Origin of the sequence: Pseudomonas sp. Irchel s3f7, assembly GCF_900187615.1 — a bacterium.
In the GTDB taxonomy this organism is placed as follows: Bacteria; Pseudomonadota; Gammaproteobacteria; order Pseudomonadales; family Pseudomonadaceae; genus Aquipseudomonas.
Map to the genome: position 1 here is coordinate 1 of NZ_FYDO01000033.1, position 57,671 is coordinate 57,671.

The 57,671-nt window shown below is 56.2% G+C and carries 50 protein-coding genes and 2 pseudogenes (1 of these 52 running past the window's edge); 26 read left to right on the forward strand and 26 right to left on the reverse strand.

The genetic code is table 11. The features are described 5' to 3' along the window. Positions 1 to 435 precede the first annotated feature (435 nt). The 8 genes and pseudogenes from CKW19_RS24005 to CKW19_RS24040 all read left to right on the forward strand — a co-directional run. Entirely contained in the window at positions 436 to 1,227 is a 792-nt protein-coding gene (locus tag CKW19_RS24005) for an enoyl-CoA hydratase/isomerase family protein (RefSeq protein ID WP_095060406.1), read from the forward strand. 81 nt (positions 1,228 to 1,308) lie between these two features. After that, positions 1,309 to 2,469, forward strand: coding sequence for an acyl-CoA dehydrogenase family protein (locus CKW19_RS24010; RefSeq protein WP_095060408.1), 1,161 nt, complete (start codon positions 1,309 to 1,311; stop codon positions 2,467 to 2,469). An 18-nt stretch (positions 2,470 to 2,487) separates the two neighbouring features. After that, positions 2,488 to 4,587, forward strand: a complete 2,100-nt coding sequence (locus CKW19_RS24015) for an acetate--CoA ligase family protein (RefSeq protein WP_095060410.1) — start codon at positions 2,488 to 2,490, stop codon at positions 4,585 to 4,587. 10 nt (positions 4,588 to 4,597) lie between these two features. After that, the gene (locus CKW19_RS24020; RefSeq protein WP_095060412.1) at positions 4,598 to 6,205 is read left to right on the forward strand and encodes a 5-guanidino-2-oxopentanoate decarboxylase; all 1,608 of its coding nucleotides are present in this window, start codon (positions 4,598 to 4,600) and stop codon (positions 6,203 to 6,205) included. A gap of 24 nt (positions 6,206 to 6,229) precedes the next feature. After that, positions 6,230 to 7,420, forward strand: coding sequence for a pyridoxal phosphate-dependent aminotransferase (locus tag CKW19_RS24025; protein ID WP_095060414.1), 1,191 nt, complete (start codon positions 6,230 to 6,232; stop codon positions 7,418 to 7,420). Next, the gene (locus tag CKW19_RS24030; RefSeq protein WP_095060416.1) at positions 7,413 to 8,828 is read left to right on the forward strand and encodes an aldehyde dehydrogenase family protein; all 1,416 of its coding nucleotides are present in this window, start codon (positions 7,413 to 7,415) and stop codon (positions 8,826 to 8,828) included. Before CKW19_RS24025 ends, CKW19_RS24030 begins: the two co-directional genes overlap by 8 nt. Before the next feature lie 87 nt (positions 8,829 to 8,915). Further along, positions 8,916 to 9,614, forward strand: coding sequence for an NAD(P)H-dependent oxidoreductase (locus tag CKW19_RS24035; RefSeq protein WP_095060418.1), 699 nt, complete (start codon positions 8,916 to 8,918; stop codon positions 9,612 to 9,614). Positions 9,615 to 9,678: 64 nt separating this feature from the next. Next, positions 9,679 to 9,849 (forward strand): annotated as a pseudogene (locus tag CKW19_RS24040) (transposase domain-containing protein); the annotation flags it as partial. Here the strand turns inward: CKW19_RS24040 and CKW19_RS24045 are convergent. Further along, on the reverse strand, positions 9,850 to 10,938 hold the full coding sequence (locus CKW19_RS24045; protein WP_095060420.1) for an RHS repeat-associated core domain-containing protein: 1,089 nt from the start codon (positions 10,936 to 10,938) through the stop codon (positions 9,850 to 9,852). A 288-nt stretch (positions 10,939 to 11,226) separates the two neighbouring features. Between CKW19_RS24045 and CKW19_RS24050 the strand changes: the two genes are divergently transcribed. From CKW19_RS24050 to CKW19_RS24070, 6 genes are all read left to right on the forward strand, one after another. Next, entirely contained in the window at positions 11,227 to 11,682 is a 456-nt protein-coding gene (locus CKW19_RS24050; protein ID WP_095060422.1) for a YMGG-like glycine zipper-containing protein, read from the forward strand. A gap of 1,160 nt (positions 11,683 to 12,842) precedes the next feature. Then, complete coding sequence (locus CKW19_RS24055) at positions 12,843 to 13,172, forward strand: DUF6124 family protein (RefSeq protein WP_095060423.1); 330 nt, start codon at positions 12,843 to 12,845, stop codon at positions 13,170 to 13,172. A 43-nt stretch (positions 13,173 to 13,215) separates the two neighbouring features. Next, complete coding sequence (locus CKW19_RS28775) at positions 13,216 to 13,386, forward strand: hypothetical protein (protein ID WP_159953411.1); 171 nt, start codon at positions 13,216 to 13,218, stop codon at positions 13,384 to 13,386. A gap of 94 nt (positions 13,387 to 13,480) precedes the next feature. Next, entirely contained in the window at positions 13,481 to 13,981 is a 501-nt protein-coding gene (locus CKW19_RS24060) for a GNAT family N-acetyltransferase (RefSeq protein WP_095060425.1), read from the forward strand. 118 nt (positions 13,982 to 14,099) lie between these two features. Further along, positions 14,100 to 14,969 carry a transcriptional regulator gene (locus CKW19_RS24065; protein WP_095060428.1) on the forward strand — a complete coding sequence of 290 codons (870 nt, stop codon included), beginning with the start codon at positions 14,100 to 14,102 and terminating at the stop codon, positions 14,967 to 14,969. Further along, positions 14,962 to 15,462 carry a hypothetical protein gene (locus CKW19_RS24070; protein WP_095060430.1) on the forward strand — a complete coding sequence of 167 codons (501 nt, stop codon included), beginning with the start codon at positions 14,962 to 14,964 and terminating at the stop codon, positions 15,460 to 15,462. The genes CKW19_RS24065 and CKW19_RS24070 overlap by 8 nt, the downstream gene beginning before the upstream one ends. A 23-nt stretch (positions 15,463 to 15,485) precedes the next feature. On the opposite strand, the gene CKW19_RS24075 is transcribed toward CKW19_RS24070, so the two are convergent. From CKW19_RS24075 to CKW19_RS24085, 4 genes and pseudogenes are all read right to left on the reverse strand, one after another. Next, on the reverse strand, positions 15,486 to 16,808 hold the full coding sequence (locus tag CKW19_RS24075) for a DUF1329 domain-containing protein (protein WP_095060432.1): 1,323 nt from the start codon (positions 16,806 to 16,808) through the stop codon (positions 15,486 to 15,488). A 203-nt stretch (positions 16,809 to 17,011) separates the two neighbouring features. Next, positions 17,012 to 18,046: a methyl-accepting chemotaxis protein gene (locus CKW19_RS24080; RefSeq protein WP_371856313.1), complete on the reverse strand. Its 1,035-nt coding sequence runs from the start codon at positions 18,044 to 18,046 to the stop codon at positions 17,012 to 17,014. A gap of 240 nt (positions 18,047 to 18,286) precedes the next feature. After that, positions 18,287 to 18,577 (reverse strand): annotated as a pseudogene (locus CKW19_RS29625) (PAS domain-containing protein); the annotation flags it as partial. Between the two features lie 316 nt (positions 18,578 to 18,893). After that, on the reverse strand, positions 18,894 to 20,237 hold the full coding sequence (locus CKW19_RS24085) for an MFS transporter (RefSeq protein ID WP_095060436.1): 1,344 nt from the start codon (positions 20,235 to 20,237) through the stop codon (positions 18,894 to 18,896). Positions 20,238 to 20,553: 316 nt separating this feature from the next. Between CKW19_RS24085 and CKW19_RS24090 the strand changes: the two genes are divergently transcribed. Further along, positions 20,554 to 23,403, forward strand: coding sequence for an EAL domain-containing protein (locus tag CKW19_RS24090; protein ID WP_095060438.1), 2,850 nt, complete (start codon positions 20,554 to 20,556; stop codon positions 23,401 to 23,403). Positions 23,404 to 23,587: 184 nt separating this feature from the next. Continuing rightward, positions 23,588 to 23,851, forward strand: a complete 264-nt coding sequence (locus CKW19_RS24095) for a hypothetical protein (protein WP_095060440.1) — start codon at positions 23,588 to 23,590, stop codon at positions 23,849 to 23,851. A gap of 106 nt (positions 23,852 to 23,957) precedes the next feature. Here the strand turns inward: CKW19_RS24095 and CKW19_RS24100 are convergent, their stop codons facing one another. From CKW19_RS24100 to CKW19_RS24110, 3 genes are all read right to left on the reverse strand, one after another. After that, on the reverse strand, positions 23,958 to 24,227 hold the full coding sequence (locus tag CKW19_RS24100) for a hypothetical protein (protein ID WP_095060442.1): 270 nt from the start codon (positions 24,225 to 24,227) through the stop codon (positions 23,958 to 23,960). Positions 24,228 to 24,385: 158 nt separating this feature from the next. Continuing rightward, positions 24,386 to 25,858, reverse strand: a complete 1,473-nt coding sequence (locus CKW19_RS24105) for a DUF1254 domain-containing protein (protein WP_095060444.1) — start codon at positions 25,856 to 25,858, stop codon at positions 24,386 to 24,388. 180 nt (positions 25,859 to 26,038) lie between these two features. Next, a complete protein-coding gene (locus CKW19_RS24110; protein ID WP_095060446.1) occupies positions 26,039 to 26,260 on the reverse strand; it encodes a TetR family transcriptional regulator in 222 nt (73 codons plus the stop codon). A gap of 990 nt (positions 26,261 to 27,250) precedes the next feature. Here CKW19_RS24110 and CKW19_RS29355 point away from each other — a divergent pair. Beyond that, positions 27,251 to 27,493, forward strand: a complete 243-nt coding sequence (locus CKW19_RS29355) for a BPSL0761 family protein (protein ID WP_305883159.1) — start codon at positions 27,251 to 27,253, stop codon at positions 27,491 to 27,493. A gap of 317 nt (positions 27,494 to 27,810) precedes the next feature. Here CKW19_RS29355 and CKW19_RS24125 read toward each other — a convergent pair whose 3' ends face one another. From CKW19_RS24125 to CKW19_RS24155, 7 genes are all read right to left on the reverse strand, one after another. Further along, positions 27,811 to 28,368 (reverse strand): cytochrome b, encoded by a 558-nt coding sequence (locus CKW19_RS24125; RefSeq protein ID WP_256580374.1) that lies wholly within the window; start codon positions 28,366 to 28,368, stop codon positions 27,811 to 27,813. Positions 28,369 to 28,659: 291 nt separating this feature from the next. Further along, complete coding sequence (locus CKW19_RS24130) at positions 28,660 to 29,838, reverse strand: MFS transporter (RefSeq protein WP_095060504.1); 1,179 nt, start codon at positions 29,836 to 29,838, stop codon at positions 28,660 to 28,662. Between the two features lie 285 nt (positions 29,839 to 30,123). Further along, positions 30,124 to 31,116 (reverse strand): LLM class flavin-dependent oxidoreductase, encoded by a 993-nt coding sequence (locus tag CKW19_RS24135; protein ID WP_095060450.1) that lies wholly within the window; start codon positions 31,114 to 31,116, stop codon positions 30,124 to 30,126. Positions 31,117 to 31,284: 168 nt separating this feature from the next. Next, complete coding sequence (locus CKW19_RS24140; protein ID WP_095060452.1) at positions 31,285 to 33,690, reverse strand: membrane-bound PQQ-dependent dehydrogenase, glucose/quinate/shikimate family; 2,406 nt, start codon at positions 33,688 to 33,690, stop codon at positions 31,285 to 31,287. Positions 33,691 to 33,914: 224 nt separating this feature from the next. Beyond that, positions 33,915 to 34,475: an NADPH-dependent FMN reductase gene (locus CKW19_RS24145; protein WP_095060454.1), complete on the reverse strand. Its 561-nt coding sequence runs from the start codon at positions 34,473 to 34,475 to the stop codon at positions 33,915 to 33,917. Positions 34,476 to 34,631: 156 nt separating this feature from the next. Next, positions 34,632 to 35,036, reverse strand: a complete 405-nt coding sequence (locus CKW19_RS24150) for a nuclear transport factor 2 family protein (protein WP_159439188.1) — start codon at positions 35,034 to 35,036, stop codon at positions 34,632 to 34,634. A 76-nt stretch (positions 35,037 to 35,112) separates the two neighbouring features. Beyond that, positions 35,113 to 35,970, reverse strand: a complete 858-nt coding sequence (locus tag CKW19_RS24155) for a sugar phosphate isomerase/epimerase (RefSeq protein ID WP_095060458.1) — start codon at positions 35,968 to 35,970, stop codon at positions 35,113 to 35,115. A gap of 106 nt (positions 35,971 to 36,076) precedes the next feature. Between CKW19_RS24155 and CKW19_RS24160 the strand changes: the two genes are divergently transcribed. Beyond that, entirely contained in the window at positions 36,077 to 36,991 is a 915-nt protein-coding gene (locus CKW19_RS24160) for a LysR family transcriptional regulator (protein ID WP_095060460.1), read from the forward strand. Between the two features lie 79 nt (positions 36,992 to 37,070). On the opposite strand, the gene CKW19_RS24165 is transcribed toward CKW19_RS24160, so the two are convergent. From CKW19_RS24165 to CKW19_RS24205, 9 genes are all read right to left on the reverse strand, one after another. Further along, a complete protein-coding gene (locus CKW19_RS24165; RefSeq protein WP_095060462.1) occupies positions 37,071 to 37,865 on the reverse strand; it encodes an SDR family NAD(P)-dependent oxidoreductase in 795 nt (264 codons plus the stop codon). Positions 37,866 to 37,894: 29 nt separating this feature from the next. After that, entirely contained in the window at positions 37,895 to 38,914 is a 1,020-nt protein-coding gene (locus tag CKW19_RS24170; RefSeq protein ID WP_218232134.1) for a sugar ABC transporter substrate-binding protein, read from the reverse strand. Positions 38,915 to 38,960: 46 nt separating this feature from the next. After that, complete coding sequence (locus CKW19_RS24175) at positions 38,961 to 39,929, reverse strand: ABC transporter permease (RefSeq protein ID WP_095060464.1); 969 nt, start codon at positions 39,927 to 39,929, stop codon at positions 38,961 to 38,963. Beyond that, positions 39,929 to 40,897 (reverse strand): ABC transporter permease, encoded by a 969-nt coding sequence (locus CKW19_RS24180; protein WP_160012842.1) that lies wholly within the window; start codon positions 40,895 to 40,897, stop codon positions 39,929 to 39,931. Before CKW19_RS24180 ends, CKW19_RS24175 begins: the two co-directional genes overlap by 1 nt. A gap of 56 nt (positions 40,898 to 40,953) precedes the next feature. Next, positions 40,954 to 42,459 carry a sugar ABC transporter ATP-binding protein gene (locus CKW19_RS24185; RefSeq protein WP_095060468.1) on the reverse strand — a complete coding sequence of 502 codons (1,506 nt, stop codon included), beginning with the start codon at positions 42,457 to 42,459 and terminating at the stop codon, positions 40,954 to 40,956. Positions 42,460 to 42,781: 322 nt separating this feature from the next. Beyond that, the gene (locus CKW19_RS24190) at positions 42,782 to 43,870 is read right to left on the reverse strand and encodes a Gfo/Idh/MocA family protein (RefSeq protein WP_095060470.1); all 1,089 of its coding nucleotides are present in this window, start codon (positions 43,868 to 43,870) and stop codon (positions 42,782 to 42,784) included. An 86-nt stretch (positions 43,871 to 43,956) separates the two neighbouring features. After that, positions 43,957 to 44,760, reverse strand: a complete 804-nt coding sequence (locus CKW19_RS24195; RefSeq protein WP_090455859.1) for an SDR family NAD(P)-dependent oxidoreductase — start codon at positions 44,758 to 44,760, stop codon at positions 43,957 to 43,959. Between the two features lie 306 nt (positions 44,761 to 45,066). Beyond that, a complete protein-coding gene (locus CKW19_RS24200; RefSeq protein ID WP_095060472.1) occupies positions 45,067 to 45,372 on the reverse strand; it encodes a Dabb family protein in 306 nt (101 codons plus the stop codon). An 83-nt stretch (positions 45,373 to 45,455) separates the two neighbouring features. After that, the gene (locus CKW19_RS24205; protein ID WP_095060474.1) at positions 45,456 to 46,316 is read right to left on the reverse strand and encodes an intradiol ring-cleavage dioxygenase; all 861 of its coding nucleotides are present in this window, start codon (positions 46,314 to 46,316) and stop codon (positions 45,456 to 45,458) included. Positions 46,317 to 46,525: 209 nt separating this feature from the next. On the opposite strand from CKW19_RS24205, the gene CKW19_RS24210 reads away from it, so the two are divergent. Further along, the gene (locus CKW19_RS24210; RefSeq protein ID WP_095060475.1) at positions 46,526 to 47,440 is read left to right on the forward strand and encodes a LysR family transcriptional regulator; all 915 of its coding nucleotides are present in this window, start codon (positions 46,526 to 46,528) and stop codon (positions 47,438 to 47,440) included. Positions 47,441 to 47,507: 67 nt separating this feature from the next. Here CKW19_RS24210 and CKW19_RS24215 read toward each other — a convergent pair whose 3' ends face one another. Both CKW19_RS24215 and CKW19_RS24220 read right to left on the reverse strand, forming a co-directional pair. Next, a complete protein-coding gene (locus CKW19_RS24215; RefSeq protein WP_095060476.1) occupies positions 47,508 to 48,572 on the reverse strand; it encodes a maleylacetate reductase in 1,065 nt (354 codons plus the stop codon). A gap of 93 nt (positions 48,573 to 48,665) precedes the next feature. Beyond that, a complete protein-coding gene (locus CKW19_RS24220) occupies positions 48,666 to 49,049 on the reverse strand; it encodes a nuclear transport factor 2 family protein (RefSeq protein WP_095060478.1) in 384 nt (127 codons plus the stop codon). An 824-nt stretch (positions 49,050 to 49,873) separates the two neighbouring features. On the opposite strand from CKW19_RS24220, the gene CKW19_RS24230 reads away from it, so the two are divergent. From CKW19_RS24230 to CKW19_RS24260, 7 genes are all read left to right on the forward strand, one after another. Continuing rightward, a complete protein-coding gene (locus CKW19_RS24230) occupies positions 49,874 to 50,728 on the forward strand; it encodes a sugar phosphate isomerase/epimerase (RefSeq protein ID WP_095060482.1) in 855 nt (284 codons plus the stop codon). Between the two features lie 84 nt (positions 50,729 to 50,812). Beyond that, positions 50,813 to 51,814 (forward strand): inositol 2-dehydrogenase, encoded by a 1,002-nt coding sequence (iolG, locus tag CKW19_RS24235; protein WP_095060508.1) that lies wholly within the window; start codon positions 50,813 to 50,815, stop codon positions 51,812 to 51,814. A gap of 192 nt (positions 51,815 to 52,006) precedes the next feature. Further along, on the forward strand, positions 52,007 to 53,269 hold the full coding sequence (gene fucP, locus CKW19_RS24240; protein WP_095060484.1) for an L-fucose:H+ symporter permease: 1,263 nt from the start codon (positions 52,007 to 52,009) through the stop codon (positions 53,267 to 53,269). 121 nt (positions 53,270 to 53,390) lie between these two features. After that, positions 53,391 to 54,116 carry an SDR family NAD(P)-dependent oxidoreductase gene (locus CKW19_RS24245; protein ID WP_095060486.1) on the forward strand — a complete coding sequence of 242 codons (726 nt, stop codon included), beginning with the start codon at positions 53,391 to 53,393 and terminating at the stop codon, positions 54,114 to 54,116. 81 nt (positions 54,117 to 54,197) lie between these two features. Beyond that, complete coding sequence (locus tag CKW19_RS24250; protein ID WP_095060487.1) at positions 54,198 to 55,151, forward strand: sugar ABC transporter substrate-binding protein; 954 nt, start codon at positions 54,198 to 54,200, stop codon at positions 55,149 to 55,151. A 64-nt stretch (positions 55,152 to 55,215) separates the two neighbouring features. Beyond that, positions 55,216 to 56,169 (forward strand): substrate-binding domain-containing protein, encoded by a 954-nt coding sequence (locus tag CKW19_RS24255; RefSeq protein ID WP_159439186.1) that lies wholly within the window; start codon positions 55,216 to 55,218, stop codon positions 56,167 to 56,169. A gap of 83 nt (positions 56,170 to 56,252) precedes the next feature. After that, on the forward strand, positions 56,253 to 57,671 hold the 5' portion of the coding sequence (locus CKW19_RS24260; protein ID WP_095060489.1) for a sugar ABC transporter ATP-binding protein. Its footprint extends 144 nt past the window's final position; the window shows 1,419 of its 1,563 coding nt (coding positions 1-1,419); the start codon lies at positions 56,253 to 56,255; its stop codon lies beyond the right edge, outside the window.

Genomic DNA, 57,671 nt, shown 5'->3' on the forward strand with positions numbered 1-57,671 from the left:
CAATGTTGGCCAGAAGCCAAAGATGGCTTCCTCGAATAGGCCTTATACATAGATGCAACCGGGTAGCAGTGTTTAAAAAGCAGGTAGACAGTGGGGGCGAGTCCATACATAGGAGCGAGCCTGCTCGTGATGGTCGTCAACGATAACGCGGGCTGTCTGGTTTCCCACGGTGGTCTTACGTCCCTCGCGAGCATGCTCGCTCCTATAGGGGGTTGTGGGAGGGAAGGACCGCGTGTCACCAGTTGTTCGAAGTTGTAACGGCGCCTGCGCTCCATGCGCGCCATTTTTAAAATAATTCAATAAAACCAATGTGTTATAGATTTTTTGAGCCTGTTACAGCTCATCTCTTCACCGATTGCCGCCTTACTGAACACTCGTTTAGTATGGCCTCAAGTCGCATCACCTCAGACCAATCAAAATAATTCGAGGATCCCCATGACTACTCAATCGTCGCTGCTCAGCCAGGTCGAAGCAGGCGTTGCCTGGATCACCCTTAATCGAACTGCCCAGCGCAACGCGCTCGATATTCCGACCCTGAAAAACCTTCACGCGCTGCTCGATGGTTTCAACGCCGACCCGGCCGTTCGCGTAGTCGTGTTGACCGGCAGCGGCCGCAGCTTCTGCGCCGGCGCCGACCTTGATGAATGGGCCGACGCCGAAGCCCGTGGCGCGCTGGAAACCTACGGCTGGACCGAAACCGCCCACGCTCTGATGACCCGCCTGCACAGCCTGGAAAAACCGACCATCGCCGCCATCAACGGCACCGCCGTCGGCGCCGGGATGGACCTGACCCTGTGCTGCGACCTGCGCATCGCCGGGCAATCGGCACGCTTCAAGGCCGGCTACACCAGCATGGCCTACTCGCCAGACGCCGGTGCCAGTTGGCACCTGCCGCGTTTGATCGGCAGCGAACAGGCCAAGCGCCTGCTGTTCCTCGATGAATTGTGGGGCGCCGACCGTGCCTTGAATGCCGGACTGGTGAGCGAGGTCTGTGCCGACGATCAACTGCTGACGGTCACCAGCGAACTCGCCGCACGCCTGGCCAGCGGCCCGACCTTCGCCTTCGCCCAGACCAAAAAGCTCATGCGTGAAGGCGCCGAACGCAGCCTGCCGGAACAACTGCAAGCCGAGCTCGCCGCCGGCCTGCTCTGCGGTCGCAGCGAAGACGGCACCGAAGCCCTGCGCGCCGCCATGGAAAAACGCCCGGCACGCTTCATCGGCCGCTGACACGACCTGTAGGAGCTGGCTTGCCAGCGATCGCCTTCAGCCTCGCACACCATTCTTTGTGAACGAACAACAGGTAGCAGCATGAATTTCCAACTGACCCAAGAACAAGAAATGTTGGTGGACTCGGTACGCAGCTTCGTCGAGAAGGAACTGCTGCCTTACGAAGAAGAAGTCGACCGTGCCGACGAGGTTTCCCCGGAACTGGCTGCACAGATTCGCGGCAAGGCCATCGCCGCCGGTTTCTATGCCTTCAACATGCCCGAAGAAGTGGGCGGTGGCGGTCTGGACTACCTGTCCCAGGCGCTGATCGAACGTGAGCTGTCCAAAGTTTCCTGGGCGCTGCACGTGTTCGTTGCGCGGCCATCGAAGATCCTCATGGCCTGCACCGGCGACCAGATCAACGACTACCTGTTGCCGTGCATCCAGGGTGAAAAAATCGACTGTTTCGCGCTGACCGAACCGGGTGCCGGCTCCGACGCCAACGCGATCAAAACCCGCGCCGTGCGTGAGGGCGACGACTTCATCCTCAACGGCAGCAAGCACTTCATCAGCCATGCCGGTCACGCTGACTTCGCCATTGTCTTTGCGGTGACTGACACCTACGAACACAACGGCAAAAAGCGCAATGCCGTGACCTCGTTCCTGGTCGACCGCAACACCCCAGGCATGACCATTCGCCGTGGACCGAAGTGCGTGAGCAACCGTGGCTATCACACCTTCGAAATGTTCTTCGACGACTGCCGCGTGCCGGCCAGCAAAGTGCTGGGCGAAGTCGGCAAAGGTTGGGACGTGGCCAACGCTTGGTTGACCGCTGGACGGGTGATGGTCGCCGCCAACTGCGTCGGTCAGGCGCAACGTGCGTTGGACGTGTCGCTGCAATGGGCGGCGGATCGCAAGCAATTCGGCCAGCCGATTGGCACCTACCAAGGGGTGTCGTTCAAATTGGCCGACATGGCCACGCAAATCCGTGCCGCCGAACTGCTGACCCTGCACACCGCGTGGAAAATGGACCAAGGCACCATGACCGATGGCGAGGCCGGTATGGCCAAGCTGTTTGCCAGTGAAGTGCTGGGACGCGCCGCCGATGAAGCGGTGCAGATTTTTGGCGGCATGGGCCTGATGGATGAAGGTCCGGTGGAGCGCATCTGGCGCAACGCACGGATCGAACGGATCTGGGAAGGTACCTCGGAAATCCAGCGCCACATCATTTCCCGTGAATTGCTGCGTCCGCTGCTGCGCTGATTGGCCCGGAGAACTCCCATGTCGCAAACCATACGTGACAACCTCAAACGCATGCTCGCGCCGCAACACGTGGCGTTTGTCGGCGGCCGCAGCATGGCGCGCGCACTCAAGCGCTGTGCCGAGGGCGGCTACCAAGGGCAAATGTGGCTGGTCAATCCGCAGCACGACAACCTCGAAGGCGTGCCGTGCGTGCGCAGCATCGCGCAACTGCCGTGCGGGCCGGATGCGGTATTTATCGCCACCAACCGCGAACTGACGCTCACCTGCGTCGCCGAACTGGCCGCCATTGGTGCAGGCGGTGCGATCTGCTACGCCTCGGGTTTCGCCGAAACCGGCGCCGAGGGGCAGGCACTGCAACAAAAGCTGCTGGAAGCCGCCGGCGACATGGCCTTGCTCGGCCCCAACTGCTACGGCCTGCTCGACTACCTGCACAGTTCCGCGCTGTGGCCGGTGGCCCATGGCGGCAAAGCGGTGGAGAAGGGCGTCGCGGTGCTGACCCAGAGCGGCAATTTCGCCTACAACCTGTCCATGAGCGACCGCTCGCTGCCGGTGGCCTACATGGCGTCGGTTGGCAATCAGGCGCAACTGGGCGTGGCCGAATTGATGGACGTGTTGCTCGACGAACCGCGCGTCACCGCCATCGGCCTGCATCTGGAAGGTCTGAAGAACGTGCCGGGTTTTGCCCGCGCCGCGCACAAGGCCCTGGAGAAGGGCATCCCGATCATCGCGCTGAAAACCGGCGTGTCGCAGATCGGTGCCGAACTGGCCCTGAGTCACACCAGCTCCTTGTCCGGCTCCGATGCGCTGTACGACGCACTGTTCGACCGTCTCGGCGTGATCCGTGTCAGCGGCCCGGTGAGTTTTGTCGAAACCCTGAAAGCGGCGGCGTGCGGCAACTTGCCGGCGGGCAATCGCCTGATCGCGCTGGCCTGTTCCGGTGGCGATGCGGGACTGATCGCAGATTACGCCGAACGCAATGAGCTGGACCTGCCGAAACTCGACAACGGCCAGGTCGGCGAACTCGCACAAGTGCTGCCGACCTACGCCAACCTGGTCAACCCGCTGGATTTCACCACGGCGATCTGGGGCGATGGCGAAGCCTTGAACCGCATGCTCGACAGCGCCCTGCGTACCGAAGCGGACGCCGCAATGCTGGTGCTCGACTACCCGTCCGAGTTCACCGGCGAGCGCAAGGAATGCGACCTGCTGCTGGAGCTTTACTGCGCGGCACTGCAACGCCACGGCAAGACCGGTTTTGTCACCTCGGCCTTCCCTGAATTGCTGCCGGTCCATGCCCGTGAGCGCCTGCATGCGCAAGGTGTGGCGGCGTTGCAAGGTGTTGAAGACGGCTTGGCAGCATGGGGTCGCATCGCGGGCTATCAGCGTAATCGTCAGGCGTTACTGGCCTTGGGCGAATCGACGTTGGTGCCGCTGTGCCCGCAAGCGCTGCACGGCGAAGGGCAATTGCTCAATGAATGGGATTCCAAACAGGCGTTAAAAGCCTTTGGCCTGCCAACGCCCAACGGCGTTCTGAGCTCGGTACTTAACGCGCCCAAAGACGCCGAATCGCTGGGCTATCCGCTGGTGTTGAAAGCGGTCAGCGCCCAATTGCCACACAAGACCGAGGCCGGTGCCGTGGCGCTGAACCTCAAGGACGGCGCCGCAATAAGCGCTGCGCTTGAAAAAATGACGGCCAGCATTGCCGCATACGCGCCGGGCATGCCGTTCGATCAAGTGTTGCTGGAACCGATGGCCAAGCCGCCACTGGCTGAACTGATCGTCGGCATCAAACGCGAAGACGATTTTGGCCTGGCGTTGGTGATTGGCGCAGGCGGCATTCTGGTGGAACTGCTCAAGGACAGTCGCAGCCTGTTGCTGCCGACCACCGACGGCGCGATCCGCAATGCCGTGCTCAGCCTGCGCAGTGCGCCGTTGCTGCAAGGTTTCCGGGGTCGCGAATCTGCTGACCTGGACGCCTTGGTGATCGCCATCCGCGCAGTCGCCGACTACGCCTGCGAAAACGCCGCGCACCTGCTGGAACTCGATGTGAACCCATTGTTGGTCGGTGCCCAGGGCACGACTGCGGTCGACGCGTTGATTCGCCTCGGCCATGCGTGAGGACATGAATATGCAAAGCAAAACCTTGACCGGTGGCCAGGCGTTGGTGCGTCTGCTGGCCAATTACGGCGTCGATACCGTGTTCGGTATTCCCGGCGTGCACACCCTGGAGCTGTACCGCGGCTTACCCGGCAGCGGCATTCGCCACGTGCTGACCCGCCATGAACAGGGCGCCAGCTTCATGGCCGACGGCTATGCGCGGGTCAGCGGCAAGCCCGGCGTGTGCTTCATCATCACCGGCCCCGGCGTGACCAACGCCGCCACCGGCATTGGCCAGGCCTATGCCGATTCGATTCCGATGCTGGTGATTTCCAGCGTCAACCACAGCGCCAGCCTGGGCAAGGGCTGGGGCAGCCTGCACGAGTGTCAGGACCAGCGTGCGATGACCGCGCCGATCACCGCGTTCTCTGCCGTGGCGTTGACCGCTGAAGACCTGCCGGAACTGATCGCCCGTGCTTACGCGGTGTTCGACAGCGAGCGTCCGCGCCCGGTGCACATCTCGGTGCCGCTGGACGTATTGTCGGCGCCGATTGCCCGTGACTGGAGCCATGAAGTGGTGCGTCGTCCGGGTCGCGGCCCGGCTTCTTCCACGGCACTGGATCAAGCCGTGGCCAAACTCAACGCTGCCAAACGCCCGATGATCATCGCCGGTGGTGGTGCGCTGAATGCGACTTCTGAACTGCAAGAAATCAGCACCCGTCTCGCCGCGCCACTGTTCACCAGTGTCGCCGGCAAAGGCCTGATGTCACCGGATGCGCCGTTGAGCGCCGGTTCATCACTGTGCGTAGAACCCGGCTGGAACCTGATCGCCGAGGCCGATGTGGTGCTGGCGGTCGGCACCGAAATGGCCGACACCGATTACTGGCGCGAACGCCTGCCACTGAACGCCGAACTGCTGCGCGTCGACATCGACCCGCGCAAGTTCAATGACTTCTACCCGTGTGCGGTTGCCTTGCACGGCGACGCACAACAAACCCTCAGTGGTCTGCTTGAGCGTCTGCCGTCCGAGGTACGCGATGCCAGCGCTGCGATAGCCTCGGTCGCCGCTCTGCGTGAAGCGGTCAAGGCCAGCCATGGCCCGTTGCAGTCGATCCATCAATCGATTCTCGACCGTATCGCTGCCGAGCTGCCGGATAACGCGTTCATCAGCACCGACATGACCCAACTGGCCTACACCGGCAACTACGCCTTCGACAGCCTGGCCATCCGCAGCTGGTTGCACCCGACCGGCTACGGCACGTTGGGTTACGGCCTGCCGGCAGGCATCGGCGCCAAGTTTGGCGCACCGCAACGGCCGGGTCTGGTGCTGGTGGGCGACGGTGGTTTCCTCTACACCGCCCAGGAACTGGCCACGGCTGTCGAGGAGCTGGACAGCCCGCTGGTGGTGCTGCTGTGGAACAACGACGCGCTGGGGCAAATCCGCGACGACATGATCGGCCTGGATATCGAGCCCATTGGCGTACTGCCGCGCAACCCGGACTTTGCTGCCCTCGGCCGCGCTTTCGGTTGCACCGTGACCCAGCCACAAAGCCTCGCCGAGTTGCAAACCGACTTGCGCCACGGCTTCAAACGCAACGGCGTGACGCTGATTGAACTCAAGCATGCCTGTGCGCATTGATCTGCATTTCAAGGGGATGAAGCCATGCGCTTTTCCGATCTGACTCAACGAATCGCCGGTGACGGCGCCGCCGCGTGGGAGATTCACTACCGCGCCCTGGCGCTGCGTGAGCAAGGCGAAGACATTCTGCTGTTGTCCGTGGGCGATCCGGATTTCGACACGCCGCAGCCGATCGTGCAGGGCGCTATCGACAGCCTGCTGAATGGCAACACCCATTACGCCGAGGTGCGCGGCAAGCGCGCCCTGCGTGAAGCCATCGCCAAACGTCACCAGCAACGCAGCGGCCAAACCGTCTCGGCCGATCAGGTCACCGTGCTGGCCGGGGCGCAGTGCGCGCTGTTCAGCGTGGCCCAATGCGTGCTGAACCCGGGCGACGAAGTGATCGTCGCCGAGCCGATGTACGTCACCTACGAAGCGGTGTTCGGTGCTTGCGGCGCGGTGGTGGTGCCGGTGCCGGTGCGTTCGGAAAACGGTTTTCGCGTGCTGCCCGAGGACGTCGCGGCGCGCATCACGCCACGGACCCGGGCGCTGGCCTTGAACAGCCCGCACAACCCGTCCGGCGCGAGCCTGCCGCGCAGCACGTGGCAATCCTTGGCCGAGCTGTGCATCGCCCACGACCTGTGGCTGATTTCCGATGAGGTCTACAGCGAACTGCTGTTTGAAGGCGAGCACATCAGCCCGGCGAGCCTGCCGGGTATGGCCGAGCGCACAGCGACCCTCAACAGCCTGTCGAAATCCCACGCCATGACCGGCTGGCGCGTCGGTTGGGTGGTGGCGCCGCCATCCCTGGCCGCGCATCTGGAAAACCTCGCGCTGTGCATGCTGTACGGCTCGCCGGATTTCATTCAGGACGCCGCCGTCATTGCGCTGGAAAACGACCTGCCGGAACTGAACACCATGCGCGAAGCCTATCGCCAGCGCCGCGATCTGGTGTGCGACAGCCTGGCCGATTGCCCAGGCTTACGCGCCCTGAAACCCGATGGCGGAATGTTCGTGATGGTCGATATCCGCGAAACCGGGCTCAGTGCCCAAGCGTTTGCCGACCGCTTGCTGGATCGTCACGGCGTGTCGGTCCTGGCGGGCGAAGCCTTCGGGCCGAGCGCGGCGGGGCATATACGCCTTGGCCTGGTGGTCGGCGCCGAACCGCTGCGCGATGCCTGCCAGCGTATTGCCCGTTGTGCTGAAGAACTGATGGAGGCGTTGGTCGATGCTTGATCACAAGGCACTGTTTATTAATGGCCGCTGGCAAAAACCGTCGGGGCAGGGTGTCGCCGAGGTGATCAACCCGGCCACCGAAGAAGTCTGCGGCAGTGTTCCGCTGGGGGACGAACTCGACGTCGAAAACGCCGTGGCGGCTGCACGTCGGGCGTTCGATTCATGGTCACGCACGCCGTCCAGCGAGCGGGCCGGCTACATCCGCGCTCTGGCCGATCAACTGCGCAAGCGCGCCGATGAGATGGCCGCAGTCATCACCACGGAACTGGGCATGCCGGTGCAATGGTGCCGCTCGGTGCAGGTCGACGGACCGATCGCTGGCCTTGAGCAATACGTCGAACTCGCCGGGTTGATGGACGAAGTGCGCGAAGTCGGTAACTCGCTGGTGATCCGCGAAGCGGTCGGTGTCTGCGCATTCATCAATCCGTGGAATTACCCGCTGCATCAGTTGATCGGCAAACTCGCGCCAGCACTCGCCGCCGGTTGCACGGTGGTGGTCAAGCCGAGCCAGGAAACGCCCCTGCACGCGTTCCTGCTGGCACAGATGATCGAAGACATCGGCCTGCCGGCCGGGGTTTTCAACCTGGTGAGCGGGCCGGGTTCGAAAGTCGGTGAAGCCTTGGCCAAACACCCGGACGTGGACATGGTGTCGTTTACCGGTTCGACCGGCGCAGGCGTGCGGGTTGCGCAAGCGGCGGCGCCTTCGGTCAAGCGTGTGTGCCTGGAACTGGGTGGCAAGTCGGCGCTGCTGATTGCCGAGGATGCGGACCTGGCTGCCGCTGTGCGCTACGGCGTGCAGGACGTGATGATCAACTCCGGCCAGACCTGCACGGCGTTGACCCGCATGCTGTTGCCGGCCAGTCGTTATGCCGAAGCCGTGGAACTGGCACTCGAAGAAACCCTCCGCTTGCGCATGGGCGATCCCCTCGACCCACACAGCTTTCTCGGGCCGATGTGCTCGGCCGGGCAAAAACGCACGGTGCTTGACTACATCAAGGTCGGCCAGGAGGAAGGTGCGCGGCTGCTGTGTGGCGGTGATGCCGCGCCTGCATTCGAGCGCGGCTTCTATGTCAGCCCGACGCTGTTCGCCGACGTCGACAACCGCATGCGCATCGCCCAGGAAGAAATCTTCGGCCCGGTGCTGTGCCTGATTCCCTACAACGATGAGGCGCAAGCGGTCCAGATCGCCAACGACTCACCGTTCGGCTTGTCCAGCGGTGTCTGGGCCGGCAGCCCTGAGCGCGCCTTGCAACTGGGGCGTCAGCTGCGCGCCGGTCAGTGTTTCCTCAATGGTGCGGCGTTCAATTATCACGCGCCGTTCGGTGGCTACAAACAGTCGGGTAACGGGCGAGAATGGGGCGAGGAGGGGCTGAACGAGTTCGTCGAAGTGAAGGCGATTCAGGTGTGACGGTTGTCGATTCAAACCGTTCATTACCCACGATATCGCTACTCCACACCTTCAACCGATACGCTGGAACAATGCTAAGGAACCCCCATGAAAGTACTGATCGTCCACGCCCATCCGGAGCCGCAATCTTTCACCGCAGCCTTGCGTGACCAGGCCGTCGCCACCCTCGAAGCCCAGGGCCACGAAGTGCAGGTCAGCGACCTGTACAAAATGAACTGGAACCCGGTGGCCAGCGACGCCGACTTCTCCAACCGGGAAAATCCGGAATACCTGGTCTATGCCCTGGAACAACGCCTGGGCGTGAAAAGCCAGTCGCTCGCGGCAGACATCCAGGCCGAACTCGACAAACTGCTGTGGGCCGACCTGCTGATCCTCAACTTCCCGATCTTCTGGTTCTCCGCCCCGGCCATGCTCAAGGGCTGGATCGATCGGGTGCTGGTGTCGGGCATTTGCTACGGCGGCAAGCGCTTTTACGATCAGGGCGGGTTGGCGGGGAAGAAGGCGCTGGTGACCGTCACGTTGGGCGGGCGTGAGCATATGTTCGGCGAAGGCGCGATTCATGGGCCGCTGGAGGATATGTTGCGGCCGATTTTGCGTGGGACGCTGGCTTATGTGGGGTTTGAGGTGCTGCAACCGTTTGTGGCTTGGCATGTGCCGTATATCAGTGAAGACGCGCGGCAGCAGTTTTTGGTTGAGTATGGGCAACGGTTGCAGCATTTGAGTGATGAGCAGGTGTTGGTGTTTCCGAAGTTGGCGGAGTTTGATGAACAGTTGTATCCCCTGTGAAGGTTTGATTTTTATTGACCTGGTCTTGCAAAGCTAAAGGGCGAGCTTGCTCGCTCGACTCACCGGCTCGCTACGCAGCGGAAAACGGGCTGCGGCGATCATGAGCTTGATTCAGTCTGCGCGGCTGAATGGTCATGACCCGTATGCTTATCTAAAGGATGTTCTCACGCGCTTGCCGACACAGCGGGCGAGTGAAATAGAGCAGTTGCTTCCGCATAAGTGGCAGCCGGGTTAATTACGCAAAGCGTGATGCCCGGACGCATACGTTGAAGTGCTCGTCTCTAATTCGAACCATCGCTTCGTAGTAACCAGCACGATCAGTGTCAATGAATGTAAGAAGTTCCTTTTTATATACTTTGGCCGTGTTTTGGGATGGACGGTCAATTAACGGCAACCTTGGGTCGAATATCCCATCGACCATGTCTTCTAGTTTTTCGATAGAGAACTCCAGTCCGGAGCTATCAAACTCACTCTGGTTTGCCTTTATGCTATTTAGTAATTTTAGTCGATCATTTTGTTCTGGTCTGATTCCCAATAATTTATAATCCATATCAGCTTTCGTTTGTGCAATTTTAATTTCGCTAAGATATCTGGAGTTTTTTGAGAAGATATTGTCCATTACGCGCGACAGAGTTGCTATTTGTGTTCGGGCGCTTACAGCTTGTTTTCCTGTTATATTTGAATTTAAAGTCATCTTTTCCCAGCCTATGAAGATCGTTCTCGTGCGCTGTACTGCCCTTGCTCCTGCTCTATATTTCCAGAATATAAATTTTGCCACTGAGGATATGCGAAGATGCCCATTGGGATCAAAGAAGTTGACGGGGTCACCTAAGCAGTAAGCATACGAATTAAATCCTCCCTTCCCAAACGGGCTCCAACTATCCGGGCTATTAAACCGCATCAAAACCGGATTAAACGCCCGATACCCATTCCCCAACAAATAACACCCCGTCACCGGATCCCATCGTTCACCGTTGAAGCCCAGCAAACTGGTCAAACCGCTTTCAGCAGGATGATGTCCGTAGGGGGAATAGGCGATGGGTTGGCGTGGAGGGTTGGGTTTGATTGTTTGCAAGACCGAGCGTTGCATGTCTGTAGCTAGTAGCGTGGTGTCGAGCGCATCGCCTTGACGCTGTTGTTGCGCCAGCAACTGGTCGCCGGCCTGGACGATGGAGCGGCCAGTTGCCCCTTGTATTTCCGTCGCCAGGCGGCTTTTGCAGTAGAAGCGTTGGTGGACAGGCGTCCCTGACTGCATCTGTCCGATGAGGCGGTCTAATGGGTCATATCGATACTGGCAGAGCAAGGTGTTCGGTGAGGTAGGCATCGGTTGTGTTCCTGTCTTCCAATGTCTGGCGGTGCTTCAGTATCGGCCCGATTGTTAGGGGTGGGTACTAGCAGAACTGGTAGGTGGATCGTTTTAAGTTTTCGCGTATTGAGGCGCTGTAAACCCGTATTTCTGTATAGACGCCTGATCGACGGAGCGGAAGGTGAGCGGCAGTGAACTACACTTAATGGTTGTTTCACTTGATCGGCATGGCGACGCGTGTGGTCGCTTGCCGTTTGCCATTGAACCCAAGGCTTGCCCTGTGCGGCAGCCCTGTCGGAGCTCATCATGAAAAGGTTTTCACCGGTTAGCCTGTGCGTCGTATTGTCGATTTTGAGTGCCCCGGTATGGGCCCAGACGGTTGTGCCGTTGAAGGGGCAGAGTTCGCAGCAAACACAGACGGACATGACCGAATGCCAGAACATCGCCAACAGTCAGAGCGCCTCGACGACTTCTTCGTCGTCCGGTGGGCGGGCCAAGGGCGCGGCGGCGGGGGCGGCGGCAGGTGCCGTGGCATCGGGCGTGCGCAGCAATCAGCACGAGGAGTTTGATGATCGTGTGGACAGTGATGTGAAACAGGAAGTGCGCCAGGACCGGGCCAAGGAGACTGCGGCGGCCGGCATGGTTGTCGGTGGTTCGCGTCAACGTCAGGATCGCCGCGAAGAGGAGAAAACCTCGGCGGCCAATACCACGACGGCCTACAACAGTTGTCTGCAGGGCAAGGGGTATCAGATCAATCCTTGAGCTGACATTCACCCAACCCTCCTGTAGGAGCGAGCCTGCTCGCGATGGCGGTGGCACATGCAGTATTTATGTGTCTGACAGACCGCTATCGCGAGCAAGCTTGCTCCTACAGGTTTTTGTGTTTGCAGCTTTATATCGAGGACGGTCACCAACATCCCCTGTAGGAGCGAGCCTGCTCGCGATGGCGGCGGCACATTCAGTATTTATGTGTCTGATAGATCGCTATCGCGAGCAAGCTTGCTCCTACAGGTTTTTGTGTTTGCAGCTTTATATCGAGGACGGTCACCAACATCCCCTGTAGGAGCGAGCCTGCTCGCGATGGCGGCGGCACATTCAGTATTTATGTGTCTGATAGACCGCTATCGCGAGCAAGCTTGCTCCTACAGGTTTTTGTGTTTGCAGCTTTACATCGAGGAAGGTCACCAACATCCCCTGTAGGAGCGAGCCTGCTCGCGATGGCGGTGGCACATTCAGTATTTATGTGTCTGATAGATCGCTATCGCGAGCAAGCTTGCTCCTACAGGTTTTTGTGTTTGCAGCTTTTTATCGAGGACGGTCACCAACATCCCCTGTAGGAGCGAGCCTGCTCGCGATGGCGGTGGCACATTCAGTATTTATGTGTCTGACAGACCGCTATCGCGAGCAAGCTTGCTCCTACAGGTTTTTGTGTTTGCAGCTTTATATCGAGGACGGTCACCAACATCCCCTGTAGGAGCGAGCCTGCTCGCGATGGCGGTGGCACATGCAGTATTTATGTGTCTGATAGACCGCTATCGCGAGCAAGCTTGCTCCTACAGGTATATGTGATTGCAGGTTTGTTTAAGGGGGGTAGGGCGTTACTTCTCGCAAGCTACAGCAGCTTGCGTAGTTGCCTACAGCTACGCCAGAATCCGCCGGCTTGTGCGCCTTGGCGCCGGGTTTTATCGTTTGCCGGTCGCTGAAAAAACAGCAGCGATCGGGTTTGGTAGCCCGTCCCATATGGCGTATAGCGTCACCTAATGCAGCCGCTTTTCGGGGCTCTGTTTTATGGTGGCCATGCGCAGGGCGCCCTCGGGTGCGCCGGTTTTCCATGTGGCCGGTCTACCAACCTTCGTATGGCCACCACCTTACGTTTGGTAGCGAGGGTGAGGGCTCCGATAATCACATATGGAATTCCAACTATGTTCAAAGTCACCCCCAACCCCCCAGACACCGACCCCGCATCCCCCAACGAAACCACCAACAACACACTCGACTTGGGCGCCAGCATCATGGCCATCCCGCGTACGCTCAACTCCATGTTCATCGTCGACCCAACGCTTGATATCGAAACCCTGCTGGCCCATGCCTGCGAGTCGCTGGCGTCGGCCAATGTCATGACCATGGATCTGGCGGACCAGATCGACGGGCCCAGGCGCAACGCGCTGCTGGGCATCGCACAAGTGATCATGCTGGGAGAGTTGGCGGTGAACCGGGCGCTGGATCAGCTCGAACCGCCGGAGCGGCCCTGACAGCATTCGGCCGGGTTTGCGCCCGGCTGCGACGCTTTTGGTGATGACCTTATCGTTCATCGCATACGCGACGGGGCCGGGTTTGCTGGGGCAAGAGGGTTCCGGTGGGTACGCCGGTGATGTAAAAGTCAACGTTGGTTTGATCGACCACGACGGTCACGGTGCCGGTGAGGCTCGTCGCGATCAACAGTGCCGCATTGCCAACCTCCAGTAGAGGATCAATTGCGTGATGGCGTTATTGGGTATAGCGCATTAATGCAGCCCGGCGAGCCGATTAAATGCAGCCGCAAAAAATGGAGATGTGTTGAATGAAGTCATTTCGCGTTCGCGAGCTCAAACGTACCGATGTTGAGGCGCTGCTGGCGTTCGAAACGCATAACCGCGCATGGTTCGAATCGCATATCGATGCGCGCGACCTCGATTTTTACTCCGAGCAGGGTGTCGCCGAGCATATCGAAGGCTATTTGTCCGGGTTTGCAGTGGGCGCCTGGCACCCATTCGTTATCGAAGACGCCAACGAGCGGATAGTGGGCCGCGCCAATCTGAAGTGCATAAACGCACTGACGGGCCGCGCGGAAGTCGGTTATCGGATCGATCAGGGCGCATGCGGGCAGGGGCTTGCCACCCTGGCGCTTCGATATTTGATCCAGGAGGCCAAGGTACGCTGGCAACTAACGCAGCTGGTGGCTTACGTGTTTGAGGAAAATGTCGGCTCCAGAAAAGTGCTTGATCGATGCGGCTTCCTGCTTGAGCAACCTGCTTGTACCGACAAAACAGCGGGCGAGTGTCGATTCGTTCTGTCGATCTAAACGAAAGTGCTTCACCAAAGCTCAATCGATTGCCGTCAAATCCGGGACAACATTGCTAAAGACCGCAAAGCAGACTTGAATTACCAGACTGTTGAATTGCCAAGTATGGAAAGGCGCTATGGGCCTCGTGCTAATTGATAAACAACTGGTATTCGACGAAGACAATTTCCTCTTGTTTCGGCTTGATACCGCTGGTGAAGAGCCCTTGCGGGTAGGTGCAATCGCTAGCCGTTGCCTGGCGATGCTGCTCAGGTCCGGTGGTTCCGTGGTGCGCAAACGCGATCTGATGTCCGGGGCATGGGGCCAATACGGTTTGGAAGTGACCGACAACAGCCTGGCCCAGGTGGTCCGCCAGTTGCGGTTGGCGTTGGAGAAACTGCAACCTGATCGGGACTTCATCCAGACGCTGCCCCGCATCGGTTACAAGCTCTCGGATGGTGTGCGCGTCGAGGAGTGGCCGGGCCTGCCAATCGATAACGCGCATGCCGTTGAAAGCGCGATCCCCATTGATGCACCGCCGCTGGCAAGCCCGGTCGATCAGGCAGAAGAGGTGATTGCGTGCCCGTCGATGCCGCCGACACACGCCGCGGCCGACACCGATCCTGCGCCATCGCCCGTAAGTCCTGTGACACCGCAACGGCGTTGGGGCCTATGGCTCGCGTTGCCCGTGTGGGGCGCGTTGGCATTCCTGCTGGGCAACCTGGGATGGGGACTGTCCGTTGATGCGCCAGCGCCCGAATTCACTGCGCCCGTGACCATGGGGGACGTGCACGTGCATCGTTCGGCTCAAGACGTGCAAATTCTGGCAGCGCCCCATCTGCAACGGATGGTCGAGCACAGTCGAAAACTGGCGGAGTTGCTGGATCTCTCGGCGCAAAACATCCACCTGTACCTGTTACCGTCGCGTCGTGGGGCGGATCAGATCCTGTGCGATGGCGAACTGGAGAACGCCGACAGCCGCTGCATAGGCGTAAAACAAAATGACTAGACGCGCGGAAAATGCAGCGTGGTGCCTGGCCTTCGTGGTTCTGGGGCTGTTGGGTGTGGCGCTGGGCCGGTGGACAGCAGAGCGTGATGCGCGGCTGGACCTTTGGTGCACGGGGGAGAGCGCGCATGAAGCGTCTTCCGGCGTGCGTCCGGCCTGGTTGACGACGCGTTTCAGGCTGGATTTGAGCCCCGACGGGATCAGCCATATGCGCATGATCGCCCAATTGGTCGATGCCGAAACCGGGGCTGAAATCGGCACGATCCACCGCAACAGTGCCTTTGAAGTGGCTCAACAGAAGCAGCGCTTGCAGCTCAATGTGATGCGCGGTGCCAAGGGCGAAGCCGACAGCCCGATTGCTGATTTGTCAGGCAGGTTGAGCATGTTTATTTTTCGCCCCGACAGCAGCCTGAGCTACTGGGTGCGGTCGTTGTCGCAGACGCGTTACCTGTTCGATGATGGCAATGACATGTTCATCTTATGCTCGAAAAGGTAACGCATCGGCGGGGCCGATCCGCGTCAGCGAACGCCGGCGCCCGCCATGGATTCCGGTACCCACTGCGCCGTCGATAACGGCTGGATGTAGTGGATTCCGCCATGGGGACCGACCACGCCGTTGATGTTGTAGGTGCCCAGGGACAGGTCGTACGTCATGAACGGCGTGGCATCCGGGACCTGCTCGTCATAGCTCTGGCTGAGGAATGCGAAGGAACCACGGTAAAGCTGACCACGGGTGTCGAACTGATCGGAGGCGACGGCGGCCCAAGTGTCTTCATCCAGGTAGAAGCGGCGTTTCTGGTAGATGTGCTTTGCGCCCGGCTTGAGGTTGCCTTCCACGACATAGACCCGGTGTTTTTCCCAGCGTACGAAGTCCGGGGAAATGAAGTTGGGGGTGGTCAGCGACTTGGCATCCCGGGCATAGGTCAGTTTGTACGTGTTGTAGGGCACGATCATTTCTTTCTTGCCCACCAGCGTCCAGTCATACAGTTCCAGGGCACGGGCGGTGCCGGGGTTCGGGGTGTCGTAGGCCAGGATCGAAATCTGTTTGACCCGGCGCTGGGCCGGCATGTACTGCCAGGCGCGACCGGGACGCTGCAGTGGGTTGGTGGCGTTCTTGAGCATGATCGACTCGCCGGCACGCCGCGCAGGCCCGGTGTAGGACAGTTTCAACTGGTAGTAGATGTCGGAGTTGTTGATCGGTTTCGACATGTTCTCGTAAATCGGAAACGAGACAAATGCCTCGCCGGTGACAGCCAGGCTCGGCACGCCCGCCGAGTCGACACTCCAGGAATCGTACTTGGAACGGGTGTTGACGCCCTGGTAGCGCAGCAGGAAATTCCACATCGCCTCGGCACCCGATTGCGGAATCGGGAACGGCACACCGGGCAATACATTATCGAACGCTAGCCCGCCGTTGAGTGACCTGGCGTCGGTGGCGTTCTTGCGGCTATTGTCCAGCACCGCCTGCGGCAGCGATGCCGTGCGGTGGGTCGGGTAAACATCGATGCGGTAGTCGGGGAAACGCTTGGCCAATGTGACGGTGGTTTCCGTCAACATGCTCTTGTACTGATCAACGTTCTTGCCGTTGATGACCAGTAGCGGTTTCTCGCCTGCATAGGGGTCCGGGCGCATGCTGTCACCGGTCTTGAAACCGGTCGGCGCAGTGGTCAGGCCTCCGCTGTATGCCGGGATGGAACCATCGGAATTCCCGGCTTTTTCAGCCCCCACCATAGTGAGGCGGGCGCCCAGTTCAGACGCTTCCTGACTCGTTACCAAGGCCTGTGCATCAAAGGCCAGTGTCGTCAGGAATGAAGCAGTCACAAGACTTTTCACGAATTTCATATTGTTATTCTCCTGCTCGGCGTACCAAACATCGCGTGACTCAGGCGGAGCTTTTTAGTGCGGACATTAAAACGCCCCCGAATAGGGGGCGCTTTTCATTTGACGACAGTCGCTTGGCTATCAATGACAGCCGCCAACTCATGCGCGGGCATGTCAGCTGCGGTTTAGACAGCTGGATGCGGGGAGGGAGGTGCCTGCGATGGCTATCGGTTGAAGCGCTCGGCCAGGCCGTGCAGATAATCGGCCATTGCCTCAAGGTCCTGGCTGATTGCTGCGCCTTGCTCGGCTTGTCCGGCACTGTGATCACAGAGTTGAGCGATTCGGGTGATCTGTTGATTGATGTCTTCCGTCACGTGGCTCTGTTCTTCGGATGCCGACGCCATCTGTTGGCTCATCTCGGTGATGCGACTCACGGCTTGGCTGATACCGACCAGGGCCGCCTGCACCGCTTCGACACGCTGCATGCTCTCGCGGGAAATCTGCTCACCTTTGCTGGCCGATGAAACGGCGCGATCAACGCCGACATGCAGTGAGGTGATGATGCCGTGGATCTGCTCGGTAGAGGTGCGAGTGCGCTGAGCCAAGGAACGCACCTCGTCGGCGACCACCGCGAAACCTCGTCCTTGCTCGCCTGCCCGGGCGGCCTCGATTGCCGCATTGAGCGCCAACAGATTGGTCTGTTCGGCAATGGACGTGATGACATCCACGACCGTGCCGATCGATTGCGTCTCGCTCGCCAACGTGTTGACTGCCTGGCCGATGTCGTTGACGGCCTCATTCATGGCTTCCATGGCGCTCAGGCTTTGCTGGGCCAGTTGACGGCCGTCTTTGGTCAACTGATCGGCTTCGGATGCGGCATGCGCCGTACTGATGACGTTTTCCGTCACTTGTTGATTGGTGGCCGCCATCTGCGAAATGGCAGCGGCAGACTGATCCGTTTCATTGCGCTGACGATCCAGCGACTGCGCTTGCGAACCGGAAAGTTCGGATGACTGGGACGCCTTGGCCTTCACGTTGACCACCGCATCGACCAGCCTGGTCAGGGCTGTCTGCAATCGCGCTTCCTCACTGAGCATGGCCATGTCCAGTCGACCCTGGGGACCATGGTTGTCGCTGTAGGTGAGCGCAACCAGCGGATCGGAAAATGCTTTCGGGTGCTCGGCCAAGGTGCGCTCAATGGCGCTGCGCTGCCGGGACTCGATCAAGTACCAGGCAATACACAGACTCGCTACCAGCACGCCCTGAGCCGCAGCGTCGGGTAACAAGTGTTGAGCCAGCAGTGAAGCACCGCCAGCTACCACCAATGGCCAACCGTTTTTCAGGGGGCGCAGAATCCGCGCGCTCCGGGCAACGATCGGCTTGCCGGCCCGCATCCTGGCATAGAGGGCGGCTGCCCGACGGACCTGGTCGCGGGTGGGCACCGAGCGCACGGACTCGTAACCACTCAAGCGTCCGTTTTCATAGATGGCCGTGACGTAGGCACTGACCCAATAGAAATCACCATTTTTCGAGCGGTTTTTCACAATGCCCATCCAGGGCTTGCCTTGCTTGATGGTGTGCCACATATGAACAAACACCCCGGGTGGCATGTCGGGGTGTCGAACCAGGTTATGCGTCTGACCGACCAATTCGTCGTAAGTGAAACCGCTGATGTCGGCGAAGGCGTCGTTGCAGTAGGTGATGCGGCTGTCCAGGTCGGTCGTGGAGATCAATCGCTGGTCGGCGGGGAAGGTTCTTTCATGCTCGGTAACGGGCAGATTCACTCGCATAGAGTGCAATTCCTTTTCGGATTATTAGTATGAGTCAGAGCATGTAAATCAGAACTGGCAGAGCGGCGGTACCGGACAAGTACCCGTGCCTCAGGCTTCGTTCTACGCGGTTTTCCTTGCGGTAGACCACGCATTCGACGACATCCACTTTTCATTTGATGACACATTTCGGCGCCGTTATTGCGCCAAATCAGTTGAAGTGGCCTTTGAGGCCTGGCGTCAGCAGCACCAGCGCCATACCGGTCACCCGTTGGCTCAAACCTCGATCGGCCCAGCGTCCGGCTCGCCTGGCCGCAAGGGCACCGTCTTCGCTCTTTTACGTTTCAACCGTAGCGTTCACACCCACGCCTTTTTCTGGCGACGCAATGTCATGCAGGGAGATCCGTGACGTCTCTGGCAGTGCCAGTCCGCCGGCCAGCGCGAGCAACGCAATCGCGATCAGATAGAACGCTGGCGACAGGTTGCTGCCGGTGGTGGTGATCAGCCACGTGGCCACCAGCGGTGCGGTGCCGCCAAAAAGGGTGTACGCCATGTTGTAGGTGATCGCCGAGGCGGTGTATCGCGTGCGGGTCGGGAAGGTTTCTGACAGCAGGGCCGCTGTGACCACGCCGCACAACACCGCTCCGACCGCCAGGAGCATCACGCCGACGACGGACGCTGCGAACGAACCGGAACTGGCCATCAGGAACGAGGGGTACACGACCACCATCAACAGCACGCAAGCCGTCACCACCGTCATTCGACGTCCGAACCGGTCTGAATACAGCCCGGCCAGCGGGCAGATCGCCGCAGCGAACAGCAACGCAATCAGTGACACCAGCAACGCAGTGGCACGACTCAGGCCACCCGCAACTTGCAGGTAGGTCGCGAAGTAGGTGGTGAACATATAAAACGAAAGTGCGGTGAGTGACACAAAGGCGCCCAGGCAGCAGATCGCCGCACCATGATTGCGCAATGTTTCCTTGAGGGGAGAGTGGGCGACGGCATGCTCCTCAGTCACCGCCTGGAATGCCGGTGTCTCATCCAGTTTCCAGCGTAAGTAAAGGCCCACCAGGCCCAGCGGCGCCGCAATCAGGAATGGCAGACGCCAGCCCCAGCTGCCCATCGCTTCGGCGGAGAGTGACGCCTCGAGTGCGTAGGCCACCACCGCTGCCGATGCGAAGGCGGAAAATGTCGACACCGGAATGAAGCTGCCGTACCAGGCGCGTTTATCGCTCGGTGCATGCTCCATCAGGTACGCACAGGCCCCTGCGTATTCGCCCCCGGCGGAGAAGCCCTGGGCGCAACGGATCAACGACAGAAGAATCGGCGCCATCACCCCGATTGCGGCATAGCTGGGCAATAGACCGATCAAGGTCGTCGCAGCGGCCATCAGGAGGATCGTCATCGCCAGGGTTCGCTTGCGGCCGATCCGGTCGCCCAGCATGCCGAAGAAAATCCCGCCAAGGGGCCGAAACGCAAACGCCACGGCGAATACCGCAAAGGTCTTCAGCAGCGCGGCACTGGCGTCGCCACTGGGGAAAAATTGCTGGGCGATGGTGGTGGCCAAAAAACCATAGACCGCGAAGTCGAACCACTCGACGAAATTGCCGATGCCGGCGGCCACAATCACTTTTCTCAGCGTACGTGGGCTGACTTGTTCGGTAGTTGCGCTCGTCATACCTGACCTCGACGGTTCATCAATTAGCATTCGATTATCGAGGCAGGCATTGAGGAGGCTCACTCCAAAAGTGTCGTCCACATAGTCAGCACCGACTTCACCCTGTTCAAACAGGCATGATTCGCGCCAGTTGGATTGATTACTGATGTCAGAGCCGGGGGCGTTATGTCGGTCCCAAAATTGCTACTAAAGTGAACAAAGTCATTGATAAAAAACTTTATTAGCTTTAAACGGGAAGCTCGATGGCGCACGGCTAGTATTGAGTCAGCGCGCATCGCCGGTTTTTGGCTCAGGGAGTGCAGATGAGTTTTCGTACATGACCCAATTCCCGTGGCAATCCACAGACTGCGAGGGTGTCGGCACGGTCTGCGCTGGCAATGAGAACACGATCGAACAATTACTCGACTCAGCGCGCAGCTGGGACCTTACCCGCGCGTGGGTGGTTTACCGCGCCGGTGAGCAAATGCATCTGCTCGGGCAGGGCGACCCGCAGGCGCAGTGGCCATCAAACGTCGCCAATGAAGCATTCGATGCTTTCTGCGCGACCCGGCGCTTGCAGCGCTGGCCGACCGGTAAAGGTGAAAGTGTTCTGGGCTGGTTATTGGCGCCAGTCAATGATGCCGAGGAACCGGCGCTCGCCGAGTTTGCCCGGCGCCTGGGGATGGAGGTTCAGACCAATTCCCTTGCCCGTGCGCAGATTACTCAGCGTGTGCTGTATGAAATTACCTACCTGGCCAGTTCGACCCGCGACCGGTCTGTGTTCCTGGTCGGTGTTCACCAACTGCTGGCCAGCCTGATCGACGCCGAGAACTTCTATCTCGCCCTGTATGACCCGCACACCGGCAAGATTGACTACCCGTATTACGTCGACATCATCGACGTTGATGCCGTGGAAGCCGAGCATTACGAATATCTCGACATGACGCACTTGTCGTTGACCGGCCAGGTGTTGACCTCCGGCCAGCCGTTGCTGATCGACTCCGCCGGTATTCTTGCGGCTCAGGTCGAGGACCGTTTCCATTGTGTGGGTGATCGTCCGGAGTTCTGGATGGGCGCTCCGCTGAAAAACGCTTCGGATGACGTGTTCGGCATGCTGGCGATGCAGGTGTACGACGTTTCTCGTACCTACAGCGCTGAAGACCGCGCGCTGTTTCTGGTGGTGGCCCGCCACGTGGCCATGGCGCTGGACCGCATTCTGCACCGCGAGGATCTGGAGCAGACGGTGATGCGTCGCACCCTGGAGCTGTCGGCGCTCAACGACGCATTGCGTCAGGAAGTGGCGGAACGGGAGCGTGCCGAACATCTACAGAGCGCGTTGTTCCAGATTGCCGAGCTGTCGAGCCGGCCGGGCGATATGGCTGAGCTGTTTCAAACACTGCATGGCATCGTCGGCGAACTGCTGTTCGCGCAGAACTTTTACATTGCACTGTTCGAGGACGCGACCGGTGAAGTGACCTTTCCCTATTACGTCGATGAGCGGCAGACGACCCGTCCGATGGCTCGGCGTGGGCGACGGGGTTTGACGGAGTACGTTATCCGCCAGCGTCGTCCGTGCCTGATTGACGCAGACGAGGCTGAGCGCTTGGCTGCGCAGGGTGAAATTGAACGGGCCCATGAGTCTGTCCGCTCCTTCTCCTGGCTGGGCATTCCATTGTTCGATGGCGATGTGGTGCGGGGCATGCTGGCGGTGCAAAGCTATACCTCACCGGTGCGCTATACCCTGCGTGACCAGGAACTGCTGACGTTTGTGTCGCGCCACATTGATACCGCGTTGTCGCGGCGTACGGCCGCCGAAGCGATTCATGCCGCCAATCTCAGGCTGGAGGCCCGGGTGCAGAACCGCACCCGCGAACTCGATCACGCCAATGCCAAGCTGCAACACGAAAACTCTCACGATGCGCTGACCGGGCTACCGAATCGCACCTACCTGCAACAGCGCCTCAATCTGGCCTGGTCGCAGTTCCTCAGCGAAGGTGGGCACCTGGCGGTCATGTTCATCGACCTCGACCGTTTCAAAATGGTCAACGACAGCCTCGGCCACCATTTTGGCGACCTGCTGTTGATGCAGGCTGCCCACCGGTTACGCGGGTGCCTGCGCGAAGCCGACATGTTGGCTCGTTTGGGGGGCGATGAGTTTTCGGTGCTCGCGCCCGAGGCGCCGCTGGATGTGATGATCGAAATCGCCGAACGGATCCTGGTGGCGTTTGACCTGCCGTTTTTCATCAATGGCTATGAAGTCTTTTCGTCCTGCAGCATCGGTATTGTCAGCGCCGACACGCAGTTCCATGACGAGCCCGCCGACCTGCTGCGCGATGCCGATGCGGCAATGTATCGGGTCAAGAGCGCCGGACGCGACAGTTACGCCGTGTTCAACCAGGAAGTGCGCCGTGAAGTCTCTGACCAGGTCGAGCGTGAAGGCGCCTTGCGCAACGCGCTTAAACGGACCGACGAACTGCTGCCGTATTTCCAGCCGATTGTCAGCGTCGAAACCGGCGAGCTGTTGGCCCTTGAGGCGTTGATCCGCTGGCATCAACCGGGCGGCCGGGTGATCGCGCCGGGCGAGTTCTTGCCCGATGTCGAAGGTTTGCGCCTGATCGGTCGCCTGGACCTGTACATGCTCACCAGCATCGCCGTGATCCTTGCACAGCCCGAGCACGCCAATTGGCCTGCGGTGCACGTCAATTGCTCCAGCTACAGCATGACGCGCCCCGAGTTCGCCGCAGAGGTGCTTGCCTTGTTGGAGCGGCATCGGGTCGCGCCGTCACGGATCTGCCTGGAACTGACGGAAGGGGCGCTGGTGGCCGAGCCGGCCATTGCCCGGCTGACCATGCAGCAACTGGCCGACAACGGTATGTCGGTGGTGCTCGATGACTTCGGTGCCGGGTTTTCATCCCTGAGCTATGTGCATCAATACCGGTTCAGCGGTTTGAAGATCGACAAGTCGTTCATCCTCGAATTGACCACCAGTGCTCGCAGCCGCGCCATTGTCCGGGCGATTGTGCGGATGGCTGAGTCCCTGGACCTGAGTGTGGTGGCCGAAGGTGTCGAGGATAAAGCGACATTGGAGCTGCTGCGTGAAATAGGCGCCGGGCAGGCCCAGGGTTACTACTTTTCCAAGCCGATGGGGCTGGAGGCATTGTTGGCCAGTGCACTGGTGAGTGCCTAGGGTTTGTGGAGGTTTCGCGACCGGCGGGAAGCGACTTCCTTGTGGGACGGCCTATGTCGACCTATCGTTAAATCCCCTGAGGTCATGCTGCTGTTGTAGGAGCGAGCCTGCTCGCTCCTACAGAGAAGAATCGGCATTGCCGACCAGGCAAGAACTGATTGATGACTCTGGAAGGAGGTAAATCATGATTCGCACGTTTTATCTGACAGCCTTGGCCACTTTGGCCATTGCCGCGGGCGGTACCTGGTTGCCGACGCAGGCCTACGCGACCGATCAGGCAGACCAGCGACAGGAATCGCGAGATACCAAGCAGGAAGGGCGCGACGCATCCCGAGAGGTCAAGGAAGAATGCAAGGAAGGCGATGAAAAGAGCCGCAACGACTGTCGCCAGGACAAGCGCAGCACCAAGCAGGACAACCGTGACACCGCGCGAGACATCAAATACTAATCACCTGCCTCCAGCCCCCCGCATCACGCGAGGGGGCTGAAAAGGGGCGACTCTTTCCTGCTCGATCTATTCTCCGAATTCGCCTCGGGCAGCCGAACATACGGTCTCAGTTCTGGACTTCGTCCATCGAACGGCTCGACGACGCCGCGTCTTTTTCCGTTTCATGTGTTTGCGCCCCCGAATTTGAACCTGCCGCCTCTTCGCCTTTTTTGTCGGACTTCTCCTCATTCGATTCAGGCCCTTGAGGCGTGTTGACGCCCGGAACAGCATCCGGGGGGAGGGTGTGCTCATGAACATTCTTCTCGGCTGCCAGCGCTGAAAATGAGCCCATCGACAACAAGCTTGCCAGCGTAAGTACGGCTATTTTTCTGTTCATGACGGGGCGCCATCCATTCGAGGGGTATAGAGCGTTGGAAGCGCAGGCACGGCGAAAGGTGCTGACTCGCTGACGAGCGGCAGCAAGTTGCCGCCCGGAAGGACACTCGGTGAGCCGTCGTGGCTCACGAGCTTGAATAATTTGACCTCCAGCCTCGGTCAGTTGGCCTTCACCACCGGCGGCGGGGTCCAGTCACCGTCGAGGGCGTCGGCTTGCGGCCAGTAGGCGCGGATGTACAACGAGAAGTCGGCGTCTTTTGGCGCAGGCAACCAGTTGCTTTCCTTGTCTTTGCCCGGCGACTCGCTCTGCACATACAGCGTCAGCGACCCGTCAGGGTTGGTTTGCAGGGATTTGTTCTTGGTGCCGATGGAGTACCGCTTCAGCTCATTGGGTGAGAAGAAGTGCTGTTCGTTGTACAGCGTCAGTGACCAGAAACCCTTGACCGGCGGCAGCTTGCCCTTGGCGAACGTCACGCTGTAGCCGTACCGGCCATTGAGGCGCAAACCGTTCTGGTCGAGGTCCTGGTAGAAGTATTTGGTTTCTTTCTGCGGGTTCACGAAAATATTCGAACGCGCCACCGCCGTACGGGTGAAGTAGTCCGTGCCAAAGGCTGCACCATTGTTCACGGTGCTCCAGTGATCCGGTAATTGCAGGCCATAGTTGCGGAACTGCAACAACGGGTCGATCACTTCGCTGTCGGCTTTTCTCGCTTCGTCGATCATCGCGGCCCGAAGTTTCGGATCGGCCTTGGCGATGGCCGCCAGGGCAGACATTTGCGCGTAACGAGCCTCTTCGCCCGGTAAAGGCTTGGCGTCCTTGAGCAGGGCCGGCAGCTCGTCGAAGAACGTCTCCGGTGTCACCCACTTGGTTTCGGCGTTGCCTTCGGCGCCCTGAGCGGGGAATTTCGGCTGTTGCCTCCAGTCGCGTCGTTTGGCCTTGCCGTCGTACTTGGACAGCGGGTACATGTCGATCCCGGCCAGTGCCGGTTGTACAGCCAAGCGGTCTTCGGCGGTGTCGTCCTGGAATACCCGTGGAATCACGAAGCCGGTGTTGGTGCGTGCGCGGTAAACCCGGGTAATGCCCGGCGGTACCTTACCGTTCCAGTCCGGGCCCACCAGCAGGTAAAACCCCGGCTGAGTGTTATACATCTTGCCCAGTTCGGCGAAGCTGTCGGAGCGCAGGTCCACCACTTGGTAGACCCAGAAGCGTTTACCGAAGTCCGGCACTTGCAACACCACCGGCTCGATATCCAGCGCAATGCTGCCGGCGCCGTACACCACGTCCTGGTTCGGGTAGGCCACCAGCCGTTCGGCCGGGTCGATGTAATCGCTGAGCATCGACAGCTGATTGATCGGCGCCACAGGCACAATCCCGCCCATCAAGCCTGGCTGGGGCAGGTCCTTGAACGTCTGGCGGCGGTTGAAGATGTTGGCCATCGGCCAACCCCAGAAATAGGCCTCGCGCGCCATCATGCGCACATAGGGCTCGGTCACTTTTGTGCCCGCGACGGGGCCGGCGACGGCGGTGGCGGCCGGGGCAGCAGGGCTCTGGGCGGCCAGCACGGAGGTTGTGCCGAAGGTACTGACGAAGGTCAGGGCGAATAGGGCTTGGCGCCGGGACAATCGGTTCATAAAGCGTCCTTACTTGATGGCAATGACCTGATACAGGTGATCTGGCTGAAAGATAGCTCATCTTGGTTGCAGTGATGAAAAAACGGGCCGATTAACACCGTAAAGCGACGCTGCTCGGGTGATCCTACGGACAGTTAGCGAGCACCCCGGGACACATCACGCAGTGAGTTTCAAATTGCTTCATTCTCCAGTCATTTTTATTGTCCAGGTTGAACACTCTCGCGTGCCCGAAAGCCTGGTTTTGCGGGGGGAGGGAAGGGGGATGGCAGGGGGCAGCCGACCATCCTCTTTGCCTTTGTAGTAAAGGTAAAGGGCAGACGAATTGACCCCTGCTTCCTTGGCGAACTGGCGCAGCGTCATCGATTTGACAATGCCGAAATCTTGTTCGATGGCAATCGGCATGGAGTCATGGAGCGATTGGGGCTAGGTCCGGATGTTTGCCTTGCAGAGATCGATCAACTACGTGAGGCGGGTGCGATAATCTTGGAAGCGCTGCCAACGCGGCCGAGGAGTTGACTGGAAAGCAATATCGATACTTAGCTCTACTAAATAGCCGTTTAGTCGTTTTAAGTCGCTATCGTCTTCAATTATGGCGCTAAATGACGTGAAAAAACACAAACATCAGATTACGCTTGCTCGAAATCACCCTCGAATGCAGTGGCTGTTTCCAGGGTGAATTCCAGTAAATCAGGCAAGGGATGAACGAATCGATCCTGCCAACGCCATTCAACGACATCCAATTTCACGTTCTTTCAGCATTCATCTGTGGCCGTTCATTATTAGCGTTTAAAAAACACCGTTCATTCCTGCCGAGCTTTACAGAGCAGCACGCAATCTTGATATGAAGAAAGCAGGAATCTTTTGGTTGACGCCAGGCATCGAAGGTTTCGTTTGATTAGCAAAAAAAGACTCAACCAGGGTGTGGCTCGAATATGGCACTGAGTGAATGTCGAGCCTCGAACAGTTCCCGAAGACGGAGTGATACAGGAAAAGAGCAGATAGCTGAGTTGAGTGCTTCAAAAGCAGTGTGTAACGAGGCTGATCTTGAAATACGTTGTTACGTGTAATATCGATGACGTTATGGTAGCTTTGCCGTCGTGATCGACGAATTTAGCGCCGGGATAATAGCGAAGCCCCGGCGCTGAATTTATCCATAACGTCCATTATGCGAGGCTCATCAATTCAAAAAATTAAGCTTGCCGTAAGGAAAAGAAATCTTTCCTTTAAGGGCTAAAAACGGCCTTAAGGGAAAGAAATGTTCTCCTTACGGGTGCGAGATGCGCTTGATAAAGTTCCACCGTGGAACTTTGATCCAGACCTGCGAAATTTGGCGACGGATTCTGGTCGCCTTGAATTTAACTGACGATCTCAATCATGGTGGATTACATGACGATGCCATTTGAACGGACCCGGTCCGTCGTACAAGCTCACGCTTTCCTGACGGAGCTTGCTTGCGACACAGAAGTGCCTGAACGAGTTAGAAAAAACGCTCACTTCCTTTTACGCCACTTTCCTACTAAACAGGATGTTCTACAGGCCGGCCGAATTGAAGAACAAGCGAAGAAATTAGGGATAGGTACATTTGGCCCCGTTTTTAGCTCTTCAACGGAACACCATATCGACAGGCAGCTCTGACAAAGCGGTCTGCCGCCACTGCTGAGATGTGCCGTTTGCTTACTCGTGCTGAACAGTTCCACCGTGGAACTTCTGCTAGCTACTGTTGCCGCTGACCGAAAACTGACCCAGTAAAGGCGGGTCAGTTTTCAATCAGCGCCAACACTTCAGGAGAACCGAAGCGTTTCGCAGGAATTTCAAGGCGGCATTCTTCGAGAAATGCTTCACTGATTTGAGTAGATTCTTGGCCAGCAGCGACCAGCGTAGCGCGTAGCCTGCCAAGGCAGGAGGGCCCATACAGCGCGTTGCAAAGGCAAATCCCGAAGTATTAGCGGATGTCAGTACTTCGACTTGAAGCGGGGAGCCATGCTCAGTAAGACATTGTCTTTGTCTACCAGATGATGTTTTAGAGCCATGGCAATGTGCCCTAATACGAGCGCTACGGAAGTCCAGGCGCAAGCCACATGTACCCACTTGGCCAAGTCATACGCATCTGGATTGGCAGCCAGCAACGGCGGCAGTTGAACCATGCCGAGTACCATGATGGGTTTATCTGCGACCGAGCTCCAGATCCAGCCTGAAATTGGCAATGCTGCAAGCGCCAGGGCATATAAGACCAGATGTCCAAGGTGAGCTGCTTGTTTCATCCTACTCGTCATTTGCGGTGGCATTGCCGGCGGAGTGTGAGTAGCTCTCCAGGCCACTCTGATTACCAATAGAATCAACAAGGCGCTAGCGAACGCCTTGTGCCAGTAAGTCAATCCATGCGTTGGATTGAGAGTGTCGCGAAAGTACACTGCAAGAGCCCCTACGATCCAAACAGCAATCCAGATACTCGCCATGAGCCAATGCAGTAGCTTCGCAGTGCTTGTATATGAAGAAGTTTTTGAGCTCACGTGAAACTCCCATGCAGACTGAGCTGGTCAGAGTGGCATACCGTCTGGCTAGGATAAATGCTGTCCGAGTTGACTGTCTGTAGACCTGAGCTCTACGATCTTCATCAAGATAAGTGCGCTCAATGAGAGTCTACTGGACAACCGACATATATCGATGCGCCTAACTTTATCTAGTCGGCATCAAAGATAAAAACGACTCAAGAGGCCTCAGAGTTGAGCACAGTTCTATAGCTGGCTTCGGAAACAAGCTCGCCCAATTTTGACGGTGGGGCGAGCTCTTCGCATTGAGGTTTACGCAGTTTGGAGCACAGAGGACGCACCGTCACGACGATCCATCGCACCAGAGGCCAGAGCCAGAAGCAGAGCTATAACGGATAGCAGCGCGCCCGCCCAATTTGGCGCTGCATAACCAAGGCCTGCGGAAATAACAAAGCCACCTACCCACGCACCGATGGCGTTGCCAAGATTAAATAGCCCGATGTTCACCGCCGAAGCGAGGGTAGGTGCGCCTGCCGCTCGTGCTTTGTCCATCACCAGCTTTTGAATCGGCGATACGGTGGCAAAGCCAAATCCCGCCATGAGCAGGATGCAGGCCACCGACATAATCTGGCTGTGAGCGGTCTGACTGAAAATCAGCAAAACGATCGCCTGAGCCCCCAGCGTCAGGTACAGCAGCGGCATGAGAGCCTTATCAGCGTAGCGGCCACCCAGGATGTTGCCTAGGAACAGGCCGAGACCGAAAACGACCATCAGCCACGTCACGCTGGCAGGATCGAACTTGGCGATCTCCACCATCATCGGAGCGATATAAGTGATCGAGGTGAAGAAGGCTGCCGGGCCAAAAACGGTGATACCCATCGCCAGTAATACGCGTACATTCGCAAATGCTGCGAATTCTTTCTTGATCTGAGGGCGTTCGTGGTTTGCGATCTTGGGTACCAGCATCATGACACCAATGAACCCCATCACACCCACAGCAGTGATAGCGTAGAAGGTGTCACGCCAGCTCATGACTTGGCTCAGCCACGTGCCGACTGGAACGCCAACCAAGTTGGCGACGGTCAGTCCTGAGAACATGAAAGAGATAGCCTGAACACGCTTGTTTGGCGCAACAAGGTCTGCGGCGAGGATTGCACCAATGCCGAAGAATGCGCCGTGAGTCAAAGATGTCACCAAGCGACCCAGCAGCGCGATGTTGAAATCGCTTGCGGTTGCCGTAACAAAGTTGCCGATGACAAACAGGCTCATAAGGAGCATCAGCATGCCTTTACGAGGGATGCGGGTGCCCAAAATGATCAAGAGCGGCGCGCCTACGAACACGCCTAAGGCGTAGACAGTTGCCAGGTTGCCGGCTTGGGGAATAGAAATGTTGAAGTCTGCGGCCACTTGGGGCAGAAGCCCCGCGATGACAAACTCTGTTGTGCCGATCCCGAATGCACTGAGGGCCAGCGCCCATAAAGCTGAAGGCATGGTCTTCATCCTCTGTATTTTAGTAGACGTAGGCACGCCTCAAGGCGTGCCGAATAGGAGGAGGGCGATGGGATGCTCGCCACTTCTTATTGCGGCGATGACTCGCCGAAGACGGGTAATTCAGGATGTAACTTTGTCAGTATCTCTGAAGTCGATAAAGTAGCAATTAGTAACAACAGAGTTGAGTTATTCTCTACCTACTGCGATCAGTCGACTGTATTAGCAAAGTGCTTTGGGCGCAGGCAGAGTTAGAAAGTGAGCGGCGTCGATCCGCTCAAAGAAGATTCAATTCAACAGATCAGCAAGAGATTGCGCGGCAATTTGATAGGACTTCCGTCGTGCAGCAGGGTCGTAAATTCTCGCGTCGATCATGAGTTCGTCAGCACCGGTGAAATCGATGAACTGCTGCAGCGTTAAGCGCACATCCTCCTGTGTACCGATTGCCATGAAGGCTAGTTCGCGCTCAAGACTTTCTCGAAGGCTCGGTGGGATACTCTGCATATAACCCTCGACTGGCTCCGGTAAGAGCGTGATCTTTCCGGTGTGAACACCGGCGACCCACTTACGATGAGAACTCGCGATGAATTCTGCTTCAGCGCGGGTATCTGCAGCGAAGACGTTGATCCCAGCCATCACGTAGGGCTTGTCCAGGTAGTGGGATGGCTGGAATTGAGAGCGATACACCTGCAGGGCTTCCTTGATCAACCTGGGAGCAAAGTGGGAGGCGAAGGCATAGGGCAACCCCAGGTGTGCGGCTAGGCTTGCCCCATAGGTACTCGAACCAAGAATCCAGACAGGAATATTTTGCCCGGCACCAGGGACAGCGCGTACAGGCTGGCGTCCGTTGTCTTCGAAGTAGTCAAGAATCTCGACCACGTCAAGTGGGAATTGGTCGGCGCTGGTTTCAGTGGAACGCCGCAAGGCTCGCATGGTCACGCCATCTGCGCCTGGCGCCCTACCGAGCCCGAGGTCGATGCGACCAGGATAAAGTGTTTCCAAGGTACCGAACTGTTCAGCCACTGTGAGCGGCGAATGGTTCGGCAGCATGATTCCCCCAGAACCGATGCGGATCGAGGTAGTGTTTGCGGCGAGATGGCTTATTAGCAGTGTGGTTGCCGAGGAACCGATGCCTGGCATGTTGTGGTGTTCGGCGAGCCAGTACCGCCGGTATCCGCATGCTTCGGCATGCTGAGCGAGCTTTACTGAGTTCTCATAGGTCTGAGCTAGAGTGCTGCCGACGTTAATGGGTATGAGGTCGAGGATAGACAGTGCAGTCATGAGTTCACGCTCTTAAGAAACACGGTACCCAGTGTTGCAGTTGAAAGAGTGTTTATAAACGCTGTACACCTCGTTTCAGAGTTGAGTAAAGCGCTACATTACTTTTCGGGATCATTAGTAAACCCCGGCCACCTTACCTGATGGCAAGGTGACTAGGGTTGAGGGCATTTAGTGGGTCTTTTCTAACGGCAACGCATAGGCAATGACGTAGTCGCCACGGTCAGGCGAGTTTCGTGCTCCGCCTGCAGTGAGCAGCACGTATTGGCGATGCGTCTTTGGTGAGATATAGGTCATCGGAGTCGCTTGGCCGCCAACGGGTAGACGGCCTTTCCAGATCTCCTTACCCGTGTCTGCATCAATCGCTCGCAAGTAGTAATCAGAAGTGCCCGCATAGAAGATCAGACCGGATTGGGTCGTCACCGAGCCGCTGAGGGTAGGCGTTCCGATAGGCATTGGCAGGCGAGTAGAAATGCCCAATGGCCCGGTATCCTCTACAGTACCCAGAGGTCGTTGCCACGCGATTTGCTTGGTCTTCAAATCGATGGCCGTCATGGTGCCGAATGGCGGATTCTGGCAAGGCACGCCCAGCGGAGACATGAAGTTCACTAGCATTACGCCAAAGGGAGTTCCCGCTTGGGCGTTGATGCCATCGTGGCCAGCACCGCCACTGAGTCCTCGGCTCTCTTCGATGATCCGATCGGTTTCTTCACGCGTTTTCAATTGGGTCATATGCCCAAGGCGGATGTCGTTCACGATCAAATAATGATTGGAAGCGTTGACGGACGCACTCCCCCAATTCATGCCACCGTAAAAGCCTGGCCACTGCAATGAGGGAGTAGTTGTCGGAGGAGTGAAATCGCCGTTGTAATGAAGCTTCTTGAACTGAACGCGGCAGACGAGCTGATCAAAGATACTTAGGCCCCACATCCTCTTTTCGGTCAGTGGCTCGGCACCGATTACGGGCATCTCCACCGAATAAGGTTGGGTAGGGGACAGGCGTTCACCTGGTTGGCCATTCTGGGGAACAGGCAACTCCTTCACGGCAGTGAGCGGCTTTCCATCTCTCCGATCAAGCACGAAGATTTGACCACGCTTCGTTACTTGAATCAGCGCAGGAACGGTTTCGCCTTTGCCGTTGGGGATGTCATACAGCGTTGGTTGAGCGGGTACGTCGTAATCCCACAAGTCATGGTGAGTGGTCTGGAATGTCCAGCGCTCTTTGCCCGTCCGTACATCCAGGGCTACGACAGAGGAGGAGTACTTGTCTTCTGCCTCGGTTCGCTCAGCGCCCCAGAAGTCAGGCGTGGTATTGCCTGTGGGGAGGTAAACCAGGCCGAGCTTCTCGTCGTAGGTCGGAGTGACCCATACATTTGGAGTGCCACGGGTATAAGTTTGCCCTTCAGGAGGAAGGCGGTCTATGAGCGGGTTACCCAAATCCCAAGCCCAGACCAGCTCACCTGTTACCGCGCTGAAGGCACGGATCACACCGGACGGTTCGCCCACTGCAACGTTGTCATAGACACGACCGCCAACGATGATGAGATCACCCGCTACCAGCGGCGCAGAGGTCTGAGAGTAGATACCAGGGCTGTACGGCCCCATCCCTTCGCTTAGGTGGATGCTGCCGTGCTGGCCGAAACTTTCACAGAGTTCACCTGTGTGAGCATCAACTGTATGCACGCGGGCGTCATTGGAGGCGACTATGATCCGTTGTCGACATGCAGTGGCAGGGAGGTTCGAGGCAACTGATGTAGCAACGGCGTGATACTTCTTGCCAACCGCTTCGTCAAAATAGCCTACGCCACGGCAACGCTGCCAGACACCGGTATCCGACTTCGGATTGAATCTCCAGCGTTCAGCCCCAGTGTCGGCGTCGACTGCGATCACTTGGCTTTTCGGGGTGCAGACATAGACCGTATCGCCAATCTGCAGTGGCGTGTTCTGGTCTTCCAATCCTGTTGTCGCGACCTCGCCAGTGTGGAACGTCCAGGCTATCTGGAGCTTCTCGACGTTCTCCTTCGTGATCTGGCCGTAGGGCGCGTATCGCGTGCCTGCTGCGCTTTTCCCGTAGTGAGTCCAGTTTCCTTCAGTCTCAGCGGGCGAGTTTGCTTTGGTGTCGGTAGATGGCTGGCCTTCGATCATGCCGTTTGGCGCGAACGCCAACGCGAAGCCACCCACGAAAACCAAACCGAGAGCACCTGCGATGGTGAAGGGGACGCGACTTTGAGCTCGATCGACGAGTGTTGGAGCGATCAGGGCATTCAGGATTGCCAACGCCAAAAACACTCCCAGGCGTGGCACCCATTGCCAGTAGTCGAGGCCGGCCTCATACGCTGACCACGCTATGGTACCGAGGAACAGGATCGAAAAAATGCCGATGCCGGCAAAGCGACGCTTGAAGAGGAAAAATGCCGAGAGCAGTAGGGCCAGGCCAGCGATCAGGTAGTACCAGGATCCGCCGAACCGGACGAGTTCGAACCCACCGATCAGAAGTGAAATGCCTACTAACGCGTGCATGCACGCAAGGACGACGGGCAGCCAGAGGCCCGCTTCCTTTGGTTTGGAGTTGTACATCAGGGATGTCTCTTGATAGTGAACGAGCGCTTGCACAGGCTGCGTGTTATCCGCAGCGCTGTTCCCGAAATGTGATCAGGTGCAGCGGGCTGCACTATCAGGGAGCCATCAAAGGAGATAAAGGCCTGAACGGGATACTGAGAGTTGAGCTCAGCTCAACAATTGAGTTGGGCATGGGCCCAAGCAAGGATGTGGCGAGTGGATCGCCATATCCTCACCGTCTGTTAGGCCTTTCGCTGCGAAACCATTTTGCTCAGTGCTACAAGCTGAGTGGCGATGAAGTCTCGGGTCGCGGGATCGGTGATCTGGTCATTTGCCTGATCAACCTTGCTGGGAAGTTGACCGACCATGACTTCTGGTTTGTTGAGAACCAGGGCATCGAAAAACACCAGGATCTGACGTAGGTGGTACTGCGCCCTTGCCCCGCCAATCAATCCAGGCGAACCCGTCTGGAGAGCGACAGGCTTACCAGCAAATGGTGTATCGGGAAGTCGCGAAATCCAATCCAAGGCGTTCTTCAGCACGCCGGGCACTGAGTAGTTGTACTCAGGCGTCACAATGATGACGGCATCCGCTTGTTTGATGACCTTGCCCATCTTCACTACTGGGTCGGGAAAACCATTAGCCTGAATGTCTGCATCGTAGTGTGGAATGTCACCAACAGATTCGAGTATTTCGATCGAAACGCCATCAGGTGACAGGGACTGAAGTGAGCGTGCCAGTGTGGCGTGAAACGAGGCTTTCCTCAGACTACCGAGGAGTACAACAAATCGCAGTGGTTGCATATTGAAGTCCTAATAGGTGGGTTACAGAAGGAGTCAGCTGGTTTGTTGGCCTGCTGAGCATTACTGAGCGGTTGTCGATCACGAAAGTGTGGGCCAGACGCCGTTAGTAAAAGGCACGCTCGACTCCAGTATGGTGACTCAGATCGACGCCAAAACTCATTGGGCGGCCACCGCAACTCCGTAGGTGTCTTCGAAGAAGCGGTAGCGTGTGATCAGCTCGTTGATGACTTCAAATTCGATCGCGAACTCGCTGATGATGGTTTTGCCAGTACGAATGACTTGGCACTGCAGTGATCCCAGCGCGACACCGCGTTCGTAATCGGCCATCAGCGACTTGATGTTAAATTCTTGGGGCTGCAGATAGGTTCCAAAGTCGCGATAAAACGCAGCCACCGCAGCACGGCCTCTGCGCTGGCCAACCCAAGGGGCGATGTCAGAAGCACCTGGAATGCTCCAGTCCACATCGTGGCTAAAGCACTCCGCAATGGCCTCCGGGCTTTGTCCGGACGAGATCTTTGCGAAAAGGGTGCGGATCACTTCGAGGGTTTTTTCAGTGCTCACGGTTTCGCGGCTCCGATTGAGAAAAAAGGGCGCTTTCAGCTCCGCGTGGGAGCTGAAAGCAGGTGCGACGACTGAGTTACTTGCCGAATTGGCTGATGGTCGTTTCGTAGGCGCGATTTGCCATCAGTTCCAGAGGGAGTTTGCGGTGGGTGTCGGACAACACTTCTAGACCCCACGGGCCTTCGTAGCCAGCAGCGTGAACAGCCTTGATGAATGCCGGGATGTCGAAGGTGCCGTCGCCTGGCAGGACGCGTTTGTGAATGGTGTCCATCCACAGTGGTTCGATGGCGTATTTGTGAGCGTCGTTGAGCTCGATCGACTTGATGAAGCGAGCCGGGATCTTGGTGATATCGTTAAAGTCGATGCCACCGCGCTGGAGGTGCCAAATATCGAGCAATAGACCGCCGTTTGGCTGGTTGGCGCCTTCCACGATGGCCAAAGCGGTTTCGATGGTTCGCACGTTGCTGAAAGGCATAATTTCCAGAACGACGTTGGCACCGACCTCTGCAGCCTGTTGGCTCAGCAGGGTGAACTCCTTGACCATCAAGTCGATGTCCGCAGTGTCCTCACCGATGCCAGGGCCGATCTTGATGGAGCGAGCGCCCAAAGCTTTGGCTGCTTCGAGTAGCTCCTGGCGAACCTTATCCGACTGACGACGACGTTCGCCGGTGTGATACCAGTCAACCAGGAATTCCAACTCGACATGCTTGATACCGTTCTTTTCGAGAATGGCTTTCATGGCGGGATATCCAATCTTGTCGACGGTATCCATCATGCCGTTGTGAACCAAGCCGATGCCTTTGAAGCCCGCGTTGCCCGCAGCTTTCATCCGATCTTCGAACGAGTACGGGCTGACTTCGGTGGGGCCCATCGGATAGATGTCACCTGCAATAGTCCAATACGCAGCAAGCAGTTCAATATTTTGAGTCTTCATTTCTCTGTCCTCATTAGGATTGGAATCAACGTGAGAACAGACTAAGGTAGAGCTTTGTTGCGATAAACCTCATTATGCTCCTTTCATAGTGGAGCAAAGGTAGACAATGGCACAGGTTGAACAGGCCTTAAGTGGCGTGCTGATCTTCGTTACTGCGGCGCGGGCTGGAAGCTTTACCGTCGCTGCCGACCGGCTTGGCATCACCAAGTCAGCGGTGGGGAAAAGCATCGCGAAGCTCGAAGAACGGCTCGGATGCAAACTTTTTCATCGAACGACACGAAGCTCGGGCCTGACCGTAGATGGCGAGGCCTACTTCGCAAGCTGCTCGGCTGCAGTTGATGACATCCTCGCTGCAGAGGCATCATTGACCAGCCACCAACAAACGCCCAGTGGACGCCTGAGAGTTGACCTACCTGCCGCGTACGGCAGAAGCGTTGTGCTGCCGGTGCTACTGGAAATCCTGGATGCGAATCCCGACCTCAAGTTGACGGTTACATTCACCGATGCCGTCATTGACCTGATTGAAGAGGGGATTGATCTTAGTATCCGCTTCGGGACATTGAAGGATTCCAGCGGCCTTGTAGCTCGTCGACTTACCGTGCAGAAGCAGATCATATGTGCCGCACCCAAATATCTCGCGAAGCACGGCTGCCCTGAATCTCTAGAGGAGCTGCAGAACCACAGTTGCATCGTGAACTACCGACGTGGGCAGCGGATGAGTTGGAGCGTCCTGGATGTGGACGGTGAACTCACACGCATCACTCCACCCGGTACTCATGAGGTTGGAGATGGCGATGCCATCGTTTCCATGACGGTGGCCGGCCAGGGCATTTGCCAGATGCCGAGCTCTTTAGTTCGAGATCATCTTGAGGCAGGGCGGCTCGTTCAGGTTCTTGAAAAATACAATCCAGGTGACGTGGAGATCCATGCGGTATGGCCACAGACTCGCCATTTGTTACCGAAGGTTCGACGTGTCGTGGACGAGCTGGTAGTAAGGGCTGAGCGCGGGGCGTTGGATTGAGGGAGATCTGACAAGTATGGTAACTGACTCAAACTGACGAGCACGCCAGCAGGTGAACCCCGCTGGCGTTTTCCGATTATTAGATCGAGGCGCCTTCTTCGCCAGTGCGGAAATCAAAGCTGGTGGTCAGCCCGCCATCGGCAATGATGTCCGATCCAATAAGAGCACCAGCACCATTCGACAGCAGGAACAGCCCAGCCCTTGCTACATCACGGGCAGAGGTGATGCGACCCACAGGCTGACGCTTCGCACGGGTTTTGTGGAACAGGTCAGGATCCGCTGCCGACTCTAGGTGACGTTGGAACAATCCGGCCATCATGGCACCAGGGCTCAGTACGTTCACACGGATGCCTTGTCTTGCGTGATCCAAAGCAGCAGTCCGAGCGAGTTGGCGCACTGCTGCTTTAGAAGCGTTATAGAGCGCCAGTTGTTGTTCGGCGAAACTCGCGTTTACGCTAGCAACAGCGACGATGGAGCCACCCCCAGTTTCTACCATCAATGGGATCAGCGCCTTCATTGCCAAGGCAGTACCCACCACGTTGACGTCGAAGGTGCGTAGGATCTGCGCTTTGGTATTTTCTGTCACCAACCCAACGTCCAGAATTGCCGCTGAGGTGACCAGTCCGTAGGAGTGATAACCGCTGTCTTTAAGGCGATCGACCACGGCTTGCCAAGTTGTTTCTTCCGTGACATCCCCAGACACGTGATGATAGCCGTGAGCCTCCTTTAGCTGAGCTGCGGCATCTGTAAGATCGACGCCCACGGTATATACACCGTTGTCTACGAGCAGTTGGCAGATTTCCAGACCCAGACCTGAAGCTGCACCCGAAACGGCGACAGCGTGCGGCAACTCGAACGAAATTTGTGCAGGCATTTTTTAACTCCTTTTAGACTTTATTGAGTTCAGCGGCCAACTGCGGCGTTGCACTCACTAACATTGGCTTTGGTGATAATTTGCTGGGGCAGGTAACGTACGTTCTCGGGTTTCTTGCCATTCAGCAGATCGACAACCGCCTGAGCCGCGTACGCGCCGTCCTGGACGGGTGACTGTAGAACCGTGGCGTATTGGGTGCCGGACTCGATAGCTGTCACGCCTTCAATGCTGCAGTTGCTGCCCACGAGTACGAGTTTTGAAGGATCGATGCCGGCACGTTGAGCGGCGACTATTACCCCCGCCATCATGTTGTCTGCCTGTGCATAGACGCCTTTTACCTTTGTGCCAAACTGAGTGAAAAGGGCGGACGCTGCTTCGGATGCTTTGGTCTGATCCCAATTCCCTGGTTGCGCTCCTTTGATCTGGATACCAGGTGCGTCGGCGGCAAGACCCTGCTTAAAGCCTTCCTCCCGGCCAATTTGTGGAGGCGTACCAGGTACTCCGACAACAAGGAAAACATCACCTGCCTCACCGTAGCCCTTTTCCTTGAACCCTTGCTCCATGGCTTTGGCAGCAGAGCCTCCTGAAGCTTTGTCATTCGGGCCCGTGTAGACATCCCAGAACTTGGAGTACTTCATATCCGGTAGCGAATTGGTCACCACCAGAGGGATGCCAGCCGATTTGATCTTGCGCAGAGAAGGGACAATTGCACTGGCATCCGCAGGCCAAAGTACGATGGCATCGGGACGTTCAGCGATGGCTTGATCAACCTGGCTGGCCTGTTCAGCTGGATCGAAGTTGGTAATTTTTACCTTTAGGGATATTCCCTCTTCCTGAGCCTTTTGGCGGAAGGACTGCAGGTGTCGCGAGCAGTACTCGCACTCTTCGCTAACTGTCAGCAAGATAACTTTAGCGTCCTTGGCTGCCGCGTTTGCGGGATAGCTTGTTGCCACACTAATCGTCGCTGTGGCCATCATCCATGCAGAAAAGATGGCGACCTTGTTCAAGCCTGTCAGGTGATTTTGAGCGAATGGAGTCTCAGGTTTCATATTAAAGCCTCTCTGATTTTGGTTTTTGTATGGGCTAGGGAACGGGTCACGTCTGTCGAGTTAGGCCTTTCGAACGAACGATCTGAAGCAGTGCACCTGACTTGCCGTCGATGACAACAACGACCAGTAGTAACAAGCCATTGGTCAGTAAGATCGCTGCTGAGCTTGCACCGAGCAGGCTAAGGCCATTGTTGAGAATGGTGAGGATCAGGACACCGAAGAACACGCCGCTAGGTTTGCCAATGCCACCTGCGAGCGCGACACCACCGATAATGGCTGCTGATACAGCTTGGAGAAGAAGATTGCTGCCCATGGTGGCGGATGCTGTCGCCAAACTGATCGACAGCAGAACCCCTGCGAGACCTGCACATAGCGACGACAACACGAAGGCAAACAGGTGGACTTTTCCAATGGATACTCCACATGCCCGCGCGGCTGGTGTGCTGCTGCCGGTGGCCACCATGTCCCGACCAAGCCGGGTGAATTTGAGAATTCCAGCCATGACTATGAATGCAAGGATGGTTAACAGGCTTCGTGCAGAGAAAATACCGAGGATCGAATCGTCCCAGAACGCCCCTGCATCGAAGTTGTCCGTGCTGATAATTTTTCCACCAGCCAGCCAGTAGGCGAAGCCGCTTAGTGCGATCATCGTTCCCACCGTGACTACGAGTGATGACAGTCGTAACCATACAAATACGAGCGCGTTTAGTGTGCCGACCACGAAGGCAAAAGCCATCGCAACGAACGCACCTGTCACTAAGTCATCACCGCCTACTTTCAGCGTGATCAACCCTGCAACGGCGACCATCGATCCCACACTCAAGTCGAACTCTCCAACGAGCATGGTCATCGACAAGCCAAGGGTAATGAGACCTAGAAGGGCGAAGGACTGGAGAATGGCATACGTGTTCTGAGGGCTCGCGAAGTTGTCGAGTCCTACAGCGAAAACAGCGAACAGCGCGACCGCCAGAACAAGTGGCAGATTTGCTGCCATAGAAGTGATTTGGGTTTTCATCAGCGCACCTTCCCTCGGGCAATCAAGGCAGCCACGATGACGGCCAGAACAACGACGGCACCCTTGACCATGAGTTGGATTTCAAAGGACAAACCGTGGACGAGCAGTAGATTTCCAATCAGGGCGAGAAAGATCGCACCGTAAACCGCATCGATGATTTTTCCCTGTCCGCCTCGGATCGAGATGCCGGCTACGAGCACCGCCGCGATTGCGTCGAAATCTAAGCCCGCCGCCATCTTCAGATTTCCTTGGCTGGCTTGAGAGGCAAAGAGCCCTCCGGCTAATGCTGCTGAGAAGCCAGCGACCACAAACGCAATCACTAATGTCCGAGGGACACTAATTCCGGAGTAGGCAGCAGTTATGGGGTTTAAACCAATGAGTCGCAACTCACGACCGAAGCGCGTTCTTTCGACCCAGTAGTTTGCAGCTATCGCAAAAGCCAGGAAGATGACCAGCTGGTTGGGCACGAGCGAGGCGAACTTCCCGATACCAAGCCAAGAAGCATCGCCCTTGCCAATAACCGTCATGCCACCCGAGACATATGAACCAATGCCCATCACGATAGAGGCCACTGCAATCGTCGCAATGATCGGGTTTACACGTGCGGCACCGACTACCAGCCCCTGGATGGAGCCGATTACAATACCGAGCACGCTGACGGACAGAAGGGCTACCGGAAGGCCGAAGTGAAGAGTGCTCGCGAACACGATCGTCGAGAGCGCAGCTGTCGCCGCCATCGAAAGCATGAACAGGTTGCCGCTCAAGGTGATGAACGCCATGCCAACAGCAGCAATACCTATCGCAGAGACCGAATACATAATGGCGCTAAGGTTGGCAGGGGTAAGGAAATTATCGACCGAAAAATAGCCCCATATGATCAGAAGCAACGACACCGCCTTGATGCCATTAACCTGAATTCTGTCTCCTTGAACAGACTGCTTTATTAGATCCCCGATGACTGAGGTCATTTTTTGCGTCCTCGATGGCGTGGTCGACGCAAGATGTGAGGCGTCACGTGCTTGTCTCATGCGATTTTCTCCTCGCCATGCCCGTGAAGGATGTCCATCAGGATTGTGGTCATTGAGCAATGCTCGATCATCCGGTCATTAACCATTTCCCCTCTGAAGACGGTTATGACCCGGTCTGCCAGTTCCAGGACTTCTTCGAAGTCGGTAGAGAAGAAAACTACTGTGAGTCCGGTAGCTGCCATCGAGCGAAGTTGGGCGTAGATTTCGGCTCTTGCACCGATGTCCACGCCACGAGTTGGCTCATTCAAAATGAGGATTTTTGGTGAGATTGCGGCGGCTTTGGCCATGGCAACCTTTTGTTGGTTGCCTCCGCTCAAGCTCGATACCTTGCTGTTTATGCGTTTAGTGTCGATCGTGAAGCGCTTCATCAGCTCATGGGCCGCATTGCGTTCAAGTGCATTTTCAAGCCGACCAAAGCGCGTCAATTGATTGAGGATCGAAGCAGTCGAGTTTTGTCCGATACTGGCCTCAAGAAAGACACCTTTGCCGGCGCGGTCTTCCGGTACATAAGCGATGCCCTGGGAGATAGCCTTTCGAGGGGACTGTATGTCGACCTGCTGACTATCGATCGACAGTTTGCCAGTGTGCGATCGGACTCCGGCAATCGCCTCTACCAAACGATCAGCACCCGATCCCAGTTGACCTACTACGCCGAGAATCTCGCCAGCTGGAACTGTCAGGTTAAGTGGCTGGCAGGCGTTTGGTACGCCGAAGCCGTCGAGATTGAGTCTCGCGACGTGCGCGTGCGGATTGATCGCTCCAAGCGTCGTGCGGCGCTCGACCTCATGCCCTACCATCGCAAACACCAGCGAGTCTGTAGTCATCTCAGAAGTGGGAGCAGTGAGGATCCGCTCACCGCTACGGAAGACTGTAATTCGATCAGTCAGATCGAAGACTTCATTCAGACGATGGCTGATGAATACCACCGTAGTCCCCTGATCACGAAGCCAGCGGACAGCCGTGAACACACGGGCAATTTCGCTTTCTGCCAAAGTCGCAGTGGGCTCATCGAGGATCAGGATTTTAGCGCCATGGAGCACGCAACGAGCGATCTCCACCAGTTGCCGCTCCGCGAGGGAGAGTTCGGAGGCCGATTGATTCAGCGAGATATGAGATAAGCCAATGGAGTCGAGCTGACGTCGAACGTCAGTTTTGAAGCGGCGCCTTAGGTAGATATGGCCTACTCGAGTATTGCCCATGAGCACATTGTCCAGCACGGATAGCGCTGGAATGATGGACAGCTCTTGGTGGACGATGGATATACATGAAGGGTCGGTGCGTCGCCCAAGCCGGAGGGCCGCTCCGTCGAACAGTATCTGCCCTGCCGTTGGCTCCACCAAACCGCCGAGAATCTTCACTAGCGTGCTTTTTCCGGCTCCATTTTCGCCGCAAAGACCGTGTATCTCTCCAGCATCCAGTTCAAAGTCAACAGACTTCAAGGCTGTAATGCCGCCATAGGTTTTACGTAGTCCAATTACCTGGACAATTTTCTGAAACTGCATGGCTGAGCCCTGTCATTGTTATGATTGTGAACAGTTTTCTATTAGCAGTGAGACTAAGCGCTGAGCGCTGGATAGATATATTCAATTAGTACTTATCTGTTCCTCGATTTAGCACCTGTAAGTTCATCAAAACACAGTCTTCACAGGAGAAAAATGCAGGGTGTGGAATTCATTTTTTCTTCTGTGAAGAAATCAAGTTAGTGTCCCGGAGACAGCTGGCAGGGCTTTATCTTGCTAGGTCGAGAACCTGTAGAGGCATATTGCGGTTTTAAATCGTTTGGCTGTGTTGCCCAAGAAAAATCCGGGCAACCAGCGATAAATTTCAGCTCAGAGGAATTTCTTGTCCACGAAGCTCAGAAGATTTGAAGAGAGCTTCTAGAATCACGTTGATGTTATGTGCCTGGCTTGCCGGAACTTGAGAAGGCAGACCTTCTCGCAAGGATTTGACGAAAGCGGCTGCTTCTCGGTCAAAATAAACTGGGTTGCCAATCTCAGCAATTTCTGGCGAATAAACTGTTTTGCGCACCGCCCAGACCTCTGGAAAGCTTGTTTCATTCCAGTGTGTCCAACCCTGTGCGTGTCCGATTTTTCCGTCATGGTAGAGCTTGTAAGATGCAGGCATAGGCGTTGAATGCATCACGCCATGAGTGCCGTAAGCGGTGATATCCCAGCTTTCTGTCCAAGGCATGGGATCCCAGGACATGAAGTCGATTGTCACGACCTTATCGTCATAGTTCAGTACTGCTGCGGCCGCGTCTTCACGTGCCGAGTCGCTCATTTGTCCTTGGAATTTAGAGATTCGAGCATTGACCGACTTGGGCATGCCGAAATGCAGGAGAATGCGGTCGATCGTATGGCATCCGATTACGTAAAAGGCGCCACCAAGATCACCTGATTGCTTCATGTGGTTCGTATCGGCCTCGTCATGTGAGCATCCGGCATGAGCTCGTACCTGAAGTACCTTGCCGATCTCTCCGCTCTGGATAACCTGCTGCATTTTCTCCACCGAAGGTGAGAATCTCCAGCAATATCCAACCTGGAACAGGTTGCCAGTGCGCTCCACTACTTCAACAATGCGGGATGTGTCTTCTGATCGGCGACCAGCTGGCTTTTCGCAGAGTACGGCTTTCCCTGCTTCGAGTGCCTCAATCGCCCAGTCAGCCATCAGATAGCTTTTCGGATGCACTAAGACGATGTGTACATTTGGATCGCTTAGGATTTCCGCCTTGCTGCGCGCTTGTAACCCGAGTGCGTCCACGAACGGTTCTAACAAGGGGCTGTCATCGTACGCCCCAAGAAACGCCACGTTTGGCATACGCTGAAAAGCCTTCACTCGGCCGGAAGTGTGCGGATGAGTGATGCCTAAGCAAGCTACTCCTAGCTTGGAGTCTTCGTTGAATTTTTGTGGCATGTTGGATTCCTCGATGTGTGCATTTCGCTCCGTCCTTTAAGTGACGGAGCATTTTCATTCCATTGAGTCTCGCCTGTGAGTTCAGATCAGATCACTGAGCGGATGCTGCCACCATCGACTCCCCAGACACTTGATGTCACGAAAGAGGCGAGATCGGATGCCATGAAGACAATGACATTTGCAACTTCCTCCGGTGTGCCTAAGCGATCGAGCGGGAGTTGGCGCAGGGAAAGCTCGTGCTGGACAGCCGCCTGGGGTTCCATGCCATGAACTTTGCCCATCGTTTCGGCAAAACCGCCTGATTTAGTCCAGAACGGAGTCCAGATCGGGCCTGGCGCTACTGCATTTACGCGAATATGCGGGCCTTCGCTGCGAGCTAGACCTTTTGTGACGGCCAATACCGCTGCCTTCGACGCGGCATAATCCAGTGGGCAAGGCTCAGGCTGCCTTGCTAGGTCGGAGGCGTTATTAATTATCACGCCACTTTTTTGAGTCCGCATGATCGGCAGGACTTTGCGGCATGCCCGGACATAACTCATGAAGTTGAGTTGCATGGTTGCTTCCCAGTCTTCGTCCGTAAGGTCATCGAACATTCGCACCGCGCCAGAGCCGACGTTGTTCACGAGAACATCGACTTTGCCGTTATAGGCCGCGAGGACGCGGTCGATTCCGTCGTTCACACCAGTCAAGGTGCTCAGGTCGGCTTTAGCAACCGCTACCGTGGCTCCCAACGCTTCACCTTCAGATTTCAGTTCTGAGAGGGCCTCAGCATCCCAATCTAGCAATGCCAGATGGCTACCTTCAGCGGCAAACGCAAGTGCAGTTGATCGGCCAATGCCTTTAGCTGCGCCGGTAATCAGAACGACTTTGCCAGCAAGGTTTGTTTTCATAATTGGATACCTTCTTCCGAGTCGATGGGGGAGATCAAACGTCTTTCAGGAGTGTAAATATCGGTCTCGCTATGGGAGCTTTACGACATTGCTCCGTACGTGTAAGTAGGGGACGATACGATCGTGGTGTCTAGAGGCAAAGCCCTACTCATTGCCGCTTTGTGCGCAGCACTGTTGCGAGAGATGATGGTGATGAAAAGCTCGTGGGGGGGCGTGCTGTTTGTTCACGTTACTGTTCCTCATTCTTTTTATTTTAAATGGAGAAACTAAGGGGAAATGTTTTCAAATGTCTGAAAGCATTAGTGTCTAGATAAAGTAGTCAACTTGATGCCTCGCGATACGAAGATTACCGAGCTCTTCTCGTACTCGCAGATGCGCGGGGTGACTTGCATATCCCTCCAGTGCTTCCACTGAATCAAACTCTGAGTATAGAACCACATCACATGCATAATCGATCTTGCTGAAATCGACTCCGATTTCCAAAGTTCGCAAGCCGGGAATCTCTGTTCTAATTCCTTCGAATGCCGATTTCAGTTTTTCGATATTGCTGGAACGCTCTACTTCACTTTCACCGCGCAGATTCCACATGACGATGTGTTTGACCGGTTGCATATTCCTCTCCGAGGTAAATTGGTAAACAGATGAAAAGGGCTACAATGCCATGCAGACCTTATATTCAACTGAGCGCCGCGCGGCTATGCGTGGTGCAGAATAAAGTCGAACTCCAGGGTGTAGTACTGTGAGTCGATTTGGTTGCCGTAAGGGTCTAGTCCGCTTTCGTGGGGAACCCATTCGGCAATAAGCGAAGAGCGAACGCCGAACACAGCATCCGAGTCCAGATAGTCGCCTCCTTCACGAAATACATGAGTGACGAGTCGCTGGAAGCCTGGAGCTGTGATCATGAAATGCAGATGGGCCGGACGCCATGGATGACGATTTAAGGTTTCCAGCATTTTGCCGACTGGGCCATCGTGTGGGATTGGATAACAATCCGGTACGATCGTCCTGAACTGATAGTGGCCTTCCGCGTTTGCTTGGAGTATTGCCCGGCCATGGTGGGCTTCTAAGCCTGGCTTCTGTACATCATAGAAACCGGCATCGTCAGCCTGCCACACCTCAATTTTGGCATGGGGAATTGGGGTTCCGTCAGCGGCTTGCACCTTCCCTTTGACGAACCACGGAGTGCCTGGCAGGCCGCTGCTTATATTTGCTCCCAAATCAAACTGAGGGGCGTCAGCTACGTGAAATGGGCCAAATACAGTAGCTTCAGTACACCCGGCAGGTTTCTTGTGGTTCTGCGCAGTGACTAAGGTAGACAGGCCCAAAGTGTCAGAAAGCAGGATGAACTCTTGACGGGTCGAGGTGCAGATTTGACCGACAGCAGTGAGAAATTCAATGCCTTTTTCCCACTCTTGCTCGGTCAACTGAGTCTCGCGTGCAAATGCATGAAGATGTTGTACGAGAGACGTCATTATCTCATGAAGCCGACGATCTTCCGTACCCGCGTTACGGGCCAGTACGGCCTGCGTGATTGTCTGCTCATCTAAATTTCGCATGGTTGCACCCTGTGTTCTTATTTGTGGTGGGAAATGGGGTAAACACCCTGATTTCTCCTTCGGAAAGCTGCTCGGCTCCCTGTAGTCCAAAAGCCTATTCCCGAATCTATGCAGCTACGCTAAAGTGCTGATAGATGGAATAAAATACTAAAAATGAAAATCTTTCTTTCACCAGTGAAAAAGTCGTCCAAATTCTGGGAAATGAGCTGATGGATCGATTCACCGAACTTGAACTATTCGTCAATACCGCGGAACTGGGAACGCTGAGCAAAGCCGCAGAGAAGCTCGACATCTCGAATGCAGCCGCAAGCAGACACCTTGCTGCCTTGGAAAACAGGCTGAAGGTTCGTTTGATAGAACGAAATACACGGCGCTTGTCGCTTACAAATGCGGGCCATGATTTCTACGCACGATGCAAAAGCGTCCTTGCCGAACTCAGTGAGGCAGAGGCGACAGTGAGCGCCGCGCTGATCGAGCCGACAGGTACTCTGACGATTACTGCAACGATCTCTTTTGCCATGCTGCACATTGCGCCGCTTGTTCCTGAGTTTCAGCGCCTGTATCCCAGAATTAAGGTAAAGATCGTTGGGGCGAACCGCTATTACGACATTATCGATAGCGAAATCGACTTGGCGATCCGTACACGTGAGTTCGAGGCGGACTCCAGCATCACTATTCGTAAACTGGCAGAAACAAGGAGGGTACTGGCTGCATCACCAAAATACCTCCAACGCAAAGGAGTTCCCGCGTCGGTTGAAGACCTCGCAGATCACGATTTGTTGATTTACAGCCTCGCGAATCATCCGGAAATGATGGAGTTCACTAAGGGTTCTGAGCGACGGAGTGTCAAAATACAACCCGCCCTGGAAACTAATGACGGACAGATTGTTCGTGCAGCTGCTCTGGCTGGGGCAGGGATTCTGGTGCAGCCCAAATACATTATCTATGATGATCTGGTCGCGGGCAGATTGGTACCAGTTTTAGACGATTGGGATCTTCCCCGGCTGATTATCAACTTGGCGTTTCAGGATCGGCGTCACATGCCGGCCAAGACGAGACTCTTCATTGATTTTCTGTTGGATCACTTCAAGCGTAAAGAGTACGAGCGCTACTGGACTCGATAAAAAACCTCGGCCACCGTTATGAGTGAACCGAGGAAAAAACCTGTATTAGATGACGTCGATCGCCGTTTTAGTTGGGCCTTTTGCCCTCGTAAGCATTTTGAAGCAGCTGGCGAATACCATCGCGTTCGATGGGACGTGGGTTCCAGTATGGATTAGACAGTGCGATGTCGGTCGCACGGTCAAGGTCAGCTTCTGTCAGGCCCAGTTCACGTAGCGTCATCGGAGCGCCAAGCTTCTCAGCCAGGTCGTACAATGCACCACCAGCGGAGTTATGTTTTACGCCGAGCGCCCGAATAATTCGAGCGGCTGCATCCGGTGCTGCGCTGGCGTTGTAGGCAATTGCATGGGGTAGCACGACAGTGTGAGTTTGAGCGTGAGGCAGGTTAAAGCTGCCACCCAGCGTATGACACAACTTATGATGCAGTGCCATTCCGACGTTCCCTAGCACTGTGCTACATAGCCAAGCACCGTATAGGCAATCACTACGGGCTTCGAGATCATCGGGCGTCCTGACTATTTGATCCAGGCCTTCAGCCATCGCACGAATACCTTCTTCCGCGATAAGAGACATGACGGGATTGCCGTCCTGGGCGTACAAGCCCTCCGCCGCATGGGCAATAGCATTCATGCCACTCATCACCGACATTCCAACAGGCAGGGTTGCCGAAAGCTCGGGGTCGTAAATGACTGTCTTGGGAAGGACGCGTGGATCCTTGCCTGTTTTTTTGATGCCGTTTTCGGTGAGCCCATAGACTGGTGTCATTTCTGATCCAGCATATGTTGTAGGGATCGCTAGAATCGGCAACCCAGACTCAAGCGCGATGGCTTTCCCGAGACCTGTGGTCGATCCGCCACCGATGGCAACTGCGCAATCAGCTCCCAACTCCTTAGCAATTTCCCTGGCTTCGCGCGCCGTCTCAATCGGTACATGCATTACTGCTTTGTCGAAGATACCTGCAGCACGAGTGCCAAGGATTTCCGCTATGCGCTCAGCCTGATCACGTTGTTCCGGTGTGGAAAGAATAAGTGCGCGACGTGACTCCAGCCGATCAATCTCGGCTTCAAGTTGCTGGAGGGATCCTTTGCCAAAAATCACTCTGGCGGGCAGGCCGGTATAGGTGAAGTTTTTCATGATGTTGATTTGGTTCCTATGGGTGAGGGAAGGCGCAGAGCAAGCGTTCTAGCATGTCGCCTATCGCGTCGTTCTCGCTGTTAAGAGCAGGGGTTAGCTCGGAATTGGGGTCGGCTGATAGGCAATTAGCTTCCACTCACCGTCGCGTTGCTCCCAAACTGCGAGAGCCTTATTGCGAAGCGTTTTTTGGATACCACCAGCGGTGATTTCGCCATTCATTTCGCCGAACACAAGAGCGATATCACCGACTACTTTGATGGCTTGAATCGGGTGGTCTATCGAGTGGTAGATGTAGAAACCGCCCAGGCATTTGTCGAGGTAGCTTTGAAGCGTATCGACGACCCCGCTGGAATGGGCATAGCTAAGGTCGGGATGTGCGAGCGCGCGGAATGCCTCGAAATCGCCCGCCAAGATGGCGTTGTAGCGCTTGTCTTCGAGTGCGCGAATCAGATCTTCAGTTTCATTATGGTTGTTCATGCTCGGCCTCTTTCGTATGGCGGGGCATAGGGCGGAAATCGAAAATGCCCCGCTGGGCGTTACCTTCAGACTTCCAGAAAGCCTGCAGCTCACGCTTCAGTTCAAGCCTATAATTTCACTCTCAGCTATAAAACATCGTTTATGGAATTCTTTTTTTCGCTGGAGAAATAGTAGAGCCGGATTTTGTGTGGATTTAGTCAGCGGAGGAGGCGTAACGAACCCTCAAACGTTAGGGCTGGCGGTGCTCGGGGGGGGATTGCATCTCGATCTTGGAATGCCGGAGAAGGAATGCTCAGGCTCTCAGCGCACTCCGTAAAATTTCAGTTTTCCACTAGGCGAAAAAGAGATTTCTCTTTCTGGCCTTTTATACCTGAAATCGCATATCTAAGATCGTTCTCAATGACAGCCATCTCGGCTGCACCATAACAAGAACGGAGAGTTAGCTATGCACTTTCTCCTTGCGATGTCCGCGATCTGCCTTGATGCCGTTGGAAGCTTTCTGACCCGCTCCTGCAGTAAACCACTTTTAGCAGTCGCGCCCAACAATCCGCTGACCGCATTGGTGCGAGCTTCCTTTCGGGGTTTCGATCGCACTCGTTTGGCAGCGGCCGTTCAAATTATCTTCTCGTTCACCCCGACATTCTTCCCTCAGCCCTTGAGCTGGCGGGCTGCAACTGCAGTGCTGCCATTTTTGAGGACGCTGAATCGTGGAGTCGTGGAGGGCAGGTGAATTCTCGATCGCCAAGCGATTTTTGTCGGTATTGGATTCACCCTTTGGTAGTGCGGCTACCTAAAACACTTTAACTGCGTATCAGGAGATTTAAATGAGCAATCAAAATGTAGAACTGCTGGCGGCGTACTTCACGCTCTCGGGCGATGTGTACCCGTTCGGCCCTACTGAGATCAGCCCGTTCGCATTTCGCGACCGTGTAGAGGCCGCTGCAGAGGCTGGTTACACCGGCATTGGCCTCATCCATGTGGATTTGATGTCCACCGTGGATCGGATTGGTTTTGGTGAGATGCGCCACATCCTCGAAGCAAACGGCATCAAGCATGTCGAATTCGAATTTCTGACCGACTGGTACAAAGATGGTGAGCGACGTCGTGCGTCCAACAAGATGCGTGCTGAGCTGTTCAATGCTGCCGAAGAGTTGGGTGCGCGCGCTGTTAAAACCGCACCTGGTCTAAACGAAGAACATGCTGATATTCCTCTGATGGTTGAGCACTTCGCCCTGCTCAGTGAGGAGGCAAAGTCCCACGGTACTAACATCGTGCTCGAAATCATGCCGTTCAGTAACGTGCGTACCATCGACACCGCATTGGCCCTAGTGCAAGGCGCAAACCACGATAACGGCAAGCTGTTGCTGGACATCTGGCACCTCGCTCGCGGCGGTGTCGACTTCAAAGAAATTGCCCGTATCCCAAGCAAGTTCATTGGCTCGATCGAGCTGGACGATGCCGATAAATACGCCGTAGAGGATCTGTGGCAAGACACCATCCATCGTCGCCGTCTGCCGGGTGAGGGTGTGCTGGATGTTCCTGGATTCATCAAGGCGGTTCAAGCGACAGGTTACAACGGCCCATGGGGCGTGGAAGTACTCTCGGAGGTGGTGCGCAAGCTCCCTCTGCAAGAAATGGCTCAGCGCACTTACGAGACCACGATCTCTCAATTCAAGTAAGTCGAGCAGGATTGGCGGGGAGCAATGCTCTCCCGCACCCACCTAAAAATAACAGGCAGCCTAGCTGTCAAGGGAAGAAATATCATGTTGCGCATTGCCGTATTAGGTGCCGGACGTATCGGAAAAATTCACGCCGCTAACGTCGCTACAAATCCTCGCACGAAATTGGTCGTGGTAGCTGATCCGTGGAAAGACGGCGTTGACGCGCTAGCCAAGCAACTGGGTTGTGAAGCGGCTTACGACTATGCCTCCGCAGTTGACCGCGATGACGTAGATGCCGTGTTTATTGGTACGCCTACAGAATTTCATATCGAGTTGATGCTTCGTGCCGTGAAGCTCGGTAAACCCGTGATCTGCGAAAAGCCAATCGACATGGATTACGAGCGTGCGAAAGCTGCAGTCGATGAGCTCGAGCGCCTCAATGGTCGGGTGATGCTGGCATTCAATCGCCGATTTGACCCTGACTACCTCCGCCTGCGTCGTGCGATCGATGATGGTGAAATTGGGGATGTTCGCCAAGTCATCATCACCAGCCGGGATCCTGCTCTGGCTCCCCGGGCATATCTTGAATCATCGGGAGGAATCTACCGCGATATGACCATTCATGACTTCGACATGGCTCGTAGTCTGCTTGGTGAGGAGCCAGTAGAGGTCTTTGCAATCGGAAGCCGACTGGTAGATCCGTCGCTCGAATCTATTCCGGACTATGACAGCGTAATGGTGCTTATGCGCACCGCATCCGGCCGCCAATGTCATATCAACTGCTGCCGTGAGGCCGTGTACGGCTTTGATCAGCGCCTGGAGGTTTCTGGTTCCAAGGGCATGCTGCTGAACGAGAACCATCGTTCGAACAGCGTCCGCCGTTTCGGCGCCGAGGCCACTGACGTAGCTGATCCTCTCCTCAACTTCTTCCTGGAGCGTCACGCCGACTCTTACAAGATCGAGCTCAACAGCTTCCTGGATGCGCTCGAAAGCAACAGTCCGATGCCAGCAACACCACGCGATGGTCTCTTGGCGCTTCGCTTGGCGAACTGCGCCACTGAGTCGGCTGAGACGGGCAAGGTTGTGCGGGTAGGGAACCACTAATCGTTCCAATGCGTGAGCCCCAAACCCTGTACGGGGCTCCGCCTTACGGTGCACCAGGAACACAACAGGATGCTTGAAGTTGACGTAGCAAAACGTAGTTGCAAGGGCTGTGGCATTTGGCTCTAGACCAGGATTTCAACATCGCCTGGCGTGCACTGATGACGGTTAACAAAACATATAAAGGTACCGGTCATGAACACAGATACTGAAGCCCTAACTGGGCTGGCCCATAACCACGAAAAGCTTTCCTCGACCAGACTAGCGTTTATTTTCGTGACAAGTTTATTTTTCATGTGGGGCCTCTCACACGGGCTTCTCGACGTGCTGAACAAGCACTTCCAAGACACGCTCCATATTTCTCGTGCGCAGTCTGGATTGGTTCAAACAGCGTACTTCGGGGCGTACTTCATCATCGCCTTGCCAGTCGGCCTGTTCATGGAGCGTTTTGGCTACAAAGCAGGGATTCTGGCAGGGCTTGCATTATTTGCCTTCGGAGCACTGCTGTTTATTCCGGCTTCGATGGTCGGCACATTCACGCCGTTTTTGGTTGCCCTATTTGTTCTTGCCTGCGGCTTGGGATGCCTGGAGACTGCCGCAAACCTATATGCGGCAGCGCTTGGCGATCCTGCAAAATCAGAACAACGTCTGACATTCGCTCAGTCCTTCAACGGTCTGGGTGCCTTCATCGGGCCGGTCATTGGTGGCGCGGTCTTCTTCGCCCCACCCGTTGAATTCAACGGCAGCCGCGTTGATCTGGTTTCGGTGACGTATGCGGTGTTGGCGATCATCGTGATGTTGATGTTCGTCGCCTTTGCTCGAATCAAACTTCCGGAAATTCGCAGCGAAAAGCCCTCTGATGTACTGATCCCAAATGGGGGTGAAGTAAGCCTTTGGAAGAAGAGCAACTTTACTGGTGCGCTGGTCGCCCAGTTCTGCAATGTCGGTGCTTACGTCGGAATTGGTGCGTTCTTCATCAACTACGCGATTGATCACTGGCACGGAATCTCCGTTCAGAAAGCAACCTTCCTGCTTTCGCTCGGGATGCTCGCCTACATGATCGGCCGATTCGCCGGGACATGGGTAATGCGTTATGTCCCTGCACGTTCAATACTGATCCTCAACAGCTTGGTGAGCATGATCCTGTGCATCGTTGCCATCGCCGGATTTGAGCGGATCTCGATCTTCGCGGTCACCGCCATCTATCTCTTCATGTCGGTGATGTATCCAACGATCTTCGCGATGGGCATTCGGGGGCTCGGTACACAAACCAAGAAAGCGGGTTCGTGCCTAGTGATGACACTTGTGGGTGGTGCTTTCGTTCCACTGCTGATGGGGGCACTTGCTGATCACTTTGGGATTGCTACGGCGTTCTATGTACCGCTGGCATGTTTCGCTGTCATCGCGTGGTATGGGCAGAGCCAGACACCCGTGACGGCGACCGGCAAAGCTCACTAACTCATAACTCCAGCAACGACGTGTAGTAGGCCCTGCATTGCAAGGCCTGCTGCAACGGATTCAGCTTGCCCGAAATTCTTGCAAGCTGGTGATTGGCAGGTTTCAGATTAGGAAAATCAACATGAAACGACTACACAGCAAAGTTGCGTTGGTGACTGGCGGTGGAATGGGTATCGGACGTGCGATCGCTGAGCTTTTCGCCGATGAAGGAGCCACCGTTATCGTTGGCGATGTGCACCAACCTGAGCCATACAAAAATGCAAGCGTCGTTGCCAAGCACTTGGATGTGTCAAAGCTGGACGACTGGGAACGTCTCGTCGAAGAGGTAGTTCGTGAGCACGGTAAGGTTGATGTGCTCGTGAACAACGCGGGCTTGGTAGGTTCCTACCTTCCCATCGATGAGATCACCCTCGATGACTGGAATCGGGTCATCGATATCAATCAAAACGGTGTGTTCTATGGGATGAGAACCGTCATCCCGATCATGAAGCGACAGCAAGCAGGCTCCATCGTTAACGTGTCTTCGATCTGGGGCATCGTCGGCGCCAGTGGTGTGTCGGCGTACCAGGCTAGCAAAGCTGCAGTGCGCATGATGAGCAAGAACGCAGCTCTGTCTTATGTGGCCAACGGTATCCGCGTCAACTCGTTGCATCCGGGGTTGGTCGAAACACCGATGATTGCTCGCCAAGCCGCTGATACCACAGCAGCCGTCGTCGCAGCGACGCCGATGGGGCGTGCGGCGGATCCCAAAGAAATTGCCTACGCAGCATTGTTCCTCTCCAGTGATGAAGCGAGCTTCATCACTGGGGCAGAGCTCGTGGTTGATGGAGGTTACACAACGCCCTGAGCGTTCTATTGACGTGCGCGTACTGCGACAGGGGCAACTCCGTGCCGCAATTTTGATACCCATCTGAGGAGAACAAAAATAATGAAAACGCAGAAAGGTGGTTTGTTGTGCAGCGCTGTTTTGGCAGCAGGTTTGACGTTACAGCTTTCGCCTGCAATGGCGGCTGGGGAGAAGATCGTCGTCAACTTCCAAACGTTATCCATTCCTTACTTCATCTACATGCACGAGCAGGCTGCGCAGGAAGCCAAGACGCTCAATGTTGAACTGCTTGTGCAGGATGCCCAATCTTCCTCGACGAAGCAGTCTTCGGATGTCGAGAACGCACTGACTCAAGGTGTCGATGCAATGGTTGTCGCACCCAATGATGTGACCGCCTTGGCTCCGGCTTTGAACGAAGTGCTATCTGAAAAAGTACCCTTGGTGACAGTCGACCGTCGCGTCGAAGGTACCGATGTCCCAGTGCCCTATGTGACTGCTGACAGCGTAGCGGGTGGCCGACTTATGGCCGAGTGGGTCACGACCAACATGAAAAATGGTGCGCGCGTGGCATTCATTGCCGGTACAGCTGGTTCATCAACAGCCATTGACCGTGCGAAAGGTGTCCATGAAGGACTCAAAGCTGGCGGAAGCAAATTCAAACTCGTTGCTGAGCAGTCTGGGGAGTGGGAGCGCGCCAAGGCTATGTCGGTGGCTGAAAACATCCTGACATCGCTGAGTGCAAACCCTCCAGATGCAATCATCTGTGCGAGCGGCGACATGGCACTCGGGGCTGCGGAAGCCGTGCGGGCCATGGGGTTGAAAGGCAAGATCAAAGTCATCGGGTTTGACGCGTACCCAGAGGTGCTGCGTGCCATCCGAGACGGAGATATCGCCGGCATCGTGGAGCAAAGCCCGAGCAAACAAATCAGGACGGCCCTTCGCATGGCGGTGATGAAAGTACGCGGCAAAGCAGAGCTCGAAACGGTCATCGTTCAGCCATTCATGGTCACCCAGGAAAACCTGAGTCAGGCAGAACAATACAGCGCCATTCAATAACTGGCGGTTCTTCGTCCGGTAAATCCGACTGTTTGATGCACCTATGCAATTAAGGAAATCGAGAATGAAAACGAACAATAAACGTCGAGTGCTGACTGCTGCATTGGCCACAGCTTTTTTGATGTCGAACGCACCCGTTTTCGCCGCTGGCGAGAAGATTGCGGTGAGCTTCCAAACCCTATCAATTCCCTTCTTCATCTTCATGCATGAGCAGGCAGTGCAGGAAGCTAAAGCACTGGATATCAACCTGCTTGTCCAGGATGCCCAGGCTTCATCTTCCAAACAAAGTTCCGATATCGAGAACTCGCTCACACAAGGTGCTAAGGCAGTTGTATTGACTCCGAACGATGTCTCCGCGCTCGCACCGGTTATCAATGATGTGCTGGATGAGAAGGTTCCGGTAATCGCAGTTGACCGCCGTGTGGAGGGCACTTCCTCTGCTGTGCCATTCGTAACGGCAGACAACGTGGCGGGTGGGCGCATCATGGGTGAGTGGGTTGTGAAGAACATGCCCAAGGGGGCCAATGTGGTACTGATCACCGGTCAGATTGGCTCCACCACCGCAATGGATCGAGCGAAAGGGGTGCATCAAGCACTGACTGCGGCCGGTAGCAACTTCAAACTCGTGGCCGAGCAATCCGGTGAGGCTGATCGTGCCAAGGCAATGTCGGTGGTCGAGAACATTCTGACCGCTTCGGCGGGCACTCCGCCTGATGTGATCATCTGCTCCACCGGCGATATGACGCTTGGAGCAGTCGAAGCCGTTCGAGGAATGGGACTAAGCAACAAGATCAAAATCATTGGCTACGACGCTTACCCTGAAGTTCTGAAAAGCATCAAGGCAGGTGAGATTACCGGCATCGTTGAACAGAGCCCAAGCAAGCAGATCCGCACCGCCTTACGCCTGGTTGTGGACAATATCCGCAATGGCACCAAGATCGAATCAGTGACCGTTCAGCCGTTCATGGTCACCCAGCAAAACCTGGATCAAGCGGAGCAATTCAGCGCTATCAAGTAATCGACTACCCATCTTTGTAATTGACGCGGGAGAGAGCACCGCTATCTCCCTATTTAACGGATCTAGGACTGGAAGGCATCGGAATGAACGATACGCTGCTGCAAGTTCGCAATATCAAGAAGACCTTTCCAGGGGTTGTTGCACTCAATGGCGTAAAGCTCGAAGTCGGCAAAGGTGAAGTACACGCTTTGCTCGGTGAAAACGGGGCGGGCAAGTCGACCATCCTGAAGATTCTGGCCGGTGCCCAGCCTGCGGATGCTGGTCAAGGTTCACTTGAATTCAATGGCCATGTGCTGCAGGAGCATGACACTCCCATGCGCCGCCAAGAGCTTGGCATCATTACTATCTATCAGGAGTTCAATCTCATCGCCGACATGTCTGTCGCTGAGAACATGTACCTCGGACGTGAGCCGTTACGACATGGGTTTGTTGACTGGAAGCTGATGTTTAGTGATGCCCAGCATGTCCTGGACGACCTCGGTTTGACCATTACGCCAAGGACGATGGTTCGCAAGCTCAGTGTGGCTGAACAGCAGATGGTAGAGATTGCCAAGGCGCTCACCATGAATGCGAAGCTCATCATCATGGATGAACCTACCGCTGCGCTCAGTGGCCGCGAAGTAGACAAGTTGCACGGAATCGTCGCGGGTCTGAAGGCCAAAGGCATCAGCATCATCTACGTGTCGCATAAGCTCAATGAAGTGAAGGCTTGCTGTGATCGTTACACCATCTTTCGTGATGGCGCCTACATCACCTCTGGGGACGTCGCAGACGTCAGCGTCGATGACATCGTTCGTCTGATGGTCGGCCGGGACGTCGAGTTTGTGCGCAAACCGCTCACCGGCTCTCCAGGCGAAGTGATGCTGAAAGTGCAGAGTGTTTCCAGAATCTCCGGTGGCGGCGGCCAAAGTCTTCATGCAACGCCACTACGCGATATGTCCATCGATGTGCGGGCTGGGGAAATTGTTGGTTTCGCTGGGCTGGTAGGAGCAGGCCGTACAGAACTGGCTCGTGTGATCTTCGGCGCAGATGGATGCGATGAAGGGATCATCTACGTGAACGGTCGCCAGGTTTCTCCGTTTCGATCGCCTCGTGAAGGCATCGCTGCCGGAGTCGCGCTTGTGCCGGAGGACAGGAAGCAGCAGGCCTGCTTCTTGGGGCACTCCATTCGCTGGAACATGAGCCTACCGAGCTTGGGTGGGATGAAGCGCTGGGGCATGTTCATTGATGACCGATCTGAAACCCAACTCATTCAGGACTACCAGAAGCGACTGCGAATCAAGATGGCTAACGACAGTGTGGCCATTGGGACTCTGTCAGGGGGAAACCAACAGAAAGTCATCCTGGCCCGATGCATGGCGCTCAAGCCGAAAGTTCTCATTGTCGACGAGCCAACGCGAGGCATTGATGTTGGGGCCAAAGCAGAAGTTCACCAGGTTCTGTTCGATATGGCGCGCGCTGGCATCGCCGTGATTGTCATCTCTTCCGAGCTGCCCGAAGTC

What these genes read in the sequence shown, in the direction of transcription:
- CKW19_RS24170 (WP_218232134.1), bottom strand. Translation starts at nt 38,914, where the DNA reads ATGAAACCTGAGACTCCATTCGCTCAAAATCACCTGACAGGCTTGAAC.
- CKW19_RS24085 (WP_095060436.1), bottom strand. Translation starts at nt 20,237, where the DNA reads ATGACGAGCGCAACTACCGAACAAGTCAGCCCACGTACGCTGAGAAAA.
- CKW19_RS24230 (WP_095060482.1), top strand. Translation starts at nt 49,874, where the DNA reads ATGAGCAATCAAAATGTAGAACTGCTGGCGGCGTACTTCACGCTCTCG.
- CKW19_RS24145 (WP_095060454.1), bottom strand. Translation starts at nt 34,475, where the DNA reads ATGCAACCACTGCGATTTGTTGTACTCCTCGGTAGTCTGAGGAAAGCC.
- CKW19_RS24215 (WP_095060476.1), bottom strand. Translation starts at nt 48,572, where the DNA reads ATGAAAAACTTCACCTATACCGGCCTGCCCGCCAGAGTGATTTTTGGC.
- CKW19_RS24105 (WP_095060444.1), bottom strand. Translation starts at nt 25,858, where the DNA reads ATGAACCGATTGTCCCGGCGCCAAGCCCTATTCGCCCTGACCTTCGTC.
- CKW19_RS24075 (WP_095060432.1), bottom strand. Translation starts at nt 16,808, where the DNA reads ATGAAATTCGTGAAAAGTCTTGTGACTGCTTCATTCCTGACGACACTG.
- CKW19_RS24140 (WP_095060452.1), bottom strand. Translation starts at nt 33,690, where the DNA reads ATGTACAACTCCAAACCAAAGGAAGCGGGCCTCTGGCTGCCCGTCGTC.
- CKW19_RS24135 (WP_095060450.1), bottom strand. Translation starts at nt 31,116, where the DNA reads ATGACTGCACTGTCTATCCTCGACCTCATACCCATTAACGTCGGCAGC.
- CKW19_RS24030 (WP_095060416.1), top strand. Translation starts at nt 7,413, where the DNA reads ATGCTTGATCACAAGGCACTGTTTATTAATGGCCGCTGGCAAAAACCG.
- CKW19_RS24060 (WP_095060425.1), top strand. Translation starts at nt 13,481, where the DNA reads ATGAAGTCATTTCGCGTTCGCGAGCTCAAACGTACCGATGTTGAGGCG.
- CKW19_RS24210 (WP_095060475.1), top strand. Translation starts at nt 46,526, where the DNA reads ATGGATCGATTCACCGAACTTGAACTATTCGTCAATACCGCGGAACTG.
- CKW19_RS24130 (WP_095060504.1), bottom strand. Translation starts at nt 29,838, where the DNA reads ATGCCTTCAGCTTTATGGGCGCTGGCCCTCAGTGCATTCGGGATCGGC.
- CKW19_RS24185 (WP_095060468.1), bottom strand. Translation starts at nt 42,459, where the DNA reads ATGCAGTTTCAGAAAATTGTCCAGGTAATTGGACTACGTAAAACCTAT.
- CKW19_RS28775 (WP_159953411.1), top strand. Translation starts at nt 13,216, where the DNA reads ATGACCTTATCGTTCATCGCATACGCGACGGGGCCGGGTTTGCTGGGG.
- CKW19_RS29355 (WP_305883159.1), top strand. Translation starts at nt 27,251, where the DNA reads ATGCCATTTGAACGGACCCGGTCCGTCGTACAAGCTCACGCTTTCCTG.
- CKW19_RS24025 (WP_095060414.1), top strand. Translation starts at nt 6,230, where the DNA reads ATGCGCTTTTCCGATCTGACTCAACGAATCGCCGGTGACGGCGCCGCC.
- CKW19_RS24050 (WP_095060422.1), top strand. Translation starts at nt 11,227, where the DNA reads ATGAAAAGGTTTTCACCGGTTAGCCTGTGCGTCGTATTGTCGATTTTG.
- CKW19_RS24190 (WP_095060470.1), bottom strand. Translation starts at nt 43,870, where the DNA reads ATGCCACAAAAATTCAACGAAGACTCCAAGCTAGGAGTAGCTTGCTTA.
- CKW19_RS24005 (WP_095060406.1), top strand. Translation starts at nt 436, where the DNA reads ATGACTACTCAATCGTCGCTGCTCAGCCAGGTCGAAGCAGGCGTTGCC.
- CKW19_RS24175 (WP_095060464.1), bottom strand. Translation starts at nt 39,929, where the DNA reads ATGAAAACCCAAATCACTTCTATGGCAGCAAATCTGCCACTTGTTCTG.
- fucP (WP_095060484.1), top strand. Translation starts at nt 52,007, where the DNA reads ATGAACACAGATACTGAAGCCCTAACTGGGCTGGCCCATAACCACGAA.
- CKW19_RS24220 (WP_095060478.1), bottom strand. Translation starts at nt 49,049, where the DNA reads ATGAACAACCATAATGAAACTGAAGATCTGATTCGCGCACTCGAAGAC.
- CKW19_RS24200 (WP_095060472.1), bottom strand. Translation starts at nt 45,372, where the DNA reads ATGCAACCGGTCAAACACATCGTCATGTGGAATCTGCGCGGTGAAAGT.
- CKW19_RS24045 (WP_095060420.1), bottom strand. Translation starts at nt 10,938, where the DNA reads ATGCCTACCTCACCGAACACCTTGCTCTGCCAGTATCGATATGACCCA.
- CKW19_RS24010 (WP_095060408.1), top strand. Translation starts at nt 1,309, where the DNA reads ATGAATTTCCAACTGACCCAAGAACAAGAAATGTTGGTGGACTCGGTA.
- CKW19_RS24110 (WP_095060446.1), bottom strand. Translation starts at nt 26,260, where the DNA reads ATGCCGATTGCCATCGAACAAGATTTCGGCATTGTCAAATCGATGACG.
- CKW19_RS24100 (WP_095060442.1), bottom strand. Translation starts at nt 24,227, where the DNA reads ATGAACAGAAAAATAGCCGTACTTACGCTGGCAAGCTTGTTGTCGATG.
- CKW19_RS24065 (WP_095060428.1), top strand. Translation starts at nt 14,100, where the DNA reads ATGGGCCTCGTGCTAATTGATAAACAACTGGTATTCGACGAAGACAAT.
- CKW19_RS24250 (WP_095060487.1), top strand. Translation starts at nt 54,198, where the DNA reads ATGAAAACGCAGAAAGGTGGTTTGTTGTGCAGCGCTGTTTTGGCAGCA.
- CKW19_RS24205 (WP_095060474.1), bottom strand. Translation starts at nt 46,316, where the DNA reads ATGCGAAATTTAGATGAGCAGACAATCACGCAGGCCGTACTGGCCCGT.
- CKW19_RS24055 (WP_095060423.1), top strand. Translation starts at nt 12,843, where the DNA reads ATGTTCAAAGTCACCCCCAACCCCCCAGACACCGACCCCGCATCCCCC.
- CKW19_RS24020 (WP_095060412.1), top strand. Translation starts at nt 4,598, where the DNA reads ATGCAAAGCAAAACCTTGACCGGTGGCCAGGCGTTGGTGCGTCTGCTG.
- CKW19_RS24165 (WP_095060462.1), bottom strand. Translation starts at nt 37,865, where the DNA reads ATGCCTGCACAAATTTCGTTCGAGTTGCCGCACGCTGTCGCCGTTTCG.
- CKW19_RS24245 (WP_095060486.1), top strand. Translation starts at nt 53,391, where the DNA reads ATGAAACGACTACACAGCAAAGTTGCGTTGGTGACTGGCGGTGGAATG.
- CKW19_RS24035 (WP_095060418.1), top strand. Translation starts at nt 8,916, where the DNA reads ATGAAAGTACTGATCGTCCACGCCCATCCGGAGCCGCAATCTTTCACC.
- CKW19_RS24160 (WP_095060460.1), top strand. Translation starts at nt 36,077, where the DNA reads ATGGCACAGGTTGAACAGGCCTTAAGTGGCGTGCTGATCTTCGTTACT.
- CKW19_RS24155 (WP_095060458.1), bottom strand. Translation starts at nt 35,970, where the DNA reads ATGAAGACTCAAAATATTGAACTGCTTGCTGCGTATTGGACTATTGCA.
- CKW19_RS24015 (WP_095060410.1), top strand. Translation starts at nt 2,488, where the DNA reads ATGTCGCAAACCATACGTGACAACCTCAAACGCATGCTCGCGCCGCAA.
- CKW19_RS24090 (WP_095060438.1), top strand. Translation starts at nt 20,554, where the DNA reads ATGACCCAATTCCCGTGGCAATCCACAGACTGCGAGGGTGTCGGCACG.
- iolG (WP_095060508.1), top strand. Translation starts at nt 50,813, where the DNA reads ATGTTGCGCATTGCCGTATTAGGTGCCGGACGTATCGGAAAAATTCAC.
- CKW19_RS24180 (WP_160012842.1), bottom strand. Translation starts at nt 40,897, where the DNA reads ATGACCTCAGTCATCGGGGATCTAATAAAGCAGTCTGTTCAAGGAGAC.
- CKW19_RS24070 (WP_095060430.1), top strand. Translation starts at nt 14,962, where the DNA reads ATGACTAGACGCGCGGAAAATGCAGCGTGGTGCCTGGCCTTCGTGGTT.
- CKW19_RS24095 (WP_095060440.1), top strand. Translation starts at nt 23,588, where the DNA reads ATGATTCGCACGTTTTATCTGACAGCCTTGGCCACTTTGGCCATTGCC.
- CKW19_RS24255 (WP_159439186.1), top strand. Translation starts at nt 55,216, where the DNA reads ATGAAAACGAACAATAAACGTCGAGTGCTGACTGCTGCATTGGCCACA.
- CKW19_RS24195 (WP_090455859.1), bottom strand. Translation starts at nt 44,760, where the DNA reads ATGAAAACAAACCTTGCTGGCAAAGTCGTTCTGATTACCGGCGCAGCT.